This is a genomic window from Lunatimonas sp., from assembly GCF_020832325.1.
Lineage (GTDB): Bacteria > Bacteroidota > Bacteroidia > Cytophagales > Cyclobacteriaceae > Lunatimonas.
In genome coordinates this window covers 57,672-115,342 of record NZ_JAFIEU010000043.1, presented here as the reverse complement: position 1 = coordinate 115,342, position 57,671 = coordinate 57,672, and the positions used below count along the sequence as shown (strand labels likewise).

38 protein-coding genes (2 of these 38 cut by a window edge) are annotated in these 57,671 nt (G+C 46.4%); 17 read left to right on the top strand and 21 right to left on the bottom strand.

What is annotated here, in order from left to right; translation table 11 throughout:
* The 5 genes from JJU34_RS15910 to JJU34_RS15890 form a co-directional block, all read left to right on the top strand.
* Window positions 1-1,105, top strand: partial view of a TolC family protein gene (locus JJU34_RS15910; RefSeq protein WP_228693392.1) — the 3' portion only. It extends 293 nt beyond the left edge of the window; only the last 1,105 of its 1,398 coding nucleotides appear in the window; its start codon lies off the left edge, out of view; the stop codon is at window positions 1,103-1,105.
* Between the two features lie 132 nt (window positions 1,106-1,237).
* Window positions 1,238-2,371: an efflux RND transporter periplasmic adaptor subunit gene (locus JJU34_RS15905; protein ID WP_228693391.1), complete on the top strand. Its 1,134-nt coding sequence runs from the start codon at window positions 1,238-1,240 to the stop codon at window positions 2,369-2,371.
* Window positions 2,372-2,380: 9 nt separating this feature from the next.
* Window positions 2,381-5,782, top strand: coding sequence for an efflux RND transporter permease subunit (locus tag JJU34_RS15900; RefSeq protein WP_228693390.1), 3,402 nt, complete (start codon window positions 2,381-2,383; stop codon window positions 5,780-5,782).
* Window positions 5,783-5,945: 163 nt separating this feature from the next.
* On the top strand, window positions 5,946-6,668 hold the full coding sequence (locus JJU34_RS15895; protein WP_228693389.1) for a response regulator transcription factor: 723 nt from the start codon (window positions 5,946-5,948) through the stop codon (window positions 6,666-6,668).
* Complete coding sequence (locus JJU34_RS15890; protein ID WP_228693388.1) at window positions 6,658-8,028, top strand: HAMP domain-containing sensor histidine kinase; 1,371 nt, start codon at window positions 6,658-6,660, stop codon at window positions 8,026-8,028. The genes JJU34_RS15895 and JJU34_RS15890 overlap by 11 nt, the downstream gene beginning before the upstream one ends.
* A gap of 91 nt (window positions 8,029-8,119) precedes the next feature.
* Here the strand turns inward: JJU34_RS15890 and JJU34_RS15885 are convergent, their stop codons facing one another.
* A complete protein-coding gene (locus JJU34_RS15885) occupies window positions 8,120-9,859 on the bottom strand; it encodes a M1 family metallopeptidase (RefSeq protein ID WP_228693432.1) in 1,740 nt (579 codons plus the stop codon).
* 320 nt (window positions 9,860-10,179) lie between these two features.
* A complete protein-coding gene (locus JJU34_RS15880) occupies window positions 10,180-11,232 on the bottom strand; it encodes an endonuclease/exonuclease/phosphatase family protein (protein WP_228693387.1) in 1,053 nt (350 codons plus the stop codon).
* Window positions 11,233-11,403: 171 nt separating this feature from the next.
* On the opposite strand from JJU34_RS15880, the gene JJU34_RS15875 reads away from it, so the two are divergent.
* From JJU34_RS15875 to JJU34_RS15855, 5 genes are all read left to right on the top strand, one after another.
* Window positions 11,404-11,976 (top strand): DUF2911 domain-containing protein, encoded by a 573-nt coding sequence (locus JJU34_RS15875; RefSeq protein ID WP_228693386.1) that lies wholly within the window; start codon window positions 11,404-11,406, stop codon window positions 11,974-11,976.
* Complete coding sequence (locus tag JJU34_RS15870; protein ID WP_228693385.1) at window positions 11,973-14,408, top strand: penicillin acylase family protein; 2,436 nt, start codon at window positions 11,973-11,975, stop codon at window positions 14,406-14,408. Before JJU34_RS15875 ends, JJU34_RS15870 begins: the two co-directional genes overlap by 4 nt.
* Window positions 14,409-14,411: 3 nt before the next feature.
* Window positions 14,412-14,771: a hypothetical protein gene (locus tag JJU34_RS15865; RefSeq protein WP_228693384.1), complete on the top strand. Its 360-nt coding sequence runs from the start codon at window positions 14,412-14,414 to the stop codon at window positions 14,769-14,771.
* 256 nt (window positions 14,772-15,027) lie between these two features.
* Window positions 15,028-17,205, top strand: a complete 2,178-nt coding sequence (locus tag JJU34_RS15860) for a bifunctional alpha,alpha-trehalose-phosphate synthase (UDP-forming)/trehalose-phosphatase (protein WP_228693383.1) — start codon at window positions 15,028-15,030, stop codon at window positions 17,203-17,205.
* 316 nt (window positions 17,206-17,521) lie between these two features.
* The gene (locus JJU34_RS15855) at window positions 17,522-17,959 is read left to right on the top strand and encodes an Rrf2 family transcriptional regulator (protein ID WP_228693382.1); all 438 of its coding nucleotides are present in this window, start codon (window positions 17,522-17,524) and stop codon (window positions 17,957-17,959) included.
* A 61-nt stretch (window positions 17,960-18,020) separates the two neighbouring features.
* Here the strand turns inward: JJU34_RS15855 and ccsA are convergent, their stop codons facing one another.
* From ccsA to JJU34_RS15825, 6 genes are all read right to left on the bottom strand, one after another.
* Complete coding sequence (gene ccsA, locus JJU34_RS15850) at window positions 18,021-21,203, bottom strand: cytochrome c biogenesis protein CcsA (protein WP_228693381.1); 3,183 nt, start codon at window positions 21,201-21,203, stop codon at window positions 18,021-18,023.
* 3 nt (window positions 21,204-21,206) lie between these two features.
* Window positions 21,207-22,538, bottom strand: a complete 1,332-nt coding sequence (locus JJU34_RS15845) for an alginate export family protein (protein WP_228693380.1) — start codon at window positions 22,536-22,538, stop codon at window positions 21,207-21,209.
* 98 nt (window positions 22,539-22,636) lie between these two features.
* On the bottom strand, window positions 22,637-24,133 hold the full coding sequence (nrfA, locus tag JJU34_RS15840; protein ID WP_228693379.1) for an ammonia-forming cytochrome c nitrite reductase: 1,497 nt from the start codon (window positions 24,131-24,133) through the stop codon (window positions 22,637-22,639).
* Between the two features lie 19 nt (window positions 24,134-24,152).
* Window positions 24,153-24,788 carry a cytochrome c nitrite reductase small subunit gene (gene nrfH / locus JJU34_RS15835; RefSeq protein WP_228693378.1) on the bottom strand — a complete coding sequence of 212 codons (636 nt, stop codon included), beginning with the start codon at window positions 24,786-24,788 and terminating at the stop codon, window positions 24,153-24,155.
* A gap of 161 nt (window positions 24,789-24,949) precedes the next feature.
* The gene (locus tag JJU34_RS15830) at window positions 24,950-26,974 is read right to left on the bottom strand and encodes a monovalent cation:proton antiporter family protein (protein ID WP_228693377.1); all 2,025 of its coding nucleotides are present in this window, start codon (window positions 26,972-26,974) and stop codon (window positions 24,950-24,952) included.
* 241 nt (window positions 26,975-27,215) lie between these two features.
* Window positions 27,216-27,695, bottom strand: coding sequence for an Mpo1-like protein (locus JJU34_RS15825; RefSeq protein WP_228693376.1), 480 nt, complete (start codon window positions 27,693-27,695; stop codon window positions 27,216-27,218).
* 280 nt (window positions 27,696-27,975) lie between these two features.
* On the opposite strand from JJU34_RS15825, the gene nhaA reads away from it, so the two are divergent.
* The 3 genes from nhaA to JJU34_RS15810 all read left to right on the top strand — a co-directional run bounded on the left by nhaA (window position 27,976) and on the right by JJU34_RS15810 (window position 31,528).
* Window positions 27,976-29,313, top strand: a complete 1,338-nt coding sequence (gene nhaA, locus JJU34_RS15820) for a Na+/H+ antiporter NhaA (protein WP_228693375.1) — start codon at window positions 27,976-27,978, stop codon at window positions 29,311-29,313.
* Between the two features lie 134 nt (window positions 29,314-29,447).
* On the top strand, window positions 29,448-30,929 hold the full coding sequence (gene nhaC / locus JJU34_RS15815) for a Na+/H+ antiporter NhaC (protein WP_228693374.1): 1,482 nt from the start codon (window positions 29,448-29,450) through the stop codon (window positions 30,927-30,929).
* A complete protein-coding gene (locus tag JJU34_RS15810; protein ID WP_228693373.1) occupies window positions 30,926-31,528 on the top strand; it encodes a 3'-5' exonuclease in 603 nt (200 codons plus the stop codon). The genes nhaC and JJU34_RS15810 overlap by 4 nt, the downstream gene beginning before the upstream one ends.
* On the opposite strand, the gene JJU34_RS15805 is transcribed toward JJU34_RS15810, so the two are convergent.
* Window positions 31,518-32,114, bottom strand: a complete 597-nt coding sequence (locus JJU34_RS15805; protein WP_228693372.1) for a YigZ family protein — start codon at window positions 32,112-32,114, stop codon at window positions 31,518-31,520. The two genes, JJU34_RS15810 and JJU34_RS15805, sit on opposite strands and share 11 nt — an antisense overlap.
* Before the next feature lie 148 nt (window positions 32,115-32,262).
* Between JJU34_RS15805 and JJU34_RS15800 the strand changes: the two genes are divergently transcribed.
* Window positions 32,263-33,216, top strand: a complete 954-nt coding sequence (locus tag JJU34_RS15800; RefSeq protein WP_228693371.1) for a glycosyltransferase — start codon at window positions 32,263-32,265, stop codon at window positions 33,214-33,216.
* On the opposite strand, the gene JJU34_RS15795 is transcribed toward JJU34_RS15800, so the two are convergent.
* The 5 genes from JJU34_RS15795 to JJU34_RS15775 all read right to left on the bottom strand — a co-directional run bounded on the left by JJU34_RS15795 (window position 33,217) and on the right by JJU34_RS15775 (window position 40,322).
* Window positions 33,217-34,395: a pitrilysin family protein gene (locus JJU34_RS15795; protein WP_366512720.1), complete on the bottom strand. Its 1,179-nt coding sequence runs from the start codon at window positions 34,393-34,395 to the stop codon at window positions 33,217-33,219. It lies immediately after the preceding gene.
* A 96-nt stretch (window positions 34,396-34,491) separates the two neighbouring features.
* Window positions 34,492-35,709, bottom strand: a complete 1,218-nt coding sequence (gene porV, locus JJU34_RS15790; RefSeq protein WP_228693369.1) for a type IX secretion system outer membrane channel protein PorV — start codon at window positions 35,707-35,709, stop codon at window positions 34,492-34,494.
* Window positions 35,706-38,987 carry a type IX secretion system sortase PorU gene (gene porU, locus JJU34_RS15785; RefSeq protein ID WP_228693368.1) on the bottom strand — a complete coding sequence of 1,094 codons (3,282 nt, stop codon included), beginning with the start codon at window positions 38,985-38,987 and terminating at the stop codon, window positions 35,706-35,708. Before porU ends, porV begins: the two co-directional genes overlap by 4 nt.
* The gene (pssA, locus tag JJU34_RS15780; RefSeq protein WP_366512719.1) at window positions 38,971-39,669 is read right to left on the bottom strand and encodes a CDP-diacylglycerol--serine O-phosphatidyltransferase; all 699 of its coding nucleotides are present in this window, start codon (window positions 39,667-39,669) and stop codon (window positions 38,971-38,973) included. Before pssA ends, porU begins: the two co-directional genes overlap by 17 nt.
* Before the next feature lie 2 nt (window positions 39,670-39,671).
* Complete coding sequence (locus JJU34_RS15775; protein ID WP_228693366.1) at window positions 39,672-40,322, bottom strand: MBL fold metallo-hydrolase; 651 nt, start codon at window positions 40,320-40,322, stop codon at window positions 39,672-39,674.
* Between the two features lie 54 nt (window positions 40,323-40,376).
* Here JJU34_RS15775 and JJU34_RS15770 point away from each other — a divergent pair, with 54 nt between their 5' ends.
* From JJU34_RS15770 to JJU34_RS15760, 3 genes are read left to right on the top strand one after another with little or no spacing between them, the layout of a single operon-like run.
* A complete protein-coding gene (locus JJU34_RS15770; protein ID WP_228693365.1) occupies window positions 40,377-41,429 on the top strand; it encodes an FAD-dependent oxidoreductase in 1,053 nt (350 codons plus the stop codon).
* 29 nt (window positions 41,430-41,458) lie between these two features.
* Entirely contained in the window at window positions 41,459-44,962 is a 3,504-nt protein-coding gene (locus JJU34_RS15765) for a biopolymer transporter Tol (RefSeq protein ID WP_228693364.1), read from the top strand.
* A 29-nt stretch (window positions 44,963-44,991) separates the two neighbouring features.
* Window positions 44,992-45,858: a YicC/YloC family endoribonuclease gene (locus JJU34_RS15760; RefSeq protein WP_301005388.1), complete on the top strand. Its 867-nt coding sequence runs from the start codon at window positions 44,992-44,994 to the stop codon at window positions 45,856-45,858.
* Between the two features lie 181 nt (window positions 45,859-46,039).
* Here JJU34_RS15760 and JJU34_RS15755 read toward each other — a convergent pair whose 3' ends face one another.
* The 7 genes from JJU34_RS15755 to JJU34_RS15725 form a co-directional block, all read right to left on the bottom strand.
* Entirely contained in the window at window positions 46,040-46,714 is a 675-nt protein-coding gene (locus JJU34_RS15755) for an energy transducer TonB (protein ID WP_228693362.1), read from the bottom strand.
* A 73-nt stretch (window positions 46,715-46,787) separates the two neighbouring features.
* Window positions 46,788-47,129 (bottom strand): VanZ family protein, encoded by a 342-nt coding sequence (locus JJU34_RS15750; protein ID WP_228693361.1) that lies wholly within the window; start codon window positions 47,127-47,129, stop codon window positions 46,788-46,790.
* Window positions 47,130-47,169: 40 nt separating this feature from the next.
* A complete protein-coding gene (gcvH, locus tag JJU34_RS15745) occupies window positions 47,170-47,547 on the bottom strand; it encodes a glycine cleavage system protein GcvH (protein ID WP_228693360.1) in 378 nt (125 codons plus the stop codon).
* Window positions 47,548-47,601: 54 nt separating this feature from the next.
* On the bottom strand, window positions 47,602-54,606 hold the full coding sequence (gene sprA, locus JJU34_RS15740; RefSeq protein WP_366512722.1) for a cell surface protein SprA: 7,005 nt from the start codon (window positions 54,604-54,606) through the stop codon (window positions 47,602-47,604).
* Between the two features lie 174 nt (window positions 54,607-54,780).
* Entirely contained in the window at window positions 54,781-55,380 is a 600-nt protein-coding gene (gene ruvA, locus JJU34_RS15735) for a Holliday junction branch migration protein RuvA (protein ID WP_228693359.1), read from the bottom strand.
* A gap of 1 nt (window position 55,381) precedes the next feature.
* Entirely contained in the window at window positions 55,382-57,646 is a 2,265-nt protein-coding gene (locus tag JJU34_RS15730; RefSeq protein WP_228693358.1) for an NADP-dependent malic enzyme, read from the bottom strand.
* A gap of 18 nt (window positions 57,647-57,664) precedes the next feature.
* A protein-coding gene (locus JJU34_RS15725) for a DUF4837 family protein (protein WP_228693357.1) crosses the window boundary here: on the bottom strand, window positions 57,665-57,671 show its final stretch. It continues 1,103 nt past the right edge of the window; only the last 7 of its 1,110 coding nucleotides appear in the window; its start codon lies beyond the right edge, outside the window; the stop codon is at window positions 57,665-57,667.

Sequence of the window (57,671 nt, the reverse complement as noted above, 5' to 3'; positions counted from 1 at the left end):
CGGCGGAGAAGGTGATCCAAATGGGCCGCCACCTAGCGAGCAGCCGTCGGATGTAACGGTTATTCCGTTTGCGGTGAATTACCAGTCGAGTTTGACTTCCACGGTGGAGCAGATGATTTTCAACGGGTCCTACTTTGTCGGATTGAAGGCCGCGAGAACCCTCAAGCAGTTGACGGATTTTGACAAGGAAAAGGCAGAGATAGATGTGGTTGAAAACGTCAAAAAGGCCTACTATACCGTGTTGGTAAACGAAGAGCGGAAGGGTTTGATAGAAAGTAATATGAAGCGGCTAAAGCAGCTGATGGACGAGACCACTGCGATGTACGAGGCCGGATTTGCTGAGAAATTGGACATATCCCGGATTAAGGTACAGTACAACAATGTGTCTACGGAGTTTGACAGGTTGATTTCCGCTATTGAGGTCAGTAAGCAACTGTTGAAATTGCAGCTTGGGGTTCCCTTCGAATACGAAGTGTTTTTGGAAGAGTCGCTGGATAACCTGGCTTTGGAAGATGGGGCGGTCTTTTCGCTGTTGGAGGGTGAGATATCCAATCGGGTAGAAATCAACCAACTGGAGAAAAACATCGAGCTGGCCACGTTGGACCTGAAAAACAACCAAGTACAGTACATTCCCAACGTGACGGCTTTTGGGACCTTTCAGCGGGTTACAGGTGCGCAGAATTTTCGAAATGTGTACCAAGCGGATCGCTGGTTTTCTTCCTCCTTTGCCGGGCTTAGGGTAAGCATTCCGGTGTTTGACGGACTTCGTAAAAGTTATGCAATCCAACAGAATAGGGTTCAGATCAGACAGTTGGAAAACCTGAAGTTCAATACAGAGCAAAGCATCAAAATAGAGGCGCTTCAATCCAAGCAAAATTTAAAGAACGCCATCAAGGCTCTAGAGGTACAGCGTGAAAACAGAGAGCTTGCCAGCGAAGTATTTAACATGACCAAGATCAAATATCAGGAGGGAGTAGGGTCTAACTTTGAGTTGGTCGAAGCCGACGCAGCACTGAAGGAGGCCGAAACCAATTATTATTCGGCTTTGTACGATGCGCTGATCGCTCAGGTAGAGGTTGAAAAATCATTGGGTATTTTAAAGTAACCGCAAATCACAAACCAAACCATAGGATAGAGCAGGATTCAGTCTTCCATCGCTGAAGGCGTACCTTTCACTGCAAAGTCCATAACCTGCCGATAGGCAGGCATACCACCAAACAAAGACAATTATTAAAAGATGAAAACCTATCATTTATTTTTACTAGTCGGTCTTCTGACCATTTCCATTGCCTGTGAAAAGAAGGGCGACGAGCTGTCAGAGAAAAAATCGGAACTGGAGCGCTACCAAAAAGAGGCAGCGGAGTTAAAGGTCAAGATGGATGCATTGGTAGCTGAAATTGCTGCTTTGGACCCTACGTATGGCAGGTCCCAGCGTAAGGAGGTGCTGATAACTACCGTGACTCCACGGAGGGGATACTTCTCTCACTTTGTCGAAGTTACCGGTTCGGTTCTTTCCAAGAAAAATGTGAATATCAGTGCAGAAGTCGCTGGTCGCATTCAGGAGGTATCTGCCGTTGAAGGAATGCAAGTGAAGAGAGGGCAGGTATTGGCCCGAATTGATGCGGAATCTGTGGACCGAAACATCGATGAACTTCGTAGCCAGTTGGAGTTGGCAGAAGTACTGTACGAACGCCAGAAGAGGCTTTGGGATCAGCAAATTGGAACGGAGATTCAGTTCCTGGAGGTTAAAAACCGAAAGGAAAACCTAGAGAAGTCTCTGGCTTCCCTACAAACTCAAAAAGATCGGACGGTGGTTCGGGCTCCCTTTGACGGAACCGTGGAAAGTGTCATGGTTAGATTAGGTGAGCTGGTGCAGCCAGGGTCTCCTATGCTAAACTTTGTAGGCGAGAGTGATTTATTTATCGAGGGAGATGTTTCTGAAAAATACGTCGGGGTTTTGCAGCGAGGAGATTCTGTCGAGGTTATTTTCCCGTCCATTGATCGGCGATTGGAAACCAAGGTAAGTGCGGTGGGTGCGGTCATCAATCCCAATAACCGAACCTTTAAAGTAGAGGTATTTCTTCCATCCATGCCGTTGGTGAAGCCAAACATGATCTCTGTACTCCGGATCAATGATTATCACCGAGACGATGCAGTAGTGGTACCCAGCTACCTGATCTTGCAGGATAACAATGGTGATTACGTTTTTGTAGTGGAGCAGGGCAATGCTGTGAAACGCTACTTGAAACGAGGAATGACCCAAGGTGATCAGACAGAGGTGCTCGAAGGATTGGAGGGGAATGAGCAGCTTGTAGACAAGGGATTCCGAGAAGTTGGAAACAACACGCCCGTAAAAATTGCTACCACTTAAGATTACATTATGGAGCAGAGAAATAAGAAAGAGGTGACAAGGGAGTTTGGCCTGTCTACCTTGGCTGTCAGTAACCGAACATCGGTGGTGATCTTGACGTTTATCATCGCATTTTTGGGCATAATGGCTTATACTACCATGCCAAAGGAAAGCTTTCCGGAGGTGGTGATACCGACTGTGTATGTAGGTACAGCTTATCCGGGGAATTCACCCGTGGATATGGAGAATTTGATTACCAGACCGATTGAAAAAGAGCTGAAGTCAATCAACAATATCAAGGACATTCGCTCCACCTCCGTGCAGGATTTTTCGTCGATTGTGGTTGAGTTTAATCCTAATGTGGATATCTCCAAGGCGTTACAGGATGTCAAGGACGCAGTAGATAAGTCGAAAAGTGAGCTGCCGACCGACTTGGATCGCGATCCGGATGTGTTAGAAATAAATACGTCGGATTTCCCGATCATGAACATCAATATATCCGGTGATTACTCGGAAGTTGAGCTGAAGAAATTTGGAGAATTTCTAGAGGATGAAATTGAGAAATTGCCGCAAGTATCCAAGGCTGAACTGCGTGGAACCGTGGAACGAGAAATCCGCATCGATGCCGATATCTTTAAGATGGAGGCGATGGGCGTTACCTTCTCGGATATATCAGATGCCGTAAGGGCTGAGAACATCACCATCTCCGGAGGAAATTTGCTTTCAGGGGACTTTCGGAGGTCACTACGAATTACGGGAGAATTTGCTGCAGCCCGAGAGATAGAGGATGTGATCGTCAAAACCGAGGAGAGTAAGATAGTCTACGTTCGTGACGTTGCCGTTGTACGGGATACCTTCAAGGAACGGGAAAGCTATGCACGCAGCAAGCAACTGCCGGTAGTGACGGTGAATGTGGTCAAGCGAAGTGGCGAAAACCTGTTGGATGCTTCAGATGAAATCAAGAAGATCATAGACAAGGCAAAAGCTCAGCGTTTTCCAGATGATTTGGAGATATCTATCACCAACGATCAATCCAAAACGACCCGCGCCCAGGTGAAAGATCTGGAAAACAGCATCATCTTGGGAGTTATCTTTGTGGTGTTGGTTCTCATGTTTTTCTTGGGATTTCGGAATGCACTGTTTGTGGGCATCGCCATTCCGCTATCTATGTTCATTTCCTTTTTGGTGTTGAATGCATTTGGAATCACACTGAATTTGATGGTGTTGTTTTCGCTTATTTTGGCGTTGGGAATGCTGGTAGACAATGGCATCGTAGTGGTGGAGAATATTTACCGCTTGATGCAGGAAGGCAAGTCATCGATTCAGGCAGCGAAGGAAGGAGTGGGAGAAGTGGCGTGGCCGATTATTACCTCTACAGCGACTACTTTGGCGGCCTTTCTGCCATTGGCATTTTGGGATGATATTGTGGGCGAGTTCATGAAGTATTTACCCATTACCTTGATTGTGGTGCTATCCTCGTCCCTGTTTGTGGCACTGGTGATCAATCCGGTTCTCACGGCTATGTACATGAAGGTGCAGGATCTGACCAAGGATAAGCCAAAGAAAAAGCAGGTTACTTTTGCTGCTATTTCGGCACTATTGGGGGTACTGCTGTATTTCCCTGGCTACATGATTCTGGCCAATTCTCTCGTGTTGATTGCTTTGCTGACCTTGGTAAACGTATTTCTCATGCGAAGGGCAATCGTTTGGTTTCAAAACGTATTTCTCGCTGCATTGGAGAATTTCTATGAGAAGACGTTGGTCGTGGCACTGAAAGGCAAAAACCCCTTCCTCTTTTTTGGAGGCACCGTTCTGCTGTTGGTGTTTTCCATCTTTTTATTGGGTGTAAGAGCTCCTCAGGTCCTTTTCTTTCCGGATAACCAACCGGCACTGGTGAACATTTATTTGGAGAAACCCATCGGGACGGATATCGAATCCACCAATTCATTGGTCAAGGATTTTGAGCATCAGCTTTCGCAGGTCCTTGCTCCTTACGGGCACATCATCGAGTCGGTGATCACCCAGATAGGGGAGGGTACCGGTGATGCGATGGAAGGACCAAGTGGTGCAGCTACGCCTCACAAAGCAAAGGTAACCCTGGCTTTCGTAGAGTATCAATTCCGGGAGGGAATCAATACGAACCGGATCATGGATGAAATCAGGGATCTAGCAGAGGGGTTTCCGGGCGTTCAAATTACCGTTGGCAAGCAGGCTGCGGGACCTCCGGTAGGCAAGCCAATTAACATTGAAATTAGCGGAGAGGTATTTGAGAATCTGGTTGAGTTTGTGACCGATGCCCGTACCATTATCAACGAAGCAAATATTGAAGGTATTGAAGAGTTGAAGTCTGATCTGGAATCGGGCAATCCGGAGTTGATTGTAAATATCAACCGAGAGAATGCACGACGATTCGGATTGTCTACAAATACGATTGCCACAGAGCTGCGTACAGCCTTGTTCGGTCTGGAGGTCTCCAAATACAAAGAAGGAGAGGACGACTATCCCATCCAGTTGCGGCTTGCAGACGAGCATCGCTATGACGTAGCAGCACTGATAAACAAGAAGATTAACTTTCGGGATAAATTTGGTAACCTGAAGGAGATTCCGATTTCAGCCGTTGCGGATTTGGAATATAGCTCCACGTTTGGATCCGTCAAGCGAAAGGACCTAAACCGGGTGATCACCCTGTCTTCGAACGTGACCGATGGCTACAATGCAACGGAGATCAATCAGCGCATTCAGGCCTTGTTCAATAACGTGGAGGTTCCAGATGGCATAACGGTTCGATTTACCGGAGAACAAGAGGAGCAGGCCAAGTCTGCGGAGTTTCTTACCAGGGCGTTACTAATAGCGATTTCTGTTATTTTCCTGATCATCGTGGCACAATTTAATTCCATTGCCAGTCCGTTTATTATCATGGGTTCAGTTGTATTCAGTACAATTGGCGTGTTTTTGGGCCTAGTTGCCTTTAACATGGATTTTGTGATCATCATGACAGGGATCGGGATCATCTCTCTCGCAGGAGTAGTGGTGAACAATGCCATCGTACTAATTGATTATACCAATTTGGTCAGAGAACGGAAACGGGAAGAGCTGGGTATTCAAGAAGGAGAGTTCCTTCCCTATGAGGACCTGTTGGGCAGTATCATACAGGGAGGAAAGACGAGATTGCGGCCTGTGTTACTTACTGCGATCACCACGGTGTTGGGATTGATCCCCCTTGCGCTGGGAATGAATATTAACTTCAGTACCCTGATGTCTTCGTTTGACCCACAATTCTATACAGGAGGAGACAACGCAGATTTTTGGGGCCCCATGGCTTGGACAGTAATTTTTGGTCTAACCTTTGCTACCTTTTTAACGTTAGTAATAGTACCGGTGATGTACTTGCTGACAGACAAAGTTAGCATGGCCTTCAGACGGCTAAAATAAGATTTTATTAAAGGTTGGTGGTTTTTTAAGTGTTCAAACCCCAAGGATATTGTCCTTGGGGTTTTTTACGTATGTTGGATTTTTATAGCAGGTTGTTAATTTATTGAAGAACTTTACTGAATGGATTTCCTTTCGGAAATAAATTTAATTGAATAGCCCAAGAATGAAACTATTGATTGTCGAAGATGACGCGCGGGTTTCCGATTTGATAAAACGAGGATTGGAGGAAAAAGGGTATGTAGCGGATGTCGCATACGATGGATTTTTTGCGCGAAAATTGATCGGACAAAAAGACTACGACCTGGTTGTCATGGATATTATCCTTCCAAAGATCAACGGGATCGACCTATGTAGGGAAATCCGTCAGGTCTATCCCAATTTGCCGGTGATCATGCTGACGGCCTTGGGGACTACAGATGACAAGGTAGAGGGGTTTGATGCCGGAGCAGATGATTATCTCGTGAAGCCTTTTGAAATGCGGGAGCTTATTGTTCGTATCCGGGCTTTGCTAAAAAGAAAGAGCCAAGATCCTGCGCCTGGCAGTGTATTGACCTATGCAGATCTTCAAATGAATTTAGACACCAAGGTATTGGTGCGGCAATCGCGGGAAATCAGACTAACCCCAAAAGAATTCAAACTATTGGCCTACCTCATGCAACATCCTGAACGGGTGATTTCAAGAGCCGAGATTGCTGAAAACGTTTGGGATACCCATTTTGATACGGGGACAAACTTCATCGATGTCTATATCAACTATCTTCGGAAAAAAATTGAGAAGGATTTTGATTCAAAATTGATCCATACGAAATCTGGAATGGGGTTCATCCTAATGGAGGGATATGGGAAGGGATTCGTAGATAAACCGCCACTTGAAAATGACCATTAGATCCAAGCTATCGATATTATTTACCCTTCTATCTGCAGCGGTACTGTTTATTTTTGCTGGTGTGCTATACATTCATTCCAAGAAAAGCAGGGAAAAGGAGTTTTACGATCTGTTGGAAAAGGAGGCGCTTACCAAGGCGAATCTTTTTTTTAACGCCAAAGTGGATGCGACGACTCTTCAGGACATTTACAGAAGCAATAGGGAGATTTTAAACGAAGTCGAGGTTGCGATATACGATGTCCATTCATCTTTGCTATACCACGACGCTGTCGATATCGATTTTGTGAAAGAAACCCCCGAGATGCTGGCCAGTATCTTTAAGAATGGAATCATCCGGTTTTATCAGGACGATTGGCAGGTAGTAGGTATTGTGTTTCAAGTAGGTGGTGAGAAGTATGGCATCACGGCTGCGGCGTTTGATGGGTATGGCTTTAATAAGCTGTCCAATCAGCTTCGAAGCAGTGTATGGGTTTTCTTCCTTTCGATATTAGGAATCTATTTTTTGGGTAGGTATTTTTCAGCGAAAGCGCTTAGCCCGGTGAAGGAGATGATCGGTAACGTCAATCGGATTTCAGCATCCAACTTGGGTCTGCGCCTGTATGAGTCTACAGAGAAGGACGAACTGAGCCATTTGGCCAATACTTTCAATGAGATGCTCGATCGTTTGGAGACTTCCTTTGAATCTCAAAAGAATTTTGTTTCCAGTATTTCTCACGAACTCCGCACACCGCTGGCTGCAATGATAGCCGAGTTGGACCTGGCCATGGAGAAACAACGCTCCACGGCGGAGTACCTTCGGATTATTTCGTTAGTCAGGTCAGATGCAGCCAAACTTGTGAAGCTTTCCAACACCCTGTTTGATTTTGCCAAAGCAAGCTATGACCCGGCGGAGATTTCCTTCAAAAATATTCGGTTGGATGAGGTGCTTCTGGACGCCAGCATTGAGGTCCGTCGCCTGAATGCAGCATACAACGTGCACCTCCGGATTGATGAGGATTACGAAGACGATCAGGACGTCTCCTTGGTCGGAAACGAGTACCTGCTCAAAGTGGCTTTTATCAATCTGATGGAAAATTCCTGCAAGTTTTCTCCCGACAAATCGGTGGAGGTCAGTTTGGGTTTTGATGAACGGGAGATCTGTATACGATTTAAAGATGCTGGCGTAGGCATTTCGGAAGCAGATGTGGCAAGGATTTTTGATCCCTTTTTTCGGGGAGAGAACCAATTTGTGGTGGAGGGTAATGGCATTGGCCTGTCCCTTACGAAAAAAATCGTACAGCTACATCAGGGCACCATCGATGTAGTTTCCCAAAAAGGAACCGGTTCTGTTTTTACCCTTACGTTTCCACACCGTGACTAGTCAAAAGGGGTAGTTTTGAGCAAACCTCTCAGGTCTACAGGACTTTGGTAAATTTAGACCAGGAAGGACTGTGCCTTCCTGGTCTTGGGATTTAGGGCTCCATTCGGTTGTTGTCGCGGTTTATATCCGCCATTCGAAGCGAAGGATCAATCTCAATAGATTGAATCGTCGAGAGAGGGCGATCAATCTGTATGGACTTTTCCGTATGGGTCCAAGGCCATCTTTCGGTCAGTATCCGTGCTGGAGCATTGGCTTCGTTGGGTTTTTCACCACGTTGAATAGCCAGTGGTAAGTACACCATCTCCTTTTTTCCATCCTTGTACGTGATCACCAAGTCGATAGGCATGGGCATCAGCCCGATCCTGGTCAACTGAATATTGGTTTTGGTACCCTCCGCGGTCACATCCTGAATGGCATAGTCGATTGTCTTGGTGGAGTTGACCCAGTACTCTTTGAACCAATCCAACTCCAAGCCACTTTGCTTTTCCATTACACGGATGACATCGTTGGCGTTGGGATGCTTAAACTGCCAAGTGTCCCAGTATCTGAGCATGCCTTTTGCCAAGTGATCTTCTCCCATGATATAGCCCAGTTGGGAAAGAAAAAGCGCTCCTTTGGAGTAAGACGCGGCTCCGTAGGCTGTATTGGTGTGGTAGTGGTCAGCGTGGGTAGACATGGGTTCTTCCAGACCGGATGTGGCTAGGCGTTCGTAGCTGGCATAGGAGCCTCTATGCGGAAAGTCGGATGGCTCCTCTGCGAATAGATGGGCCATCACCAGATCACCGGCATACGTAGTGAAGCCTTCGTCCATCCATGGGTAAAGGCTTTCATTATTACCCAATACGCCGTGAAACCAACTGTGGATTAGTTCGTGCACCATCACTCCCACCAAACTGCCCAATGGGCGTTGGCCTGTGATCAGGGTTGACATCGGATACTCCATGCCACCGTCGCCGCCCTGAATGACGGAAAACTGTTTGTACGGGTAGTGGCCAAAGTGTTTGTTCATGAATTCGATGGCCGCCGGGGTATAAGTTTTCAGTTTTTCCCAGTTTGTAGCAGTCTGTGAGTTTTTGATATATAGGTGGTGTACGGTGATGCCATTGTCCATTTCAATCCTATCGTGGGTATATTTAGGGTCTGCAGCCCACATGAAATCATGGACCCGGGGAGCGTAAAAATGCCAGGTAAGTTTGTCTCCGGTAGGTTCCGGTACCTTCACACCAGCATCTTCGTACCCATGTCCAATTTCGTTGGCGTTTTGCAGGTATCCGGTTCCACCCAGGGTGTAGGTTTTGTCAATGCGTATTTTGACATCAAAATCACCCCAGATCCCATAAAACTCGCGGCCTACATACGGATTTGCGTGCCATCCCTGGTAGTCGTAGTTGGCAATTTTTGGGTACCATTGTGCCATGGAGTAGCGTACCCCTTCCTGGCTGTCCCTGCCTGCTCTCCGCACTTGCAAAGGTACTTGGCCCTCGAAGGTGGTTTCAAACAAAACGGTGGTGTGAGGAAGGATCACTTGGGGTAGGTCTGCCTCCAAGATCGTCTCTACCTCCTCAAATGGCACGTCCTGTCCATTCATTTTAAGTGACTGAATGTGAATGTACCCGATCTCATCGGGCTTTAGCTTATAAATCCTATCTTGCACCCTTCGGTCCGGGTCAGCGATGGACCTGGATCTCACATCCATCATACTATTTGGCTGAAAAGCATTGTAATATAGGTGGAAGAAAAACCGATCGAGTGTGTCCGGGGAATTGTTGGTATAGGCGATGGTTTGTTTCCCGACATACCGGTTGGTGGCCACATCCATGTCTACATCCATTTGATAGCTTACGGACTGCTGCCACCTGTCTGCTTGGGCATACAGGCCCTGCGGGAGTATGATCACAAAGCAAAGTAATGCAAGTACTGTGGTAATTGTGTGTTTCATGTGTCTATAATTGATTTTTCAATGGTCACATGGAATCTCGCATGGTTTCCCCGATAACTATCGGGGCATCCCAGTGTGTGACGGCTACGACATGCTCGATTTCATCTGTTTATATTTTTTTTGGTCATAACTTGCTACAACCCTCCTTTTTTTGGAACAAAACCCCGATTGGGTGATTATCTTCTCCGCATTTGCCGTTTGTGCCATCGTATCTATTCCATGGGTTGGATCGGGGATTTCCAGGATATTTTCGCAGAAATGGGGTAGTGGTCCGAATAGTCCACCTCCCGGTGGGTCTTGAATTGATGTACGTTGAACCCATGATCGGTAAAAATATGGTCTATACGTAAAAAGAAAAGCACTTTATTATAAGTGAATCCAAACCCTCTGCCGGCGGCCTCAAACGCATTTTGGAGTGAAGACCGAACGGTAAAATAGGTGTAGCTGTAGGGTACGTCGTTAAAGTCTCCGGCTAATATTACCGGGTGGGGAGAGTTGGCAATATGTTCCATTAACAGTTCGACCTGACGGGCGCGCATTACAATACCGTTTTTGAGTTTTCGGATGGTTTCTCGGTAGTTCTTTTTTATTCCTTCTAATTCAGCAAGTTCTTCAGCGGGGATGTTCATGGATTCTAGATGAGTGTTATAGATCCGAATGGTATCCTTGTCAATTTTCACGTCGACAAAGATTGAGCCGTTGTTTGTGCGGTTGTCGAAAACCATTCCGTCATTGACAATCGGGTATTTACTAAAAATGGCCAAGCCTTGGGATCTTTTATTGCTTCCGCCAAAAGAATGGTATTTGTACTGGTATTCCCCGTCTTTGCTGATTAATTTAAGTGCATTTCGGGACGGGGTGGAAAAATCTTGTTGAAATTCCTGAAAACATTTAATGTCAGCGGGGAAGTTTCTGGCCCATTCGATGGAATTAGAAATAGATTCCTTACTTTTTGGACTCCAGGACTGATTGAAGAACATGGCATTAAAACTAAGAATCATTATCCCCTCATTAGGTGTGGCGGGTTGGTTCCATTGGAAGGTAATTGGAAAGAACTTCCACCCCACAGCCAACACAATCAGCGGATATATGATCAACCGGGTTCTGCCGAATAGAAAGAGTACTACCAAAAAGAGATTCAAAATCATGAAGACCGGAATCAGCAGAGGGAGTAGGCCGGTGTAGGAAAAAATTTCCGGCGAGATATACACGCTGAAAAACAGTAACAACGACATCAAAAAGAATAACAGTACAATGGCCCTCATGCGCTTGCTCGAAATAAATCTCCTCTTTCTATTACAAACATAGCCCTAGTATTTTAAAATACAATGAAGGAAGTTTGAAAGGATCAGCAAGCTTTTTCATATTTGACAGGGGGATTAGTAGAGATCAAAAAAAATCGTTAATTTCGTTCATATTTATAATCTCGCATTTAGATGACAATGAAAACACCTATTCTGGCGCAACTTTTTTTGATCGCGTGTTGTATTTCTTTTGTTTCCTGCGGGGAGCAAAAAACCGGATCGGAAGCTTCGGAAATGGAAACTCAATCCGACGAAATAGTGGAAACCCGGGCCAGTCCGCTACGCAGAGTAGAGGGAACTGTAGCAGGTAAGCAGCTTAAAGTTCAGTATGGATCGCCAGCCGTAAAAGGTAGAGCCATATGGGGCGATTTGGTGCCTTACAACGAAGTTTGGCGAACTGGAGCAAACGAAGCTACCTATTTGGAGTTTACCCAAGATTTGAAAGTACATGGCCAGACATTGCCTGCCGGAAAATACTCCTTATTTACCATCCCACGAGAAAGTGGTCCGTGGACTGTTATTTTTAATTCAGAATGGGATTTGGAACACGGACATTATCAATACAAAGAGGAACATGACGTGCTTCGCGTCAGTGCAGACCCAACTTGGGAAGAATCCAGCCAAGAGTGGTTGATGATTGAAATAGTGTCTGGTGGCTTGGTGGTTAAGTGGGAAAAGCTGAAACTGCCAATCTCCATTGAATGAAATATGTAGGTTTTATCCTCTCCCTATTCACCGCCTTGGCATTGGTGATGGCACTTTCCTTGGACTTGGGTGGTATGCCGGCTATTTCGGATTTGTTGGACCCCTTTAGAGGATTCTGGCAAAATCAATACAGCGAGGACCACCGCCCAAAGGATGTGCTAAAAATGAATGGACTGAGGGAGGAAGTAACGGTGCGTTACGATGAAAACCTTATTCCACATATTTTTGCCAAAAACGAGTTAGATCTCTATAGAGCACAGGGCTATGTCACCGCCAAGCATCGTCTGTGGCAGATGGAGTTTCAGATTATGGCTGCCGCAGGGCGGATATCCGAGGTAGTGGGTGCACAGGCTTTGGATTTTGACCGATTGCAGCGACGAAAGGGACTGTCTTTCGGTGCGGAGGCGGGGCTTCGATTTCTGGAGGAAACAGACCCTGAGTCCCTTGAAAAATTGCATGCCTATGCCGATGGAGTGAATGAGTTCATCCATCAAACACCATTTGCCAAACTTCCCATAGAATACAAGCTTTTGGGTTACCAGCCCTCAGAGTGGAATGCGGGAAAGACTTTGCTGCTACTTAAATACATGGCAGATATGCTAGTGGGTGATTCAGATGTGGAATACACCAATCTCCGGTTAATGCTTGGAGAAACCTGGATGAACCGCCTGTTTCCGGATTTTCCGGACGTAGTGGACCCCGTGATTGACCAAAGCCAACGGTGGACGTTTTCAGGATCCATGCCCGAGGTACCCGAAGGGATTGTTTATCCAGATTCCCTGCTGTGGATGAAAACCATGGGCAAGCCCGAACCAGGAACCGGATCCAATAACTGGGCAGTTTCTGGTAGCAAAACATTAAATGGAAACCCTATACTGGCCAATGACCCCCATCTTAGCCTCAATATGCCCTCGCTATGGTATGCCATTCAACTCAGTACGCCGGAGTTTAGTGCAAAAGGTGCTAGCTTACCCGGAGCATTGGGGGTGATCAGTGGATTTAATGAGAACATAGCATGGGGTGTTACCAATGCTACCAGGGATGTCCGGGATTTGTATTTTATTACCTTCAAGGACGACACCCGGATGGAGTACTTGTACAATGATCAATGGATGCCCGCCTCCCTGCGGATCGAAACGATCAAGGTAAAGGGCGAACCGGATTTTTTGGATTCGGTCGTTTACACCCATCATGGTCCGGTGGTCTACGATAACCGATTTTATGGGGAAAAACAACAGGCTAATTTCGCATTAAAGTGGACCGCCCATGAAGGTTCCAATGAGCAAAAGACCTTCTTATTATTGAATAAGGCAAAGGACCATTCCGACTATATCAATGCGCTAAACCACTTTACGTCTCCCGCCCAAAATTTTGTTTTTGCCAGTAGGGATGGAGACATCGCTATGAAGGTGCAGGGTCGGTTTCCGATTAAATGGAGGGAACAAGGTAAGTACCTGATGGATGGAAGCGATCCCCGGTTCGACTGGTCTGGCTACATACCGTTTGAGGAAAATCCAGCGTCCATCAATCCTCCCCGTGGATTCGTCAGCTCGGCTAACCAACACTCTACGGATTCCACCTATCCGTATTACCTGTTTGACCACACCTTTGAAAATTACCGAAACAGGCGTATAAACGGGCAGCTTGCCAAAATGAACGGTATTACCGTTGACGACATGAAGGCGCTGCAGTTTGATAGCTATCACCTGCACGCTTCGGAGATATTACCGGTACTTTTGGCGTATGTGTCCGATTCATCTGCAACGGCCAATCGAGACTTAGAGGTTGCTAATAGGGATTTGCAGATTTTGGCAGATTGGGATTATTTCACTCAGCCGAATACGGTCGCCCCTACGCTGTTTACCCTTTGGTGGGATACCTTAAAGGAAGCCGTGTTTTCGAAATGGCAGCTTGACAACCTTCCTATAGTGTTGCCTAACGATTACCAGCTTTCGAAACTTATCCTAGAAGATCCTGAGAGTGAGTTGTTTGACCTACCGGAGACAGTACAGGTGGAAACTGCGGTGGATCTGGCCCAAATTTCGTTTCTAAAGGCGGTGGAGACCCTGCGGGATCTGGAATCTGAAAGAGGAGCGATCACGTGGGCGGCATACAAGCGTACCAGCATCAATCACCTTGTCCCCAATTTCACCTCCTTTGGGTATCAGGGGATAGAAACCGGTGGGGGAAAAGGCATTGTTAATGCCACCGATAGCCGCCATGGTGCGAGTTGGCGAATGGTGGTAGAGTTGGATGACAGCATAAAGGCTTTTGGGATTTATCCGGGTGGGCAATCCGGCAATCCTGGAAGCAGGTATTACGGTAACTTTATTTCCAAGTGGGCCGTAGGGGAGTACGTGAATTTTGGCCTTCGGAGCTTGACCGACACGGATGATATACTGTTTGAAACCCGTTTTGAACCAACGCACTAGCCTATGAAGTTTACGGTCCTTTTTGTTACTAGCGCATTTATCTGGTTTTTGCTGGGGAGTTTTATTCCCTATTGGGGGATTATGGCGATCGTTTTCTTACTAGCGATCTTCGTTCGGACAAACGGAATCGTAGCTTTTTTGGCCACGGGTCTCGGTGTAGGCGCAGTATGGCTTTTTTTGCCTCTTTATATTTGGGTCACCACAGATTCTGATCTCCCCAATAGGATGGGGGAGATCGTAGGGTTGAGCAACAGTACCTATTTACTGGCGATCACTGGAATGATTGGTTTTTTGCTCGGTGGATTTAGCGGATTGACCGGTAACCTCCTGGGAAGGATTTTTCACCGCGACACCTTTCTTTAAGGCAATAATCCGTAGGGTTTATTGAGTTTTAGTACAAATTTGAGTACCTTGGTGAATATGTTTTGCCGTAAGGCATGAAACTTGACTGACCAGTTTCAGAGCTTATTTTTAAGAACCTCAATGAACCATCCAGTCTAGCCTTCTAGTGATAGAGAGGCTTGATGCAGGAGAAACCTACCGGGGTGATTATAAGGCATTCGTTATTCTTCCCATAAAATCTTTAGGGATTTGTGACCACTAGAAAACCAATATATAGATGAACAAAACGATTATTGTATCCAACAGATTGCCCGTTAGTCTGCAGCTTAAGTCAGGAAAATTTGAATTTAAGGCCAGCGCAGGAGGATTGGCTACCGGCTTGGGTTCCATCTACAAGCAGGGGGAAAATCTTTGGATCGGATGGCCAGGAAATGCTGTGGAGGATGAAGAGCAACAAAAGGAAGTGACTGAAGAGCTCAGAAAGCTAAAGATGGCTCCAGTATTCCTGACCAAGGACGATATTGAGCTGTATTATGAGGGGTTCAGTAACGAAACCATTTGGCCAGCTTTCCATTATTTCACCCAGTACATCAATTACGAAGACGCCTATTGGGAGGCCTATTTAGAAGTAAACCGAAAGTTTTGCCAAGCGATCTTGGATATTGCGGAGCCGGAGGATACCATTTGGGTACATGATTACCAACTTTTGTTGCTGCCGATGATGCTTCGGGAGGCATTGCCAGACGCTACCATTGCTTTTTTTCAACATATTCCATTTCCTTCCTATGAGATCATCCGGATGTTGCCCTGGAGAAAACAGCTACTCGAAGGGATGGTTGGGGCAGACTTAATCGGGTTTCATACTTATGACGACATGCGTCACTTTTTGAGTGCGGTGGGTCGGATATTGGGATTGTCCAATGAGAGCGGGTACATTCAGGCGGATCATCGACTCGTGAATGTGGATTCTTTTCCGATGGGAATCGATTACGATAAGTTTGCGAATGCCGCTACCAGCAGAAAAACACTCAATAAAAAGAAGAAATTTAAGGATCAATTAGGTGGTCAAAAGCTTCTGATCACCATTGACCGATTGGATTATTCCAAAGGAATACCGCAGCGCATCCGTGCGTTTGACCGTCTTTTGGATCAACGCGAGGATTTTCATGGAAAGGTATCCATGATTATGGTGGTGGTACCTTCACGGGCGAAGGTACAATCCTATGTCAAGCTAAAGAAGGAAATTGACACGTTGGTAGGAAGGATTAACAGTAAGTATAGTACGTTGAACTGGGTTCCCATTCATTACTTTTACCGGAGCTTTCCTTTCGAAGAGCTTAGTGCCTTTTATTCCATGTCCGACATCGCCTTGGTTACCCCGCTTAGGGATGGGATGAATTTGGTTTGTAAGGAATTTGTGGCGTCTAAGACAGATCAAGACGGTGTGTTGATTTTGTCTGAAATGGCTGGAGCAAGCAAGGAGTTGGTGGATGCTATATTGGTGAACCCGAACGATATCTCCGCCGTGGAGCAGGCGATTGTGGATGCGCTGACCATGGGAGAGGATGAGAAAAAGTCCCGGATGGCCACCATGCAAACAAGTTTAAAGAAATACGATATTTTTCAATGGGTGGAAGTTTTTATGGACCGGCTGTCCCACGTAAAACAAAGGCAGCAAGAGTTTCAATCTAAAGCACTCGATAAAACCATCATTCAGGAAATTGTCTCAAAATTCAAGCTGGCAAAAAGACCCATTGTATTCTTGGATTACGATGGGACCTTGGTTGGGTTTAAAAGTCGGCCAGAGGATGCCTACCCGGATAGGGAATTATTGGAAATAGTGGACGGTTTAACCAAAGAGTGCGAGGTGGTCCTTATCAGCGGGAGGGACAAGGAGACCTTGGGCAAATGGTTTGAAAATCAACCTGTGGAAATGATCGCCGAACATGGGGTATGGTTGAAAAAGGGAGACCAATCGGAATGGGAGTTGTATGCGGATGTGGATGACGGATGGAAAGACGATATCCGACAGGTTATGGACTACTACGTCCTACGAACGCCAGGGGCCTTTATTGAGGAAAAGCACCACTCGCTAGTTTGGCATTACCGAAAAGTGGAGAGTGGACTAGGTGACCTTAGAATGAGGGAGTTGTTCAGTCACCTGAAATACATGGCAAGTGGACACAACTTACAGGTGCTGGAAGGAAACATGGTATTGGAAATCAAGCGGCCGGATATTAATAAGGGTAGAGCGGCTACGGCGTTTATGAGAGGGGGGGATTATGATTTTATACTGGCTCTCGGTGACGATTGGACTGATGAAGACACATTCAAAGCAATGCCCAAGGACTCTTTCACGATCCGAGTAGGTTATGATTATACCCAAGCTAACTACAACATCAAGAACCCTACTGAAGTTCGGAAGCTGTTAAAGCAATTAATAGGTTCTAGGTGAACCATATGGGTTGGGTTTCACTCCTTTCAGTGCCTTTCCGAAGTAGTCCTCTTTCTTTCTAGGGGGATGCATATTGGCATGGTACAGTATCTATATTAGGTATTTATAGAAGGCTGGGAATTCCAATTTAGATAGGTATGGAATATCAGATTGCGGCGTACCAGATTACGTAGGCTGATCAAAATCAGTAAATAGAAGATTAAAACGTCACTTATTTACAACAAATGTTGGGTATTTTTGTTAACTATACGGGAAGGCTGGTTATCTAAAAAATCGCCCTCATGTAGTTTATGTAGTACCATTCGCTAGCAATCATATGTTTTCAAAAGCCTGTCAGTACGGGATCAAGTCTGTAATTTATATCTGGAAGCAAAGCCTGAATGGATCCAAAGTGGGAGCCAAGGAAATAGCAGAACATATTCATGCACCTGAACCCTTTACGGCAAAGATCCTTCAGGATTTGGTGCGCAAGGACATTGTGTCTTCGCAGAAGGGCCCCACGGGCGGGTTTTATGTGGATGAGGATCATGAAGGGTTGACACTCAGAGATCTAGTGGTTGCGATTGACGGAGACGAGCTTTTTGTGGGGTGTACCCTTGGTTTGAAGTTTTGTTCCGAAACCAATCCCTGTCCAGTGCATTTTGACATTTTAAAGATCCGCACGCAATTGCAGGAAATGCTTACCAAAAAATCCCTAAAGGAACTGGCGATGGAGGTAGAAAGCGGGGATACGGTACTGGCCAGACTTGCCTAGTCGATCAGTTATTCCTGGCTAGGACGGTTTTTTAATCCGGAAATCTTGAAATTGGGGACCTTCATACGCGAAGATTCTTTATTTCTTGCTCGCTAAATTGCTTATACCGAATGACGGCACCGACCGAAATCAGTATCAGGCTAGCGACGGTCCAGTACACCCAATCCGGAACAGGTACCGGGTCGCCTTTGGCGTAGGAGTGTAAACCGGAAAGGTAATAGTTTACGCCAAATGAGGTCATTATGATGGCTGAAAAGGCCCACATACTGGCAAGATTGTAAACCACTCCATCCTTTAGGTTAGGTAGTAGTCTAAGGTGAAGTACGAAGGCATAGATGATGATAGAAATTAAAGCCCAGGTTTCTTTGGGATCCCAAGCCCAGTAACGGCCCCAGCTCTCGTTGGCCCAAACTCCCCCTAAAAATGTTCCAACTGTTAAAAGAAATAATCCGATCGTGATCGATAGCTCGTTGACAATTCCCAATTCGCGCAAACTCGCCCACCACACGGTCGTGGTTTTGGTCGGTTTGAACACGATGATCGACAAACTCAATAGTGCCAGTAATGCGGACAGTGCCAAGGGAGCGTATCCACTGACGATAATTGCCACATGGATTTTTAGCCAATAGGAGTGCAAAACGGGCATGAGGTTGGTTATTTCAGGATTGAGCCAATCCAAAAATCCAACGAATAACAGTGTTCCCGAAAAAAGGAGACTCAAAGGAATCGTGAATGGGGATTTACTACCCAATACCAATCCCAAACACACTACACACCAAGCTACGAAAACCAACATTTCGAAACCGTCGCTCCAAGGCGGGTGCTCGGCGATGTACCATCTCAATAAGAGGTGAAAGGTAAAGGCTAATAAGCCGATCCAGGCAAGAAATTTCCCTATCCTCCAAAATTGCCCGAGTGACTTTTGGTGGTCAAATAGCATCCAAATGGAGATAGCAAGCATAAAAATACCCAACAGCCAGAAAGGACCGAAAAGCCTGTTGCCAAGATTCAGAGTATTATAGAGTAGTTCTGCCTGAATACGGGCATCCGACGGATAGACTTCGGACCCTGCCTTCTGTTGATATAGGGCTAGGTAACCAAGGGCCTCGTCAGCAGCAGTCCAATCACTGGTTTCTAAACCTCCCTGGATGGCCTGTAAGTGCAATGGTGTTATGTTTTTCACGAAAATAGCATCCTCTTCCGAAAACCCGGCCATGTATTGCTGTCCGGTGTACCAGGTATTTTCGTTGTCCTGCATATTGGGGAAAAGCCGTAGAAAATCTCCTGTCAGTAGGCCGTACAGAATGTTAAACCGTTCGTCTGTCTTTAAGATTTCATTGTGACTATCGTTGCGTTCGGAGGGCTTTAGCAGATTGGCCGTCTCCACCAATGCTTGGATTTTGTATGCCCCCTCATCCGTCAAAAAATCTTTGAAGGCAAGGCGTTCTGTGGCCGGAATCTCCAAGGCTTCAAAGATCTCTTTTGCCTTTGCCTTGTCGGTTTTAATAATAGGGATGTTGCTGACATACTCCGGGTCAAGTTGTGCTACTAGTAGGAATTGCTCCGGGCTGATACTTATTTCTCCTGCGTCCGGATCAGGTAGGCTAACTCGGGTTTTTCCGGTCACTTTTCGGACAATTTCATTTGCCAGCGTGTTCAGCGGTTTCATTCTGCCGTCCAGATCTTGCACGATCAGCCGGCCATATGCCTTCGCATGAGATATTGGTACTATACGAGATGCTGAAGGTGACGACTCTATAGCGGGTTTTAACGACCATAGGACTATGGTTGACGCAGCAACCAATCCCAATAGGGCCAGTTTTCCGACGTAGATGGAAGGGCTACTGTCCAGCATAGTTCTCTCCTGGTTCAATTTCGTTAGCCGGTTATTCAATAGCCGGAATCTGCTGCCTTTCGCAAAAAAGGTCAAACACATTCCGATCGTTAGCAAGGTATACCCGATATAGGTGATCCATGTTCCGAGCCGATCCCGGTTTACAGAGAGGACGGTTCCCCGTTCATCGGAATCGAAGGAGGCTTGGTAAAATCGGTAGCCTTTATAGTCCAAGACATTGTTCATGTAGATGCGGTAGGGGAATTCCGTGTCTCCGTCCATGACCATCACTTCGCTAGCATAGCTCGCAGGGCTTTGGCTACCGGGATACCTTTTTAATTCAAAATCATTTAAGTAAAGCGAAAAGGGCAGGCTGGTGTATTTGGGGCCATAGGTGATAGCATGAAGTTTGCCATTGTGTTCAAAGCTAGTCCAAGAGGGATTGCGGGTAACTTGTTTAGCGTAAAATTGGTGAATTACTTGGCCTTGGGTATCGGATACGGAGAATTTCACCGCATCGAGCAGATCTTTGGCTAGGGCTTCAGACTCTTCTTCGTAATAGGTCAGTGTAGCATTTTCATGGATTTCCTTTACCATAAAGGCTCCCTCATCCCATTGGTACAGTGTCCTCAGCCGTAGTTCCTGTGTTTCCTTTGCGTGCAAATGCCCCAATTGCTGGGAGGACATCTCCATCATCTGTAGGTCGAGACTGGATTTAATCATCCACTGATCTTCCTTTTTATACAGTTGAACCGTAAGATTTTCTCCTTTGGAGGTTCCTAAGGTAATATCTCCCATCTCTATGTATCGGCCTTGATCGATGAGATAGTCCTGCCTTCCCTTGCCGATTGCTACGGCTACGTCTAGGTAGGTTGAATGTCCTGGTTCAAACCGCTGCCGGGCATGCGGTATGTATGCTTCTGCAGTGATCAATAGTGGTTCTGATTCCAAATTTATTTTTACATGCCGGGGTTTGAATCCCTTGGAATGCAGGGTAAGGGGATGCGAAAATTCGGTACCGGTATGGTCGTTTTCCTTATTGATCTGAAGGTAACTCGTGGTAGAAAAAAAGCCGGAAACACTATCCCCTTCTCTGATATGAAGTATCCCATCCTCACTGAAGTATCGGGTGATTCCGGCACCTATTAGAATGACGACAAAAGCAACATGAAACAAGCCGATGGGCCATCGGTTTGGATGGAAAAGCTTGTATGTACCTATATGGAACAAAAAATTCAGGGCGATCCAAGCAATAATAATTTCAAACCACCAAGCATCGTATACCATTCTCCAGGCTACTGGAGTACCGTGGTCATTTTCTAGAAAAGTGGCAGTAGCCATGGCGACGGCGAAAGACAAAAGGAGCAATAGGGTTACCTTGGTGGAGGTTAAAATTTTCAATATGGGCATGGGTTATAGTAATATTCCGATAAATTTATTTTTCATGGTAGGCCTGACAATAAGCATGAGGTAAGCCCAGTTTTGTGTCGTTTTAGGAGTTGCTTGTCCCTGAAGGAAAGCGAAGGTGTCGGAATGAAATAGTTGGCTGTAGCCTCCCTGTAATGATAGGGCATCGGTGATCAAATATCCAACAGACAGGTCGATCTCGTTCCCCAAAAAACGTGGCAGAGGTTCTAGTGAGGTGTCGTTGATGTACCTGTATACACTGCTTTGGGCATGAAATACGTGCATATCCAACTGCACAAAGAAGGTGGTATTGAACGCATAGCGACTCTTGACAAAGTAGTCCTCAAGACCGACCGAATTTTCGTGGGTACCCCCCACAAAAAAATGGTCCATGTATCCGTTAAACAGATGGTTGGTTCCGTATAGGGGGCTGAAGGAGCGGTTTACCCTGCGGTCGTTTGTCGCTGTCCCACTAAGAACCTCTAAACCAGCGAGCAGAGTAAGTCCACTGCCTCTTTCCTGATTTCTGGCCAGTTTTTGGCTGAAGGTAAGGCTATAGTTATAGGCTCGGGTACTTCTACCGGTAGGTTCCTTACCGGTTTGATAGTAGTAATAGCCACTCAGCTGACTCGCTCCTTTGGTGTATCGCAGGGTAGGGATTCCAAATGTCTGTCTGAAATACGTGGGAAAGATGATTTGATTTCCTAGACTGTCGGATCCGGAAAACTGACGGCCATCGTTCCAAAAGAGAAGAGAAAAACTCAAATTGTCCAGGCTGTTTTCGTACCGAAGCATCTGTGCAGCTTTGTATTGGTTGGGAACAGTAAACAGGGTGCCCGCTAATCGAGTGTCATTTTGATTAAAGGCAGCACCAACGTGTATCTTCCGGTTGTTTTTTTCGTGTTTTGCTAGCGCGATATCATGCGCCCGACCCTGTAGGGCCCAATCTAAGTTTCCCAAAAAGCGGAAGTTATCGTAGTTAAGCTCTTGTCTGCCGAGTTTCAAAGACCAAGTTTCTGAAAGGGAGATCTCCGCCCAAGCCTCGTGCACAGAAAGGAGGTTATCCGTGGCTTTAACCTGGGGAGTGCTCCCCCAAACCCGCACATCTTGGACGCTCATGTACATGGTTAGATTGTCCATTTTGTAGTTAGCCTGTAACCTAGCCCGGTGTGCAATAAAAAATGCCGGATCCTCTTGCGAATCGATGAGACGGCTGAAGCCATTTCTGTATTCGGACCGTTGAATGAGCTGACCATCCACCTCGAATTGTGCCTGCAAACGTGCAGAAAACATGCACATCGCGATCAAGGCATATCGAAAAAGGGAAGTCTGATTCATGTGTCTATAGTTTAATCCCTACTGGGCATAGCTCGTACCTGAATACCATAGCTACCTTTTTGTGGAGGCATACGTGGGCTTTGGGAAATGCAGAAAGTCTAGCGGCTGCTGCTGAGAATGGTAGTAGGTTTTTTGGCCTCCCGAGCTTTGCCCTCTTTGAGCCATTGCGGAACCACCTCTTCCAAAAACGATTTCTTGGCTGCCTTTTCGGAGGGAATATCTAAACCGATATAGGCCTGAAGGCTTGCTTTGCTAGAGAAGTCCGGCATCTCGACAGGCTTGTTGTGGCCAAGATCAGCCAATAGCCTGCTTAGTTGGATTCGGGTTTCCTGAATGATATCGGTAGCAGAAGTGATGATCCGGCTGGATTCCAATGGCGCATGGAAAGGCCCCCCATGAGATGCAACTACAAAGTCCCAACGCCACTGAGCGTGACGTATGCCCTGCTGTATTTCCTTCATGCGTTGGTCATCTGCACCCAACTCCAGGGCCTTGCCGGCTTCGATATGTGCCATAGCGAGCAATTTTTGTAGACGTGAAGAGCCTTCTTTAACTTTTCGCTGCCGGTCGAATACATCAGTCATCAGGTCAGCCTGTTTTTCTCGATGGCATACAAAGCAAGAATTCTCCACGTTACTCAAGGGAGAACCAATGTGGTGGTCGGTAAATTTCTGCCCACCTTCGTTTTTGTAGGGCATGTGACAATCCGCGCAGGACACTCCCCGTTTGGCGTGGACACCCATTTCGTAGAGCTCGTAGTCTGGGTGCTGTGCCTTCAGCATGGGTGTTTTGCTTATAGGGTGCACCCAGTCAGCAAATCCAATTTGGTCGTAATAGGCTTCCATGGCTTCCACGTTCAAGCCGTCTTTCCATGGAAAAGTGAGGTACATCGCATTTTCTTTACCAGGTTTGGATTTATCAAAGTAATACTCCACATGGCATTGGGCACAGACAAGGGACCGCATTTCCTGGTGTGAAGCTTCGTTGATGTTCTTCCCCATGGCTTCGAATGCCTCTATCAGTGCAGGGCGGGTGATGGTTAGGTTCATGGTCTCCGGATTGTGACAGTCTGCGCATCCGATGGGGTTAATAACCTCCGTGCCAAAATCGGAAAGCTTTTTACTGTAGTATTCCGTTACACCGATTTCACTCATTAGCCTGGGCACATCGGGACTTTTACAGGTCCAGCATGTGGAGGGCTGTGGGCCGTCTCCGGCTTCTTTCGGTGCACCGGTGCGCAGGGTTTGGTGGACATCGGTTACGGCATAGGCATGGCCTCGAGGATGATTATAGTCTTTGCTAAATCCATAGCCCGCCCATAGAACCACCAATTCGGGCTGATCATCCAGCACATCCTTGAAACCACTCGTATTATACATGCTTTTAAAAGTGGTGTCCTTGGTTTGCTGGTAGGACTGGTACTGCCTGGGGTAATTTAATCCCCAAACAGAATCTCTTGGCTCAATGCCTTCTAATTTGACTTTGGGCTGATAGGCGAACCTCGCCTCCGTTCTACGGTCCATGATCGTATATGCCAGCATGGCTAGCAGAAAGGCGACAAGGGCAGTCAGTAAAAATAATATCCAGTTCTTCATTGGTGGGATGGTTTGCAGGTTATTCGGCTTTCTTTTGTTCCATTGTGGCCTTCAGCCATTTGGGGATTATTTCCAAATCATCGGGTTTGTAGGTCTTGATAGGTTCTATCTGATGACCTACGGAAGATAAACTACGGACTTTGCCATGGGGGACTTCTTTATGGCATTCCCAACAGATACGGTCGGTTCGGTGGGACTGATGGTTTTCTACCACCTCCATCAGGCGGGCGTCTGTCACCTGATCCTGATGGCAGCGTATGCAATTGGCTTGAATTACATTGATGGAGGGCTCCAGCGCACGTATGACTTGCGGCTCGGCACGCATCGTAAAGACGGAAGCATGGTATAGTCCGTCTTTGGCCTTGAAGAAATACTTATTGACAACATTATCGTGAGGGACATGACAGTCGTTGCAATGGGCAACCTCTCGATGAGAGCTATGTGTCCAAGTGATGTACTGGGGAGTCATGATATGACAGTTTACACATGCCTGAGGATCGTCCGAAAGGTAGGAGGCAGCGTTGCTGAGTCGGAGCACATACAACCCTAATCCAAAAATCGTAGCAACCAATACGATGGCATATGGGCGCCATCGGTGCGGAGGAATTAGGTTATACCTAAATAAGTTACGTTTTATCTTAGTCCTCTTGCCCATTCATTGTCGTAAAAAAGTACAAGACTGAAACATCTTCTAAGGTATGCAAAAAATATTAAAAATGCAGAAAAGAATGAAATTAACGAGCAGAATTTATGGGAAACCTGTAGATGATAAACAATCTTTATTTGCGCTTTTATTCCCGACTGTCGTAGCAGCTGTCAGTTGGTAGGTAAACTGACTGTTTTCTCGAATGCCTCCAGGTCCTGGGGTTTACCGACTAAGTAGATGATATCTCCCAATTTTAATTTGGTGTCTCCGGTGATGTTTGTTTCTGTAGCACCAGCCCGTTTTATAGCTACTAGGTTTACTTTGGCCTTTTCCCGTAAGTTAGCTTCTTTGATCGGAAGCCCAATGTAAGGCCCTGTGTCTTTTTCGATTTCCACGCTAACAAAGTTGATTTCAGGAACGTCTAACGCCACACCGGTACCCTGTTCCAATGAGGCATAACGAAACATCTCGTAGTTGTGGGACCGGACATCCTCTGTAAAAGCGGCGATGTTTCGTTTTGGAACCAGGTATTTGTTTAATACCCTCGTAAAAATCTCGATTGAAGTCTCAAACTCCTCTGGAATAACTTCATCGGCCCCCAATTGCTTGAGCGATTCGATTTCATTGACATAGCGGGTTCTGACGATTAGGCTGGCATGAGGGTTATAGGACCTGACATTTAGGACAATGCCTTTTGTGGCGTCACTGTTTGAAATGGCAACGACAACCACGCGGGCTTTGTGGATATTGACGTGTTCGAGTACCGTGCTGTTGCTCGCGTCACCATACACGATCGGTTCACCTTTGGCAGCTTCGTCTCGTACCGTTTCAGGGTTCATCTCAATGATGGCAAAAGGGATATCGGCTGTTTTTGCTGCGCGTGCTAGGTTTCTCCCGTTTAATCCATAGCCTATAATGAGCAGATGGTCGGTTAACTTTTCTTCGTTCAAAACACCCATAGGGACTGACTGATCAGTTTCCAGCCGGTTCTTGAGTTTGGAAGGCAAAGGTGCATTCAGGATTCTACAGGCCAAGTTTTCCCGCTGTTTAAGGACAAATGGTGTAATGGCCATGGTCAGGATAGAGATAGCAAGAAAATACTGGTAGGTCTCGTTGTCCAACAGTTCAAATTTCAACCCTTCCTTCGCCAAAAGCAACGAAAACTCTCCCACCTGAAACAGTGAAAAGCCAACGATAAAGGCTTCCTTGAAACTGGAGCCTATAGCTCTTACCGCTAGGGTGGCCGCTGCAAATTTGAGAACAAAAGTCACTACGACCAGCATCAGAATGATCAGCAGGTGTTCATACAGAAAGGTGACATCAAACAGCATCCCTACTGAGACAAAGAAGAAACTCAGGAAAATCTCTCTAAAAGGCAATATTTTTCCAGTAGCATGGTGGCTGTATTCCGATTCGCTGATGATGAGACCTGCCAGGAACGCCCCTAAGCCCAGCGAAAGTCCCAGCAGCGAAGTGGCATAGGCTACCGCAAAGCAAATAACAATGATACTGAGTAGAAACAATTCTTCGTTACGGGTTGAAGCCACTCGGTATAGAATGCGGGGAATGACGTATTTGGCACCCAATATGGTCAGGACAATGACCAGCCCGCCCTTAAGCGCAAGAAACAGCAGAGAAAGCAATATATTGTCAGACTCTCCCGCCAGCATAGGTGTAAAAAGCACGAAAGGGACGATGATGATATCTTGAAAAATCAAAATGGCAAGTGTTGTTCTTCCAGAAAGGGTATTTACCTGTCCGGCCTCTTGTAGGATTTTTAGCACAATTGCCGTACTGCTAAGGGAAAACAGAAAACCAAAAAACACGGATACTGGCCAAGAAAAATCGAACAAATAGGCGACTAGCATTGTGGTACCTATGGTAAAAATGACTTGCAAGGAGCCACCGATAAACACAGCACGCTTGATGGCCATCAGACTTCTCAGTGAAAACTCCATGCCAATGACAAAAAGTAAGAGGATTACACCAATCTCAGAAAGAACGTCCACAGCTGTGGAAGCGTCCACCAAGGATAACCCGTAGGGTCCTGCAATCGCCCCCGTAAAAAGGTATCCGATGATCGTTGGAAGTTTTAGTCGCATGAACAACAAGATGACCAAGGTGGCCAACCCAAAGATCACTACGATGTCAGAGAGAAGCGGTATCTCGGCTGCTGCGAGTATAGTTGGAAACATAAAACTTCGATATCCTTTTACTTGGTTAGGAGCAGTAAAAGTACATCAACCAAATCAAAAAATACATTTTTTTGACAGAAAGTCAACAAACACCCAAAGAAGGACCAGCTGTACATGCGGCGGTACTAGATAGGCACTCAACTTGTGTTGGCTATAGGGCTATAGCTTTTCAGCAATGGAACTGCCTGGGAAATCTTAACAATTAGGCATAGACTGTAACTTGCGGAGAATTTATCGCCAATTAATATGCAAAGCCGAATTTTTTGTAAATGAAATGCATCAGCCACGCCGGGCCAACCAGCAGGAACTGTATGTCTTGAAAGAAGGACGGTTTTTTACCTTCGATCTTGTGTCCGTAAAACTGTCCTATCCATGCAAGAATGAAAATGGCTAAGCTAAAAGCCCAAAGTGGAATAGGAAGAAGGATGGACGCAAGATTTGCCAGTGCCAAGCAAACGGAAGAAAAGAAAAGCATCCCGAGTGCCAAGGGTGGAGAGATCGAAACATAGTAAAACAATACGACTGCGAGTACTAATGTGGCCCAATTGGCAAAATTTCCCAGCAAAAACTGTAACCAAAGCAGCGGTCCAGCAGGAATGCTGAACAAAAGCCCTACGATGCTAAAAAAAATTAACGGCACACAGACCCAATGAATAGTCTTATTGGTCGTGTGCTGATGACTTTCTCCATAGGCTTCGAGCAACTGATCAATTTTTCTCATAATCTGAGGATTTATGTACGAAATATAGCTAAATATTTTTAGGTGTCTATCTTAATGGTCACATCTTGTCCCTGTTTATCTAGATGCCTGCCTTGCCGGTAGGCAGGCTCGATTTCATCCATGTGTTTTTTGAATTGAAAGGGCAACAGGCTTACTTCTGATGGTCCTTTTTGCCTGTTTTTTGGGGTAGCTTTAAAAAAAATGGTAGGTTTGAGGCGTAAAACTGTCGAAAGACGGAAATTTGTGTTCAAAATAGAGGGGTAATCGAAACAGGGAATTGATGAGGAAGAACTTACTGGACAGGGCGTTGTTACCAATCAATCGATTTATCCACTATGAAAACAGCGCAGGGATTGCGCTGTTTTCCTCTGTTCTGCTCGCTATCATTTGGGCCAATTCTCCTTGGCATGAAAGCTACCATACGTTTTGGCATTATAATTTCACCATTGGGTTTGACGGGTTCGACCTAAGTTATTCGCTACATGATTGGGTCAACGACGGGCTCATGGCGATATTTTTTTTCATGGTAGGGCTTGAGCTCAAAAGGGAGATCATGGTCGGTGAACTGGCGTCTTGGAAAAAGGCTGCACTCCCTTTGGTTGCTGCGGTCGGAGGAACACTGGTGCCGGCACTTATCTATCTGACGATTAATCAAGGCATGCCAACTGAACAAGGGTGGGGCATTCCGATGGCTACCGATATTGTGTTTGCGCTCGTGCTATTGGCAATGACCGGCAAGCATGTACCCATCTCCGCAAAGATTTTTTTGATTGCCCTTGCTACCATAGACGATATGGTGGCTGTACTCGTTATTGCGCTGTTTTACACCGTGGATCTTTCCTTTACCCACCTGATCTGGGGGTTGATCATTTTGACGATTATGGTGGTGGCAAATAAACTGGGAGTAAGGAGTACCCTTTTTTACGCAACTGTCGGCATCATCGGAGTCTGGCGGGCCTTTTTGTTATCAGGTATTCACGCTACCATCGCGGGCGTATTGGCAGCCTTTGCAATTCCGGCGAGACGCCGAATCAACGAGTCGCTTTTTTCCCGAAAAATCCGAATGTTGATGCACCATTTTGACGATGAAATACCTGAAGATGGACCATTGACGACGGATAAACAGCATGGGATTATTGAAAAGATCAAGACGATCTGTGCGGAGGTTCAAACGCCGCTACAGAAAATAGAGGGCGCCCTGCATCCAATCGTGTATTTTTTGGTTATCCCTCTTTTTGCACTTTCCAACGCAGGGGTGACCGTGGAGGAGAGTTTTTTTACCGATCTGGCAAATCCGGTTACGGTGGGGGTATTTTTAGGGCTGGTAGTCGGAAAGTTTGCAGGTATATTGGGTTTCAGTTGGATTTCGGTAAAATTGAATTTCGCTTCATTACCAAAGAAGGTAACTTGGCGTCAAATCTCTGGTATAGCGGCTTTGGCAGGAGTAGGGTTTACCATGTCATTATTTATTACCCAGCTGGCTTTCGAAGATTCACACAGTATTGATATGGCCAAATATGGCATCATGCTGGCTTCCATAGTGTCTGGATTAGTGGGTTATTACCTGCTAAAAAGCCAAATGCCGGTAAAAATAGACCCCAGATACCGAACCAAATAAAATGCCGTACCCACGCGGCGTAGGGGTATGGAGGGATGATTTGTCGGTTCTACATTTTAAGCAGTATGTGAATAACCGATATTTTTTTTACCTTTATCTACCTTTATCTATGTGGTGAATAAGAAAAGTCGTTAATGAATAAAGCTATCAAGCAACCCACCGTACTGGAAGCATTTTTTCCGATTGTTTTTCTGGTCGTTTTATTGATTCTAAACATACAGGTTTTCGGTTCTGAAGGGCTCGGAGGGTCTAATCAATTGGTGCTGGTAATGGCTGCGGGTGTAGCAGGTTTGGTGGCTGTATTTCGACTGAATTTTCCCTGGGGCAAGCTGCAGGATGGGATGATCAAAAGCATATCTGCGGCCATGTCCTCCATCTTGATTCTATTGTTGATTGGATCCTTGGCGGGTACTTGGATGCTAAGTGGCATTGTACCGGCCATGATTTTTTATGGGCTTCAAGTATTGAATCCCACGATTTTTCTGCTCGCTGCCTGCGTGGTAAGTGCTGTGGTCTCTATAGCAACTGGAAGTTCCTGGACAACGGTAGCAACCGTGGGTGTAGCACTTTTGGGAATCGGAAAAGCCCTGGGCTTTGAGGAAGGGATTATCGCTGGGGCCATCATTTCCGGTGCTTACTTTGGGGATAAGATGTCTCCACTTTCGGATACCACCAACTTGGCTCCGGCCATGGCGGGAACCGATTTATTTACCCATATCAAACACATGACCAAAACCACGGTACCCTCCATTTTGATTACACTGGTGATTTTTGGAATTATTGGGTTTACCGGAAATACCAAGGGTTCGGTGGGTCAAGTCAATGAGATCAGCCAGGTAATTTTAGACCATTTTCAGATTAGTGGCTGGTTGTTTATAGTGCCGTTTTTGGTTATCGTTATGATCGTCCGAAAAGTGCCCGCCATCCCTACGTTACTGGTGGGAGCTCTGTTGGGAGGTGTTTGGGCAGTGATATTTCAACCCGGGCTGATCGCTGCTTTAGCATGGAATCCAGAGATGGGATTTGCCTTTAATGCGTTTCAGGTAGTGATGACTTCTCTCTATGGAGAGACAGCGATTACCACTTCCAACGATGTGGTAAACGAGCTGCTGGTGACGGGTGGGATGGCTGGAATGCTGAATACAGTATGGCTGATCGTTTGCGCCATGGTATTTGGAGGTATCATGGAAGTAAGTGGCATGCTTCGGGTCCTTGCTGAGGCGGTAATCAGAAAAGTAACCTCCGTGGGTTCATTGATAGCAGCTACTGCCGGGACAGGTATTTTTTTCAATATCACTACCTCCGACCAGTATTTGGCCATCCTAGTGCCTGGAAGAATGTATGCCGATATCTATAGAAAGCGAGGCTTAAAAGGTGAGAATCTCAGCCGGGCATTGGAAGATAGCGCTACCGTGACTTCCGTGTTGGTTCCTTGGAATACCTGCGGTGCTACGCAAGCATCTGTATTGGGAGTGGCTACGCTCACGTACGCACCCTATTGTTTTTTTAACCTCATCAGTCCACTGATGACGATTCTGTTTGGATATTTAAAGCTCGGTATTAACTATTATTCCGAAGAGGAGTTTAAAGAAATACAACAAGAAGTTGCCGTATGATACCTTTAAAAATCACCAAAGAAGAAGTCAATCAATTGGAAATTGGAGCCTTTGACGGGGAAATATCACTCGTGGAAGACCGGGAGGGGCTAGAGGAGTTGGTAGAGGAATTATACGGCCAAGCCTATATTGGTTTTGATACGGAAACCCGTCCGGCATTTCGGAAGGGTGTCAGCTACCAAGTTGCCCTCCTGCAACTGGCTACCCGAGAGAAGGCATTTCTGGTGCGGCTAAACCACATGGGTCTGCCAAAGGTTGTGAAGCAGATACTGGAAAATCCCCGTGTGGTAAAGGTAGGGGCAGCGGTTCGGGACGATCTCAAGGCCCTTAAGAAGCTGGATACGTCGTTTAATCCGGAGGCATTTTTCGACTTGAACGAAGAGCTAAAAAAGGTCGGGTTTTTAAACGTAGGCGTCCGAAATCTGAGCGCCATGGTGTTGGGCATACGGATTTCAAAGTCTGAGCAGGTTTCCAACTGGGAAGCAGATAGTCTTACCGATAAACAGCAGCTATATGCGGCAACCGATGCTTGGGCATGTTTGGAGATATATATAAGGTTGCGTGATCAGGGATATCTGGACGGGCTTTTCAATCGATGATCGTGACCGATGGATTGGCCTTCAATTCAGCCTGCACTATATCCACGTTTTTTAGTCGGCAGGACAGTGATGCCGTGCAGAATTCGCGAAAATCCTGAGAGATTATTTCCACCTCTAACTGATTGATCAGCCGCATGACTTCGGCCGTGTCTTGATATTCATACCGTAGGCGAATGATCTCTTTTCTGATGACTGTTTGGATACGGTTAGTGTCCAAGGCGAGGGAAGCTGCTGTTTTGTAAGCGCTTACAAGTCCTCCGACGCCCAGTTTGGTGCCCCCAAAGTAGCGGACCACCACGACCAAGACGTCTGTCAGGTTTCGAGATCTGATTTGCCCCAAAATCGGATCGCCTGCCGAATGGTTCGGCTCCCCATCGTCGTAAGCGCGGTATATTGGAGGGTTGTCTCCCAGCAGGTAAGCATAACAGTGATGTCTGGCATCATAATATTTTTTGGAAAGATTTTCCAGATGCATTTTTACCTCCTCTTCGGTCTTAACCGGATACGCGAAAGCTAAAAATTTACTTCCTTTTTCCTTGTATAGTCCCTCTGAAGTCTCCGCGATCGTCAAATACGTATCTTCCATTTGGAATACCATTATAAATAGCTCTTAGGTTTGTTCCTTTTCCACTGCTTTGGCTAAATTAGTGCTTTGAACTGAAATAATCCGAATAGTTTCTCCTTTGTTCGCATGAATGGTTGAATCGAAGCATTCGGTGGTTTCCTGCTTCCTCATGTCACAATTGCCGCTTGTTTCGATCATTTGCACCTCATTCAATCATGAGAAGTATGTTTTTGAGGCGCTTAATAGCGTGGTGAATCAGCAATATAAGGATTTGGAACTTTTGGTAATAGATAATGGAAGTAGTGACGACTCGGTGAAGGTAATTGAAGATTGGATTTGGCTCCATGATTTTTTCAATCCTGTGAAGACTTTTTTTTATGCTGAGACAGGGAATTATTGCCGAGTTTTCAACGAGGCTCTTTCTCACTGTAGCGGAAAATACATCATCGATCTGTCTGCAGACGACATACTATTGCCGGGTCATGTGTCTACAGCTGTTCATAGATTGGAAGCTTCCAACGCCGCTGTTTATTTTTCCAATGTAAGTTTACTATATCCGGATGGCAGGCAGCAACATTTTTACCCCACTAATTTGGAGGGGAAACCTATTTGTTCCGTTCCGGAAGGAGATGTGTACAAAGAGGTAGTAGAACGATACGCAATCAGCACAGTTTCGATGGTGTTTAGGACTCATGTGCTTTTGCTAGAGGGAGGATATGATACAAAATTGGTATACGAGGATTTTGATATTCTGGTGCGATTGGCCCGTAAGTATCCTTTTGTTTTTGATCCGAATATCGGAGTGGTAAAGCGGATACTTCCGAATTCCTTTGCAGCTCATCAATATCGAAAGGGGACTTCCCGTATGCTGCCTTCCACGTATCAAGTGCTTTTGAAGATCAAAAAGATGAACCGTACCGCTGAGGAGAACCGGGCACTTTTGAAGCGGATCTTGTACGAATCCAAACAGGCATTGGCTTCGGCAAATTTCGATGTCGCCGATAAAATGTTGTCACTGGCTTCAGAGTTAAAAATGCAGCGCTGGAAGGTGCTATTTTATCGGTTGTGGGCCTCGTCTCGATTGGATATATCCATGCTCTTCTCCCTGCTGCGGCGAAGGTAATCAGGGGCCCACAATTACTTCTTTGATCGTGTCCGGCCTGAAATAAGCGCTGCTTTTTACCATTATTTCCTCCGCTGAAAATGTCTTCATATAATGAAGCTGTTTCTCATAGAAGGAATAGTCTAGGCCCTGTAGGTGAACTCGTTTGAAGCGGGTCATTAGATCAAATGGGCTACTAAACTGGGAAAGTAGGTTTCCGACCAAATAATTTCGAATCGTGGATACCTCCTCTTCACCCATCGGTACACTGCAGAGCAGCTCCAGCTCTCGGTAGATTTCTTCGATGGTTTGCTCCGCATAGCCCATTTTGATATCGGCTAGTACCATCCAATAATCCGTAGATTTAAGGCTTCCCAGAAAACTAGAAATACCGTAGGTAAAACCTTTCTCCTCCCGGATGTTTTTAACGAGGCGGCTACCAAAATACCCGCCCAGGGCAGTATTCGCAATCATCAGTGCAAAGAAGTCCGGGTTGGATTTTGGAATCAGGATTTTGCCCAACCGAATACTCGATTGAACCGCGGTAGGCCGTATTTCTGTCAGACGTTTTTCCGGGAAGGTTTCAAGGTCTGGCATCGAATACTTGCCTTCGTCGAAGGAAAGGTCTCCAAAATACCGCTCGATTTCCGCCAACTCCCGATCTCCTAAATTCCCGGTAAGGAAAATCTCCGGGGAAACCCGAAAGTATTGGTCGTAGTATTCTCGGATTGCTCTTTTGGTGACTGCGTCCACATGGGTTTCCTCGGAGATATATCCAAACGGATGGTTTTCTCCAAAAAGCACCCTGCGGATCAATTGGTTGCCACGTGCACCGGTTTGATCAAATTGAAGATTAATGGTAAGTTTTTTTTGTGACTTTCTCTTCTGAAGTTCTTTTTCGGGAAAAGTGGCTTCGGTAAATAAGGAACGAAATACCGGTAGAACTTCCCGAAAGTGCTTGCGGGTAGTCAACAGAGAAAGTCCCTGCTGCTCGTATCCGGTATGTATCTCTACTTCCGACGCATAATAGTCAAAAAAATCGTCCAACTCCGACGAGTTCATTTCCTTTGTACCTTCCAAAAGCATATTTAACGTAAAAAAAGGCACCAGTGAATTTTCTAAGGAAAGCGGAAGTCCAGCCGAGGGCATGATAACTTCCAGTCGGATAGCGTCGACCTGCGGGGTGTGTATAAAATACAAAGGGACTCCGTTTAAAAGAGTCCGTTTGTCAGGTTCTCGTAATTCTATTTGTTCTGGTATTTGAAATGCCGGAGCTATTCGTCTGTCAAGCATCGCTTATTTGGAGATGTTATAGGCGAGTGACAAGCGGAGCGTTTCAGCCAGCGGATGATTTTGAGTCTGAGGTACTAAGTACGAGAAATCAAAGGAAAGACCTTCGATTATTCGGAAACCCACTCCCATGGTGAAGTACCGCCTGCCTCCTTTTCGTGGATTTTCGTAGAAATAACCCGTTCTAACCGCAAACTTGCCGTCATAGTCGTATTCTACACCAAAGGAAATCATGACTTCCTGAAGCTCTTCCCGAAATCCTCCCGGCGCATCCCCAAATGAACCGAACATACCACTCAGCAGGGGACGGGTAGGATCGTTTCCTGCAAGTATGCTAGGGCGGTTGGTTACGGGGTCCCGCACGATCTGACCGTTTGCGTTTCGTTCATACAAGGGCGGAGTTGGTACCATCAACTTATTGAAATCCAGGGCAAAAGTTATGTTGTTAAAATTATCCATCGGGATCTTGAGCGCAGTACCCAAACGGAAATTGGTAGGCAGATAATCCAAATCCTCTGCACTGTTGTAGGTGATTTTTGGGCCTATGTTTGACATGTTTAATCCCCACGACCACAATGCCTCTTTTCCGGACACCAGGACCTCTGATTGATGATATACGCCGATGTCTGTCCCCACGCTAACACCCGGACGGCTTTCGTTGCCGCCCGCAGAGGAGATGTTTCCAGAAAGGTTGGAATGAATAAATCTGGCAGATATCCCCAACGATAGATTGTCGGATAATTTCCGGGAGTAAGTTCCTCCAATAGCAATATCTCTAGGGTTAAAGTCGCCCAAAGGGTCCCCGTTTTCATTGGTGAGTTGGATGGACCCCATGTCGAAATACCTCAGATCCAATCCAAATGCGGAAACATTGTCAATGCGCTTGTAGCCGGTCAGGTAATTGACTGACATATCGGGTACCAAACGTCCCAGCCAAGGGGAGTAAGAGAGCGAAAATCCCATATCCGAATCGATAAACGCAAGTTTGGCCGCATTCCAATGTGCCGAATTGGCATCGGGAGTGGTGGCTACTCCCACATCGCCCATGGCCGAATGACGGCTGTCGGGCGCAAAATTCAAGAAGGGTACCGCCGTGGTGATGACTCTCCTGTTAGGATCCTGCTGGCCAAATAAGGTCACGGAATTCTGGGCTACCACAAAATGGGGTTCCAAAAAAACCGTTGCCAAAAAAAATAGCGTGTAAATAAGTTTTCTGATCTTCATTTAATCAACAATTTTCCCCCGATCTGGTCAGAAGTACGGTCTTCCTCAGAAGAGAGTTTTAAATGATAAATATACGTTCCTTTTATGGGAAATACAGCGTTGCCCTCTGAAAATATCCAATCAAGCCCTCTGATGTTTTCACCAGCGTTTTGAAAACGTCTTTCCGTTGAAAATATTTCACGACCGTCAATCGAAAAAATCTGCAATACCACACCGATCGTCTCCCCCGGTCGGTTATGCCAGATCTGAAAGGCCGTTTGATGCGACGCGGGGTTGGGGTAGTTGGATGCAGCCAAGATTTTGATTGAATGAACCCCGGTCACGTCCAGTCGAATCTCCTTCACCGTACGGTTGCCCAAGTTGTCAAAAGCTGTCAGGACGATTCGGTTTTCACCTTCTTGCAGACCCGTAAGCACCAACTCCAATGCTCCCCGTTCAAACCCGGAATCCAGTGAGCGAAACAGGTGATTTAGCGTCAGAGGAGCCTGATGATTTAGCTGTAGCGTGAGGTCCTGACCCAGGTTAATGGGAGAGATGTTTATGCCGGAGGGATCCTCAAAAGAGACCGTTAACCGAACCTGTGTAGTAGATAGTTTTCCGCTTGGAAGGAAATTGTCCCGATCGTAGGTCACTGCGATGCGCGGACCTTCGGTGTCTTTCAAGGAAGTAGGATAGGTACCTCCCACCTGTACCCGCATCGCTCCCATCATTTCGCCGGCCGTTCCGGTAGCCTGGCCAAAAAGTTGAATGCTGCCTTCTCCAAGTTGGTAGTTGATGTTTTTTCCAACAAAAAAGCTTCCTTCAAATTGTCCCTGTTCGATCTTTCCAACTCCTCGGTGCAGCAGGGCGCTATTTTCAAGAAAATCTATCGGTTGGCTTTCATCGCCACGTGTCCTTAAGGTAAGGGGTTTGTCTAATACACGGATATCAAATGTACCGTCAAATCCCGAACCGACTGCTCGAGAAAGCGGTTCGACCACCGTGCCGCGAAAACGAATCTGCTGCATCGCCCGGATAGTATCCACTTCCACCTCCATGGATGCATCCGTGAGCATCAGCTCTCCCATGTGATATTCTGGAAGGGATAGTTTGAGAGATGGGTCTCCCAGAAGGGAAAAATTTCGGTTTAGGGAGCCGCTTAGACTATTGTTTTTTGTCTGACGAAATATTTCCCCCAACGAAAGGTACTCCCCGTTGGGCCTGGAAAACATGTTTTCAATGAATGCCCGGTTTAGCAGGAAGTTGACACTGCTAAACACCGGCCGTCCGGTGGTAAGTAAGGCGATCGCTCCTTTGCGCGGGGTGAGGAGCAGCCTTTCAGCGGCGGATTGAATCATCGGGCTATCGTGCCTGCCAAATTCGCAGGTGGCCGTTACAAATACAGGTAGGCGATTTGACACAGGCATGTCAGCGATATCAGTGACCCGAAATAGTCCCTCTGCGGTCAATGTCGTTTCGTTTCCGTGACCAATGTAATTGATCAATAGTCCGGACTCCTTCAGCCATTCATGTAAGAACGCCCTTGCCGCGGGGGATTCCTGCGCACTGCCCGTGTTCAATTGTTCAAAGCGGTCTAAATAGAGTTTATCTACGATGAATTCCGGGTGATTTCTGAACAAAAACGAAGCATGGGCCTCGGCATCATGGACGTGTATATTATTGTCTCCATCGTCGGCCATTAAGAGCACCCTCCTTTTCCAATCTCCTTCTGTGCCGGACCAACTGGAATAATGCACGATCTTATCCACTGCATGTCTTGCGTCCTCCAAGCTTGTAGCGGGAATTCTTCCTACTCCAATGTTCATCAGATGGTCACCGGCATTTGATTCTTCCCACTCTCCATCACCGAAAGTAAGGAAGCCAAAATAATCATCCGAGCTGTATGTAGTAAGTGGGTTCAGGCTGTTTCGGGAACTGTATGTGGGTACTAGACTCGGCTCTCCGCCAAGTATTTGCTTGAAATCAAACGTGCCTTTCCCTAAAAGGAGTACGTTTTGTAGGGATTTACCTCGATGGTATTGGTTGGCCAAGAAGTTTCGTAGAGCACTTGGATCTGGATTTCCATATCCGAATGAGTCAAATATTGCATCGATACTTACCGCTTTTGCAGAAATACCTGAACCGTTTTTGAACGAAGCCAGGCGATTGGCTTCCGTCATCAGTTGTGGTGCCGTTACGATCCATAGTTCCGGGAAGGAGGTTTCCTCACGGAGGGATAGATCCACGGGTCTAGTAATAGTCATCTCCGGTACCGATCTGGGGTCGAACCAAGCGATTTTTGATACTTCTGAACGAAGAGTGCCTGCATGTTCGATTTCTTGCACTTGAGTCCCAAGGGACCAAACCCGACGATTATCCGGAATTTCTAGGGTAATATCACTGGTGGCTCGAGGACGGTACAGGACGAGATTTTCAACCAACGAGGGATTAACTGGAATGCCCACCCATAGATGCTTCAAATAGCCGGTGCCGTTCCGGTCGGCTGTTTGGAATGCAAACTGCACCTGTAGTTGAGAGGCGGATTGTAATACAATGCGCTCGGAGGCGGTATGCTCTCTCCCTTTGATTCCATAGGTGCTAGCTGGAATCGAGGGGATAGACGATTCGTTGATTGCTTCGCCATTTAGTGCTGTGGTAAACTGGCTCTCGGAAGTGGATTGAGCGAGAAGCGTAGCAGAAAACAGTACATGGTGCTCTGAGTCAAAGGCAGAATGAACAGGAAGGGTTATATTGGCCGTTTGCCCGGAGAACATCCGATGTCCAAACCAATCACGCCCCGATTGCAGCAGGTTGAACGCGGGTTGATGGTAGCTTTCCATAGCGTACCAGGGAGTCGAGGGGTTGGTATGGAGGTCTGAGGTATGCCCCGCGTGAATTGACGCTGAAATACGTTTTGGAGATGGCGATTTCCCAGTGATAATAAAGTGTTGAATTTCGGAATAGTGGTTAACCTGAAAATCCGGGGTTTTTTCCTTCCATGTGAAGGTGTCTGGTCCGGAAAGGTAATAGTAAAGAGCGTCATTGATGAGCTGTCCAGGAAGCTCCAACATGTCCAACGCGGCTGAATCCAATCGTTGAGGAAGCATGCCGTTTACCCCATAGACGCTGATCTCTTCGAGGTCACCCAAGCCCAATGACCGGGCTTTCGATTGGGTGATTTTATAGATACCTTCCTTTTCGGTTGTGATTAAAAATGCCTGGGCACTCAATGTGCCCACACTTGACAACCAAACGGTGAGCGTGGCTAGTGAGGTCCATATATTAAAGTTGGACGGCATTTTTCGTTAGGGAATGATCTACCATTGAGAGGCCTAGGTAGGTCACGATGATAAAAGGAACGCCTCCGACACCCCAAAATACCAAAACGAAAAACCCAACAGCCAATAGAGTGTACTTTAGAAAGTTCTTTTTAACAGAAAATGTTTTAAACTTTAGGGCAAGCAGAGGGAGCTCTGCGGTTAGAAGAAAAGCGAAAATGACAACCAATAGACCTAGTACAATAGGGTGAAGGAGGGTTTTTCCTAGCGAAGGGATGGACAGGGCCAAATGCGGTAGCGTACTGAAAAACAAGGCGTTGGCAGGGGTAGGCAGGCCAATAAACCGTTCACTTTGCCGTTCATCGATGTTAAATTTAGCCAAACGAAGTGCGGATTGAATACCAATTAGAAATGCGAGATAGGGGAGGTATTCTAACTGACCCCCACTTTGGAGCAGCTTAAAGGCGATGAATGCCGGCAGCACTCCAAAGGTGACCATATCTGCTAGGGAATCCAGTTGCTTTCCTATTTCGCTGTGGGCACTGAGTAGTTTTGCCAAAAAACCGTCCAAAAAATCAAACACTGCGGCTGCCATGACAAAATACGCACCCCAGAGTATTCGGCCTTCCAAGACAACGTATATGCCGGCCATCCCACTGCAAAGGTTCAGGCAAGTGATTAGGTTGGGAATGTGCTTTTTCACCGTCAAAATCTAGCGTTTTTACCTACAAAAGGATTGGTAATTTTCTCCACGCCAATGGTAGTTTCCGGTCCGTGGCCAGGGAATACCACTACATCGTTTGGCAGGGAAAACAGGCGTTCTTTGATGGCTGATAACAAGGTATTTGTATCTCCACCGGGTAGATCGGTGCGGCCGATACTGCCCTGAAAAAGGGTGTCGCCCCCAATGCAGATTTTTGAAGCCTCGTGATAAAATACCAAGTGTCCTGGAGAATGCCCAGGTACCAAAATTGCCTTTAATTGCTGGTTTCCAAATTTTATGATTTCACCGTCAGAAATAAAGTGGTCGGCCTTACTTTCTTGAAAATGGGGAAATCCATAATTCGGCGCATAGGCAGGTACAGATTTTAGAATTGGATCTTCGTCTCTATGGTACCAAAGGGGAATATCATAGCTGTTCTGTATAAAAGCATTCCCCAACACGTGGTCGATGTGGCAATGGGTATTAAGGAGCCTCACGGGTTCAAGGTCCTGGGATTGTATGAAGTCAAAGAGTTCGGCCCTTTCTTGTTTATTATGGCACCCCGGATCTATCACTACCGCCTTTTTTGTCTCGTCAAACAGCACATAGGTGTTCTCCATAAATGGATTAAACGTAAAGGTTTTTATCTGCATGGGCAAATGGATTAATTTTACTTCAAAATAACGAATAATGATTTAATTTTGGGTATGAAAACTGATTTTTTACTGATCGGCCAAGGATTGGCTGGAACGGTATTGTCGTGGAGATTGCTGGCTCAGGGTCATCGGGTACATCTGGTGGATACACCCGGATTGCAAAAGAGTTCTCGGGTGGCAGCCGGCCTTTACAACCCCATTACGGGTAGAAAGATGGTTAAGACTTGGGCCGCAGATTTGCATTTTCCAGCAATCGAACCTTTTTACCGGAGCATGGAAGAGCGTTTGGGCCAGCGTTTTTTAGAACCTAAGCCCATCTACCGGCCATTTTTGAATGTGGAGGAGCAAAACGAGTGGATGGGCCACAGCAGTCGGGATGAATTTCGCCGATACCTGCTCGAAATCCGTACGACATCCAGGTATGAGGCCGTCAACGACCCCTATGGCGGTGTGTTGCTCGATCAGTGCGGCTACTTGAATATTCCCAACCTGTTGGACGCCTATGCTGCCTGGTTGGAGGAGGAAGGCCTGCTGACCCGTGAGGTATTTGACGAATCAAAGCTTACGTTCCATTCGAAGGGAGTAGCTTACGGCGATATAGAGGCCAGATCGATCGTTTATACCAATGGATTGGGCGCGATGGAAAGCCGTTATTTTTCGTGGTTGCCTTTCCGGCCTGTTCGTGGAGAAATTTTGTCTGTGGCACAATCATTTTCTCCGGATGAGATAATTAACCGCGGGGTATTTCGTATTACTCTTAGCGGTGGACTTCACCGGGTGGGGTCTACTTATGATAACAATGATTTGGATTCGGGCGCCACGGAGAAGGGCAAAAGTGAATTGCTTGAGAAATTGCGTGCGCTCATAAATCCACCTTTGACAGCCATACATAAGCACGAATGGGGCATACGTCCAGCGACCAAAGACAGGAAGCCGTTCTTAGGACGGCACCCTTCTCATAATCAGTTATATATATTCAACGGACTAGGGGCAAAAGGAGTCTCGATGGCTCCTTATTTAAGCATTGAAATGAGTAATTTGCTAACTTTTAATAAGGAACCTTCTAAAGAGGTGAACATAAATCGTTTTTTTAAGTATATTTAAAGAATCAGTTTCTAGATGAAGGAAAGTAAATGAGCGTTAGATTTCTACCCCTGTTTATTATCATTTTCGTGGTTGGTAACCTTCATTTGGCCAACGCGCAGTTCGATCAAGAGCGATTTGGAAAAAATCGGGTTCAGCACAAGAATAAGGAGTGGTATCACTTTAGTTCGAACAACTTCGAAGTTTATTTTTATGACGGAGGGATCACGAATGCCCGGTATGCGATAGACTTTTTGGAAGGTGAGTTTGACCGACTTACCCAGACGATCGGTTACGTGGCCTACACAAAGCCAAAGATTTTTATTTACAATTCCAACCAAGAGCTACTCGAAAGTAACCTGAACCTGAACAAAAATAATTACACGATTGATGGGCAGACTTTTTTTTCCAAGCTATTGGCTGAAGTCCCCTTCACTGGATCTTGGGAGTCGTTTAAAAAGGACCTGCTTTTTCAAACGTCTAAAATTATCATGGAAGAGATGCTCTATGGTTCGAGCATCAGCGACGCTTTTCAGTCAAACTTGATCAATAATTTCCCGGATTGGTTTATCGATGGTGCTGCGCGGTACATGGCATACGGGTGGGACATGGAGATGGACGACTTTGTGCGGCACTATTTGGACGGAAACGAGAACCCGAAATTTCACAAGCTGAACCCGCAGGAGGCCGCTTTGGTTGGGCAGTCCATTTGGAATTTTATCGTAGAGCGATTTGGCCGAAGATATATATCGAGCATTCTGAATTTGAGTAGAATCAATAGGAATGAAGAGAGCAGTATCGCCAACACCTTGGGGAGGAGGTTCAAAGATTTCCAGACCGAATGGAGGTCTTTTTATACCGGATTGAATACGCAGGTGCTGAATACATTTAAAGACATCAACCAAAACAACGAGATTGCTTCCACTTCTAAAAACAAATATGGTTCGATTACGTCTGTGAAGTTCAGCCCGGACGGGAAAAACCTGGCCTACGTCCTGAACAACGACGGAAAGTATCGGGTCATTATACGCGACCTCTCCAATAGCCGGGAGCGGATTATTTTTCGGGGTGGGTACTCTTCTTTTGATCAGGAAGCAGACCTCACCACACCGGCCATTGCTTGGCGAGACACCTTGAGTTTGGTGCTTGCAGGCTTTAAGCGTGGAGTGACTACCATCCGCATGCGGGCGATTGACGGTAGCTCGCAGGATAAAATATTCCTGCGTAACCTGACACAGATTCTGGATTTGGATTTTGCTCCAAGTGGGCGTACCATGGTCTTATCCGCCATTTCTAACGGGAAAACGGATATCTACACGCTAAATATGCGGGGTCAGGGACGACGCATCACCAACGACGTATTTGACAATAGAACACCCGTCTTTTTGAACGATTCTACGATCATCTATGCTTCTAATAAAACCGACCTTCCTGACAGCCTATTGACCGGCAATATCGATGTAAATAATCTACCGGATTACTACAACATTTTTATGCTGGAAACCGGCAACGATACCTTGGTTCATACCAAGTTGACCAATGTCAACCACGTGAATATCATGCCTCGGAAGTTAAATAATACTACGGTACTTCATTTGAGCGAGCAGAGTGGCATTATGAATATTATGCGGTTTGGCTTAGGAAACCTGGTCAGCAGTCAGGTATCTGCATTTAACCGAAGTGTAGAAACGTTCGATTATTCACTGAGTGCCAACAAATGGGCCTATGCCATAAGAGATGGAAATCAGAGTCGGTTGGTTTTGGAGAATTTCCCAAATCTAGACCAATTCACCCCCAGTACACCCCGGCTTCAAATTCAGCAGGCGAAGCAGTTGAACGAGCGTATTTCGTCCCGTCGCATCCAACGCGAGACAGAGGAGGACGACGATGAACCCGATCGTGCCGATGAATCACCGGAGCCAGCACCTGCCTTGATAGATCGTAGCCAGCGCCGTACAGAGGACGGACAGGTGCTAGCAGACACAACGATTGTCGGAGGTGTAGATCTTGAAAGCCTTCTGATAGGAGGAGCTCCTCGTCCGGAGAGTCGCGTACCCTCTTCTGTTACGCCCTCAGCCTCAGCTACACCTCCTTCTGTGAATCAGCAAGCCACCGCGGGAGACACCCTGCCTTCCCCATCGCAGCCGATGACCGGAGCGATTAGCCTGGATCGCCTGCGTTTTGAGCGGGAAGGAGGTATCAACACCGACGAGTACGCTTTTGATACCATACCGCCGGGCAGCACGCTACAGCAGCAAGCTCAGCAACCGCAGCAGCAACAGCCGGGAGCAGTTGGCAGGAGTAATATTTTGGAGGCTTTCAGGCAGCAGGCGATGGTGAAAAGGGTGACTGGCCCAAGAAGGTATACGCCATTGTTTACTACGACCAGTTTAAATACCAACTTTGGAGTGGATCCGTTAAGAGGATTTGCCATCAACTTGCATGGAAAAATGAGCGATCTGCTAGACAATCACTCCGTAAGAGGAGGGATCATGACAGCCTTGGATTTTAGTTCTGGCAGTGACGTCTTTTTCGAATACGAATACCTGAAAAGCAGGATTGATTTGCGAGCTAGGTTTGATAGACGGGCTATTAGCCAAAAAGAAGGCAATATGCCTACCCAGAAATATGTGCTTACCAAGTCCGAATTGGGCATTTCTTACCCATTCTCGGTGAGTACCCGTTTTACATTAAGTCCATTTGTAGCAAAGACCCAATACTTTAATCTAAATCCCGACTCCATATTGCGCGGCAGAGACGAACGGCAGAACCGCTTTGACGTAAACTATGCGGGTGGACGAGCGGAATTTGTAGTTGATAAGACTCGCCTATTGGGGCTCTACATGGAGCAGGGTTTTAAAGGAAAGATTGGCGTGACGCATTATCAGGGATTATCCGATGCTCAGCGTTCGTTCAGCAATGCCTTTGTGGATTTGCGAAACTATCAAAAGATCCACAAAAACATCACGTTGGCCATGAGGGTGTTTGGAGGCAGTTTCTTTGGCAATAATCCACAGCAATACCTGGTGGGAGGGATGGACAATTGGCTCTTCAACCAGTTTCATCAGCCGCCCAGCAACAGACCGGAGGTCTCCCCGGTGAGAAATCCAGATTGGGTCGAAAACTCAAATATCCTTTTTACCGAGTTTGTGGATTTGCGTGGGTATAACTACGATGAGATTAGAGGTAGGAACGTGATTACTTTTACGTCGGAATTGCGAGTACCCCTGTTTGCGTACCTTTCCCGAGGCAACATCACTTCCAATTTTGTCCGGAACTTCCAGCTCGTGGGATTTTATGATGCAGGGTCCTCCTGGAACAGTGCAGCGCCTTGGGAGCGAATCAATGACCAGAATACGGAAGTCATACGTACGGAAGGTTCTCCATTTATCATCACACTTAACAATTTCAACAACCCGTGGCTTCAAAGTTATGGAGCTGGTCTAAGAACGGTGTTGCTGAATTACTACGTAAAGTTTGATGCAGCCCGACCAATACGCAACTACGATGTAGAAAAAATGAGATTCTATGTCACTCTAGGATACAATTTCTAAGGGCTGTATATTGCGGCATGATTAAATCCATGACCGGCTACGGTGTAGCTGACTTCGAGAATGAACAGTGCAGAATACAGGTTGAGGTTAAGACGCTGAATTCTAAATTTTTGGATCTCTCCCTTAAGTTTCCCAAGCAATATGGCGAAAAGGAACTGGAGCTTAGGAACCTGATCTCTGAAAAGTTGGTGAGGGGGAAGGTTTCTTTGACGATTGAAGTAATCGAAAAGAATTACGAGCAGCTACCGGTTTCCATCAATCGGAGTTTATTTCATGCCTATGTACGTGAATTCAAAGGACTGGCAGATCAGGCTGATCTTCGTACAGACGACCTTTTTAGACTGGTATTGCAGTCGCCCAATGTGCTTTCTAATCACTCAGAGACACCAAGGGATTTGACAGAATGGGGGCTGATTGCGCAAGTGGTAGAAAGTGCTCTCCAAAAATGCAATGAATTTAGAGCACAGGAAGGAGCATCTCTCTACGACAAGTTCGAGGAGAATCTGGCAGCATTAGCCAATGGATTGGAACGAATCCGAACCGAAGATCCCATCCGAAAATCCCGGATCAAAGATAAAATCCGAAATCACTTTTCGGAGTGGTTGGAGGAGAGCAGTTTCGATCAAAACCGTTTTGAGCAGGAGTTGATTTATTATTTTGAGAGACTGGATATCACAGAAGAGATCGTCCGTTTAGAGACTCATTTGAGGTATTTTAGCAAGGTGCTACAATCGGAGGAAACCCAAGGAAAAAAGCTAGGATTCATCGGGCAGGAAATAGGCAGGGAAATCAACACAATCGGCTCCAAGGCAAATGACGTAACTGTGCAGCAGACGGTTATTCAAATGAAAGATGAGCTTGAGAAGATCAAAGAGCAAGTACTGAATATCCTATAGTTGTTTATTTCCGTCATATTCATGTTCAGACTTTGAATAACGCGCTGTAAAGGCGACTTGACAATTAGAATCTTTCTTCCTCCAAGACGCAGAATTCTTTTCCTGTGATGCAACTCACTAAGGATAAAAAAAGGCTACCAACATTTAGCTGGTAGCCTTTTTTATGTTTTTATCAACGTTGTTAGCTAAGCTTGAACCTGATAGGGAGTCGCATCTTTACACGTACTGGCCTACCACGCTGCTTACCTGGTTCCCATGCTGGAGCTTCTCTAACTACCCGCATAGCTTCCTCGTCACAACCGCCTCCTATACCTCGCAGGATATCTACGTCTTGGATGGATCCGTCAGTATTTACAACGAATACTACATATACCGTACCTTCTATACCCATACGTCTCGCTTGGGTAGGGTACTTAAGGTTTTTCTGAAGGTACTTATGCCATCCTTCCATACCTCCCGGAGGAGTTGGCATGTTTTCTACAACATCAAAAATTTCATCGGCTTTTTCAACAACCGGTGCATCTTCGATGACCACTTCCTTGATCACCGTTTCTTCTTTTACATCCACGTCAAAGTTTACCTCGATTTTTTCTTCGATTTCAACTTCATCTGGGATCTCTTTGATTTCAGGCTGCTCAATTGGTGGCGGTGGTGGTGGTGGCTGTTCCGTGATCGGAATGTCCAACAGTTCTTCGAATTCATCGTTGATTGATCCTAAATCTTTGAGCAATCCATCTCCATAGGATTTGTACTCAAAGGCAAATAGGACAAGACCAACGCTTACCAGCAAACCTAGATTCAGGAACATGCCCGTCTTCTTGGTCAAATCAGCTTTTGGCGTTTTCTTAGCTTCCATGATTGATTGTCCTTTATTGTTGTTAAATTATTATTTCACATTAACGGAAACAATTCTAGCAAATATTTTTCACTTATACAAGAATGCTTCGCTTCTTATTCAAATAAACAAACAAAACCATTCCGATGGTTCCGCCAGTTATATTTGCACCGATATCTAAGTAATCAAACGATCGATTAGGAACGTATGCTTGCAGGTACTCTGTAAAGATAGCTAAAATAACTCCAAAAACTAAGTAATTAAGAATTATTTTTTGAATTTTTATTTCACCGGTAGCTGGCTTGTTCCAAACCCTGGCCCAAAGAAACACCAATCCAAAGAAAAGCGTAAAATGAACCAATTTATCGAACCCGGGAAAGGTGGGTAGCTTCGGAACGCTGCTGCCGGGTGATAGTACGGCATATAAAAGACCCATGGTCCATAATATAGCAGGAAACAAGCGGTATGACAGCGCCTTATTCACCAATTAGCTCTGCGTAAGCTTCTGCTGACAGCAGGTCGTCCGGTAAGCCTTCGGTGAGTTTGATTGTTATCATCCACCCTTTGCCATAAGGATCTTCGTTTACTATTTCGGGAGACGATTCCAATTCCTCGTTTAATTCCGTAACCTCCCCGGAAACTGGCATGAACAAATCAGAGACCGTTTTAACGGCTTCCACGGTGCCGAATACCTCACCTTTTTCCAATGTTTCGCCGATGGTTTCTACCTCAACGTATACGATATCACCGAGCTCTCTTTGGGCAAATTCTGTAATGCCGACCGTTGCGATGTCGCCATCTACTTTTACCCACTCATGGTCTTTTGTGTACTTTAACTCCTCTGGAATGTTCATATGTGTTAGTTCTATTGAATACTCAAAAATACAAGGTTTACGCTATTGTTGAAATTATTGGCTTAAATTAAATGTAAGTTGACCGCCAAATGCGGTGGAACTTCGACGGAATGCAGTCGAAACCTTCGGATCATTGATGGTGCGGTCAAAGTAAAATTGAATGTTCAGTTTTTGATTGACCACATAGCCCACGCTTGGGCGAAACTGGATGTTCAGGTTGCCATTGGTTAGTGTGTTTATTTCCTCAATTTTACGCTGTATAGTGCGTGTGTCTACCACTCTGGAGGACACACGGAAAGTCAGGTCGTTGTTCAGTACCTCCTGCCGTCCCTGAATTTTAAAAGGCACTTTGACACCGGCTTTTGTGTATCCAAGGTCAAATCTAAAATCCTGGCTTTTTTGTTCCGTGACCTGTGCGTTTGAGAAATTTAAGGCAAGGTTCCTTTCGGTATTGTATTCAAAGCTGATGTTCATCCGATCTTTCGTGAGCAGGTCCACGCCGATCAGGGGTGCAAAACGCTCCCAAATTACCACTTGGTTTAGGATAAATATCGGAATGTATGCGCCAAATTCATCCAATAACGAGGCATTGGGTATGTTCTGCAATTGGTTGTAGAGTTCCAAGCCTTCCTGGTAAAGGAGGGAGTTCGAAAAATTGCTGACTTCATACGCGGAGGCATAATTGTGGGTCAGGTTGATCGACGAAAAATATTCGCTCAGTGCGGGGATTTTCGATAATCCCCGATAGTCCAATCGCCAATTTGGCAGGGGAATTCGCGGGAATGGGTTCAGTGAAATGGATTCGGCGTCTCGGCCTGAATAGGCGGCTAGAAAGGCTGGTATCAGGACATCCTGGCCGTTGATATTATAGGACCCGCCTGGATTTTCACTTTCCAGCCGCTGTTGTATGGTACTTCGGTAGGCCTCGAAATTTTGGAATAGAGGGGAGTTATTCTGTGCATCACTTCTGGAACTCGCCGTGCGTATCAGATTATAACTGATGCTATAGGCGCCCATCCGGTTCGGGTTTATCGAGACAAAGTCTTCTGAAAATGGGTTCTCTCTACGGAAGATTTCACTGTAATCACCGGTTTGGCGTTTTTGTACGTTCAGGGTAACGCGAAAATCTCGCAGAGGCTCTACCAATGAGCTAATTTGGAGGTTGTCACTTTGGTTCTGGCGGAATCCCTGAGTCAGTTGCGTGCTGGAAGCCAACATGCCCCTGTTTGCAAGCTCAAATCGTATCTGGTCGTTTTGACTGCCAAACACAAAAGGTAACCCGGGATTCATAAAGCTCCTGTCCATGCCGAGTAGTCCGGTATTTTCCATGTAACCAGGCAGGAACGTTCCTTCTGTAATCTGATACGAAAAATTCACCTCTTTGACCATCATCATGAACTTGAGCAATGAATTCCCAATTCCCTCAGTACTTGGAGGGGCCGTTTCTGGGGTATTGGCTGGGCTAGGTCTTCCCGGAATGGTCGGGCGTTTTGGCGCATTTAGAGTGTTTAATTTTTTGCTTTTGTTATATAAGGAGATAAAATCCAGTTTACCGTTAACCGATCGGTTACGGGTGTTTTGTATCATATTTCCCAGGGTGTCCCGTTGTCCAAGAGCGCCTGTCACCCATCCATAGCTAGCTTCGTATCGAACGTCGGCTTTGATCCAGTCGGTTAAGGGAACCTTATCGAGTGGAACGGAGTAATTCACCACTCCCTGATGGGTGTAGTTGGTGGTTCTACCAAATCTACGGAGGTTGGCGCGCAAGGAATCCAATTTGGCCTCGGTATCCAGATCGCCCTCTGGTTCATCTACTATGGCATTGACAGCTGAGTTGAAATCTACCGAAAGGTTTTTGGTCAAATCCCAGTTTATACTGTAAAACCGATTAATGAAAAAGCTCTTTTGAAAGAGGGTTTCCACCCCTTCGGTGGTCAATCGATCGTTTCGGTTTTGCGTTCTCATAAACCTACGGTCCATGTCCAGTCGCGCGGATACTAGGGAAGGAGCAAAGTTAAAATTCAGGTCTTTTATCAATTGGAGGTACTTTCCATCCAGAAACTCCCAATTTGTAAAGGGCTCCAGTTCCAAGGGGTTTGGCTGGAAATTGTATGCGGCACTTCCTCGGTAACTTTCAAAGGTGTAGTCTGCAAGCTGAATATTGCTTTGCTTTACTTGTCCATAGGCGTAGGAAAAGGCAAAGTTTTCCAAGTCATAAATTCGGTTTGTTTCCTTTTCCGGGTTACGTACTTTACGGACGTTGGTAACGCTAAAATTTCGGCGTTTGGATTGATCCAATACCTGATTTCGGTAATTGTCCCTTTCCGCTCCGGTATTAAATTTTTGCAGGGCTACTTCAAAGGGAACATCTGGATTAAGTGGATCAAATTCCGGTCTGGTATTGGAGTTTTCTACACTAACGTACATGGGAATACTCACCCCCAGGGCTTTTGGCAGTAGCCGGTCCACGTTTACGTTGGCGGAAACATCGTATTGGGTAGTGGATTCCCTTGCCCGCTGGGAGAGCCTGGTTTCCAATCCCCCGAAACCGAATGTATTGTGTCGAATGGAGGAGGAAATTACCGCAACATCGGCAATTTGCATGTTTAGTCGGGCATTTGCGGCCCAGCCGGAGGATTTGTTGAAGTCGGTTACCCGCAATTCATTGGCCCATATACAAACGGATTTGCTGGCGCCACCCGAGGCGCCGGGGTTTCGCACACCGATCATCATTCCCTGGATAAAGCTAAGCTCGGGTCTACCCACGACCGTTACCCGATACTGACGGATCTGAGCCGTGTAAGCGAGGTTTTGTGGGCGTTGATTGTTGTCACGTTCCGCTTTTACCCCTACAATCTCATCGAGCGCAATGTCTATTTCGTTTTCCAGTGGCCAAATATCTCTTGGATTCCGCGTGGAAGGCGGCGTGAGCATCAGCGGAACTTCAATCTCGTAGTAGTTATCTGTATAGTCGGTTCCTAGTCTCAAAAATGCGGATAACTCCCCGTTCTGCGCATCTTGGCTACTTGCATGAAGAAACATTTTCAAGCGACCATATTGCACCAGGTCCTCGTTGACATTCTTAAAGACCGCCCTGGAATCCCGGCTTTGTAAATTGTCCACACAGAGTCTGAGGGATTGCTCGTTAAGCTGCCGCTCTACCGTAGAGGTATTGTCCCTGTCCCGGAATATTCCTGGAGGGAGTACGTAGGGACTTTGGTTTTCACTGCCCTGTCCATTTTCTTCAATGTTCACTACTCCGACCGTGAAATTGGAGTTGTCAGGCTCAGGTATCTCCGAGAAACCCCTTTCAAACAGCGATTCTTGAAATATCCTCCATTGACTGCCTACTAGGCGAAAATTTGCCATACGCAATACGACGGGTTGCTGAAAGTCAGTCAAGTAGGTACGCATAAAGCGGATGGATTTGAAGCCGGAGATATTGCCGAAGCTTCGATCCGGCTGCCTTACTGGAATACGGAAAAGGTACCAGTTTACTTCATCCCCGGAAGTGTCATCGATGTGGGTAATCTGATCCACAATATTCCCTTGGCCAACCCGCATGGTTGCAGGCCGCAAGTCTATTTCGTATTCGTAGTAGCTTTCCAGCTCGTTGATGGTGTTATCGTTGTTCAAGTCTTCATTGTCCGGGATGTTGGACCCGGAGGGTGTAAAGGGTAGGTTGGTGTTCGAAGTGATCGGGGTATTGCCTTCCACCCCATTAAATTTTTTGTACCGTTCAAGGATTTTGATGTCGTTTTGGTCATATTCGGGATCTAGGTAATACCGGAAATCATCCGCGGAGGGATCAGCCTGGATTTGCTGAAACGCTTGCGGACTTACGTTTAATCGGTTGAGAAAGCGGTCAGCAAAGTAGCTGCGTTCCGCTTCGTTGCTTAGACCGTCCAGACCCACATCCTGGTTTTGCCGGGCCTCCGAAGAATTATCAAATGCAGGGGTTAAAAACTGCTGATTGGTCACCCGGCCCCATTCGTTTTCGGCTACTCTGTCTAGGGAACCGTCTACGGGAAGCCCATTTTCAAATGCATGCCTTCCGTCTTTCATCACATCCTCGGAGATTTCACCCAGGTTAAAAAATAGCTTTCCGCCCGTGGTATTGTTTTCGTTGAAAATTCCATCCAGGACCCTTCCGTATTCTCCTTGTAGGAACGGGTCCATCAACCAAAACTCAATGTATTCGATATTGGTGCGGTCAAAATCCACCTCAGAAGTGATTGCCCGGGTGACTCCGCCGTAGTTTTGACGGGGATTGGGCAGCAGGCCCCCATTTGTCAGGTTTGGATTATAGTTGTACATGCCCCTCTCGTGAGGGAAGTAGGCCAAGTCAAACAATGGTTCGGGGGTCACCAGCATATCCCGATACCTACCCCTGAAAACCTCCTGGGGGAACACGCCTCTTACATAATGATTTCGGCGGTCTTCGGAATTGATATTTGGGGGAGTGCTTCTGCCGGAGGCCCTAAAAAACACGTTGTCCAATACGTACCATGACAACTTGGCCCTTCGGTAGGCATTGCCCAGTCGGTCTTCCGTTTGCATGGATAGATCAAAGCGGTTATCGGCAGTGGCGGGGGTGGCTGCCAGTTTCCAGCTTTGAGGAGAGGAACCCAAGTTGAACGGGATAATTGCTGTTTCAAAATCATCAATATACGAAGCGCCTTCCCCATCCACTTTATTGGAGGTACCCGGAATCAAGTGGGCAAATTCCCCGTTAAAGGTTACAAGTGATTTTTCTTTCGTTTCCGTAAATGGGAGCGCATCGGCTAATTTGGTCAGGAACAGGGATTCATCGCTGTAATTCATGTCCAACCCCCATAGACTATTCCTCAGCGTTTCGTTTCCGGTGGCTATCCGGGAGATATTCGGCCGTTCATTGAGGTATAGAAAGGTACCACCTAGGTTGAAGTTGTCGTTAAACAAGTAATCGAATCGGGTACCCAACATACTTCGGGTCTGAAAGGAAACCAGGTCTGCCTTTTCAAAGCTGATGCTGATCCGTTTACCAGATTGCAGGATTCCTTCATTGATGATCACTACCCGTCCGATGTTGTAGTCTACGGTGTAATCCACGCCTTCGGTAAGGGGGATGTTTCCTGCGGTGACCAGCACAGATCCTTCTGAAATGTTTAAGCCAGGCAGCATGATTTCCGAGGCGGATCCCGAAGTAAAACTGCCCTTAAGGAAATATTTATTTAGGCGGGTTACCAGCTCGGCGTCAGCCAACGTAGTTCGGTAGAGGGTGTCGTACACGTACTTTTGGACGAGATTTGCCTCAGAGGGAAGGAAATTTTGTGCAATGGAGCGACCAAAGGGTTCCAGTGAGGGAAAAATCACCAAGCCCTGTTCGGGCCTTATGGTAAGGCCGGGAACAAAATCGAAATTACCATCGGGAACTGGGTCATTTTGAGGATTTAACCGGTCCAGTCCCATGAGTCGAATAAGTGGGATATCCCGAACATTTTGTCCCTCCAAAAGACTTGGGTTGTCTAAGCCCGTGCGGTCATCTCGGTAAATGATCTGCAATTGAAACCCCTCCCGTTTGATCTGATTGGCGTTAAGGTTGTAAATGTTTTTCATCATCAGGTCCCAAGTGGGTACCTGCGTATTTATCCGGGCAGGCCTCAATAGTTTGAGAAAGATAACTTCGTTTTCTGGGCGGTTTTGGTAATCTTCGGAAAGCTCGCCCACCTTGTAAGATTGTCCATTATACGTATACTCGTAAGATACCGCCACGATTTCATCGTTTTGCAACTTTCGAAACAATGAAAAATAGCCTAACTCCCGGTGAAACGTATATTCGTTGGATTCCAGCTTGCGGGCACCGTTTACCTGTTCGAAATCAACCCCTCTTTCCAGGCCTAGCTCGTTGGCGATGGCATTGGAAGCATTTTCGAATGAACGGAAGGACGGATTGTTTCGTAGCGAAGCAAATAGGTTGTTCGAGTTGTTAGCAGCTGGGGCTTGTGGCGTGCCAGAACCTATGTTGGGGTTGTCCGGTCGGTGTATCCGTTGTCCTTCCCCTAAGTCCATAAAAGCCGCAAAATTCCGAAGGGTTTGGGTGTTGTTTGCCCGGTTCATGATGTACACTTCCACTCGGGTGATCTGCACGCCAGAGAGTACCTGGGGAAGTCCTCGGAGCCAGTTCTCGTAATTGTCCCGGAAGAAATGGCTTAAAAAGAAGTGCCGGTTTTCGTCGTAGTTGGAAGCTCGAATCTCAAAGGGACGACCTTGATTACCGCCCTCGATGATGATTTCGTCCCGCCTGCCACGTTGGGTGGAGGCCACCGTGGTCATAAACAGTTTTCCGAACTGCATTTGTGTTTTCACTCCAAAGAGATTGGTGGCACCCTGAATGAGACTGTTTTGTACGGGCATGCTTACGTTGCCGATTTCGATGCTTTTAATGATGTCTTCCTCAAAACCGGCGTATTCTACCTTGAGTTGATTTTCGAAATCAAACGAATTGTTGCTGTCAAAATTCGCTCCAACCCGGACCTTCTGTCCCAACATGCCATTTACACTCATCTGAATTTGCTGGTTGAAATTGAAGCCACCGTTTCGTTGCTGGCGTACGGGAATGGATGGGTTGTCTATCCTACGGAAAATTCCCCCAAAGTCCAGATTCACATTGCCGGTAGGTACGATGGTAATTTCGTTTCCACCAAAGATTCGGTCAAATGTCGGACTCATCGTCATAGGGGGAATCAAGCCCCTTCCACCTACAGCACTTTCACCATCCATCCCCCTCGAGCGGTTTCTCCAATATTCCTGCCGAAGTCTCAACTCCTCCATTCTGGAAAAGGACCCGAAATCTACCGAGTAATTCGGGTCCACCTGCGCAGAATCTAAACCTTCATAAATGTTGTACCTGAGCACCGAGTCGATCTCTACCTCATATATGCGCTGCATGGGTGACGGTAGGGAAAAAGGTGATTGCCCGTAGCGGAACGGGGTCTGATCAGGAAATAGTGGTGAAGTGTTTAGGTTATCCCAAAGTAGAAAGGATGGAAGTGACCGCCTTTTTTCCAGCGAATCGATTTTGCTCGGGAGGCTATCTGTCGGGACAGTGGCCGGTGTTTGAAAGGCCGCTGCCTGGAAGCTAAGTATGGGCAAAAATATCACCACCCACAGAAAAAAGGCTCTGTATGTAGGGGGGGTAGATCCAATTTCCGAAAAAATATTTGCGCGTGTAACGGTCAACACAGGGAGCTGTTAGGACGACTTTAAAGATGCTTTAATTAAATCTTCTAATGAAATTTCAAGACCATTTTTTTTCAGGACAGAAGCTATATTTTTTTCTGCCATTGCCCGTGGAAAACCGAGTTTCATCAAGGCTTGTAACGCCTCTGATTTTAGTTTATTGTTTTGTACCATGAAGCCCTGTCCGGGCAGTGCCGACTCGGCGATACCATCTTTTTTTAGTTTGTCCTTTAGTTCCAGTACGATGCGCTGTGCAGTTTTTGCTCCTATGCCTTTTACGCGTTGAATGGTCGTGTGATCTCCCTGTAATATGGCTTGCTCAAGTTCCTGAACATCCAGCGAGGACAGTATCATGATGGCTGTGTTTGGCCCCACGCCTGAAATGGAAATTAGCTCCATAAACAGCTTTTTCTCCGACTCTTGGCGGAATCCGTACAGCGTATGTGCATCTTCCTTTACATGAAGGAACGTGTGCAGCAGCACCTGTTCTTCGTCTTTGATCGAAGAATAGGTGCTCAGGGACACTTTAACTTGGTAGCCAATGCCACCTATGTCTATGATGACATAGGTGGGGTCTTTATAGGCCAATTTCCCTTTTAAGTATGCGATCATGTCAAGAGATGGTTTGAGCGTCTACCACGGCAATCGCCACCATGTTCACGATTTCTCTGATCGAACTACCCAATTGCAGTACGTGTACAGACTTGTTCATGCCCAGCAAGATAGGGCCAATGGCTTCGGCATTTCCGATTTCTGCCAAGAGCTTGTAAGCGATATTACCAGAGGTAAGGTCGGGGAATATCAGTGTATTCGTCTTGTGGTTGATCAGTGAGCTGAATGGATAGTTTTCTTTTTGGATGTCTTCGTCAAGGGCAACGTTTGCCTGCATTTCACCTTCGATCACTAGATCGGGATATCGGGCTTTTGCCAACTGAGTGGCAAGCGCTGTTTTGGAAGGTATTTCCCCTTTAGCAGAACCAAAATTTGAGTATGAAAGCACGGCGATTTTGGGGTCTATGTCAAAGAACCGTACGCCGTTGGCAGTCAGACCAATTATTTCCACCATTTGCTCGGCAGTGGGATTAACGTTTACAGTGGTATCGGCAAAAAAGAAGGGCCCCTTGCCGGAGTTCATGATATACATGCCTGCTACTCTATCCACTCCCTTTTTCACCCCGATGATTTGCAGAGAAGGGAGGATCGTCCTTGGGTAGTCTTTGGTTAACCCAGAGATCAAGGCATCGGCATCGCCCAGCTCCACCATCATGGCGCCGAAGTAGTTTCGGTCTCGCATGAGCTTTTGGGCTTCGTAGGGGGTCAATCCCTTCCGTTTCCGCTTATCGTATAAGACCTTGCTGTAAGTTTCTATCAACTCATTTTCTTCAAATGGATCGATTATGGTAACTTCGGGGAGGTCCAGCGAATTTTCCGCTATAAGGGCTTGGATTTTTGCCTTATTGCCCAGTAGAATAGGTACTGCAATTTTTTCGTCTTTGACCAGTTGGGCGGCTTTGAGGATCTTGCGGTTGTCTGCTTCTGCAAAAACCACCCGTTTAGGATCTTTTTTCGCCCGCGAGATTACTCTGGACATGAGGCGTTGATCGATTCCGATTCGCTCCTGTAGGTCGAGCTCATAGGCTTCCCAGTCCTCGATATTGACACGTGCCACACCCGATGCCAAGGCGGCTTTGGCCACGGCCGGGGCAATCGTCGTGATAAGTCGGGGATCCAAGGGTTTGGGGATGAGGTAGGTTTTTCCAAAGGCTAATTTTGATTCCCCATAGGCCTTGTTTACAATGTCCGGCACGGGTTCCTTCGCCAAGGCGGCAATGGCTTTGGCGGCTGCGAGTTTCATTGCCTCGTTAATCGTGGTGGCCCTTACGTCCAGGGCTCCTCGAAATATGTAGGGAAATCCAATCACGTTGTTAACCTGATTCGGAAAGTCTGACCGGCCTGTGGCCATGATCATATCGCTCCTTGAACTCATGGCCAGGTCGTAGTCAATTTCTGGATCTGGGTTCGCTAACGCAAATACGATGGGGTTAGGGGCCATAAGCCTGAGATCATCGGGTGTGATGATGTTGCCGGCGGAAAGGCCCAAAAAAACATCTGCTCCCTCCAGCGCATCTTGTATGCGGTAGAAATCTTTGTCCGTAGCAAATTCCCGGTGCAGAGCGCTTAAACCCTTGCGGTCCTTTCGGATCACCCCATCGATGTCGCACATGATGATGTTTTCTCGTTTGACTCCCAGTCCGTGGTAAAACTGGGTACAGGACATAGCCGCCGCACCGGCGCCACTTACCACCAGGCGGATATCTGCAATGTCTTTTCCTATTAGGCCTAGAGCGTTGAGCAAGGCTGCTCCAGAGATGATTGCTGTGCCGTGTTGATCATCGTGCATCACGGGGATGTTCATGGCTTCTTTCAGGCGCTTTTCGATGATAAAGCACTCGGGAGCCTTGATGTCTTCCAAGTTGATGCCACCAAAGGTTGGTTCCAGCGACCGGATAATCTGAATCAACTTTTCAGGGTCTTTTTCGTCTATTTCCAGGTCGAATACGTCGATACCAGCAAATTTCTTAAATAAAACCCCTTTGCCCTCCATGACTGGTTTAGAGGCGTCCGGCCCAATATCTCCGAGCCCTAATACGGCTGTACCATTGGAAATTACCGCCACCAGATTGCCTTTGGCGGTATATTTATACGCATTTTCTTTGTCGAGTTCGATTTCCTTGCAAGGCTGAGCTACTCCCGGGGAATAGGCAAGTGCCAAGTCGAGTTGGCTGGAAAGCGGCTTGGTGGGAATTACTTCGATTTTTCCCGGCTTGCCGCTACTATGGTAATTTAGCGAATCTTCTTTTCTTATTTTGATCACCATCAATAGGGTTGTTGACTGTTAGTTA

Bases quoted from the DNA above. Each gene is read 5' to 3' on its own strand.
- JJU34_RS15765 (WP_228693364.1), top strand. From the start codon at position 41,459: ATGAGCGTTAGATTTCTACCCCTGTTTATTATCATTTTCGTGGTTGGT.
- JJU34_RS15755 (WP_228693362.1), bottom strand. From the start codon at position 46,714: ATGGAAGCTAAGAAAACGCCAAAAGCTGATTTGACCAAGAAGACGGGC.
- JJU34_RS15825 (WP_228693376.1), bottom strand. From the start codon at position 27,695: ATGAGAAAAATTGATCAGTTGCTCGAAGCCTATGGAGAAAGTCATCAG.
- nhaA (WP_228693375.1), top strand. From the start codon at position 27,976: ATGAGGAAGAACTTACTGGACAGGGCGTTGTTACCAATCAATCGATTT.
- JJU34_RS15800 (WP_228693371.1), top strand. From the start codon at position 32,263: ATGTCACAATTGCCGCTTGTTTCGATCATTTGCACCTCATTCAATCAT.
- JJU34_RS15870 (WP_228693385.1), top strand. From the start codon at position 11,973: ATGAAATATGTAGGTTTTATCCTCTCCCTATTCACCGCCTTGGCATTG.
- JJU34_RS15865 (WP_228693384.1), top strand. From the start codon at position 14,412: ATGAAGTTTACGGTCCTTTTTGTTACTAGCGCATTTATCTGGTTTTTG.
- JJU34_RS15880 (WP_228693387.1), bottom strand. From the start codon at position 11,232: ATGAGGGCCATTGTACTGTTATTCTTTTTGATGTCGTTGTTACTGTTT.
- JJU34_RS15770 (WP_228693365.1), top strand. From the start codon at position 40,377: ATGAAAACTGATTTTTTACTGATCGGCCAAGGATTGGCTGGAACGGTA.
- JJU34_RS15895 (WP_228693389.1), top strand. From the start codon at position 5,946: ATGAAACTATTGATTGTCGAAGATGACGCGCGGGTTTCCGATTTGATA.
- nrfA (WP_228693379.1), bottom strand. From the start codon at position 24,133: ATGAAGAACTGGATATTATTTTTACTGACTGCCCTTGTCGCCTTTCTG.
- gcvH (WP_228693360.1), bottom strand. From the start codon at position 47,547: ATGAACATTCCAGAGGAGTTAAAGTACACAAAAGACCATGAGTGGGTA.
- JJU34_RS15905 (WP_228693391.1), top strand. From the start codon at position 1,238: ATGAAAACCTATCATTTATTTTTACTAGTCGGTCTTCTGACCATTTCC.
- JJU34_RS15885 (WP_228693432.1), bottom strand. From the start codon at position 9,859: ATGGATGTAGACATGGATGTGGCCACCAACCGGTATGTCGGGAAACAA.
- nrfH (WP_228693378.1), bottom strand. From the start codon at position 24,788: ATGGGCAAGAGGACTAAGATAAAACGTAACTTATTTAGGTATAACCTA.
- JJU34_RS15760 (WP_301005388.1), top strand. From the start codon at position 44,992: ATGACCGGCTACGGTGTAGCTGACTTCGAGAATGAACAGTGCAGAATA.
- JJU34_RS15830 (WP_228693377.1), bottom strand. From the start codon at position 26,974: ATGTTTCCAACTATACTCGCAGCAGCCGAGATACCGCTTCTCTCTGAC.
- porV (WP_228693369.1), bottom strand. From the start codon at position 35,709: ATGAAGATCAGAAAACTTATTTACACGCTATTTTTTTTGGCAACGGTT.
- JJU34_RS15805 (WP_228693372.1), bottom strand. From the start codon at position 32,114: ATGGAAGATACGTATTTGACGATCGCGGAGACTTCAGAGGGACTATAC.
- JJU34_RS15730 (WP_228693358.1), bottom strand. From the start codon at position 57,646: ATGGTGATCAAAATAAGAAAAGAAGATTCGCTAAATTACCATAGTAGC.
- JJU34_RS15900 (WP_228693390.1), top strand. From the start codon at position 2,381: ATGGAGCAGAGAAATAAGAAAGAGGTGACAAGGGAGTTTGGCCTGTCT.
- JJU34_RS15855 (WP_228693382.1), top strand. From the start codon at position 17,522: ATGTTTTCAAAAGCCTGTCAGTACGGGATCAAGTCTGTAATTTATATC.
- JJU34_RS15775 (WP_228693366.1), bottom strand. From the start codon at position 40,322: ATGCAGATAAAAACCTTTACGTTTAATCCATTTATGGAGAACACCTAT.
- JJU34_RS15845 (WP_228693380.1), bottom strand. From the start codon at position 22,538: ATGAATCAGACTTCCCTTTTTCGATATGCCTTGATCGCGATGTGCATG.
- ruvA (WP_228693359.1), bottom strand. From the start codon at position 55,380: ATGATCGCATACTTAAAAGGGAAATTGGCCTATAAAGACCCCACCTAT.
- JJU34_RS15860 (WP_228693383.1), top strand. From the start codon at position 15,028: ATGAACAAAACGATTATTGTATCCAACAGATTGCCCGTTAGTCTGCAG.
- JJU34_RS15875 (WP_228693386.1), top strand. From the start codon at position 11,404: ATGACAATGAAAACACCTATTCTGGCGCAACTTTTTTTGATCGCGTGT.
- JJU34_RS15810 (WP_228693373.1), top strand. From the start codon at position 30,926: ATGATACCTTTAAAAATCACCAAAGAAGAAGTCAATCAATTGGAAATT.
- porU (WP_228693368.1), bottom strand. From the start codon at position 38,987: ATGCCGTCCAACTTTAATATATGGACCTCACTAGCCACGCTCACCGTT.
- nhaC (WP_228693374.1), top strand. From the start codon at position 29,448: ATGAATAAAGCTATCAAGCAACCCACCGTACTGGAAGCATTTTTTCCG.
- ccsA (WP_228693381.1), bottom strand. From the start codon at position 21,203: ATGCCCATATTGAAAATTTTAACCTCCACCAAGGTAACCCTATTGCTC.
- JJU34_RS15890 (WP_228693388.1), top strand. From the start codon at position 6,658: ATGACCATTAGATCCAAGCTATCGATATTATTTACCCTTCTATCTGCA.
- JJU34_RS15750 (WP_228693361.1), bottom strand. From the start codon at position 47,129: ATGGGTCTTTTATATGCCGTACTATCACCCGGCAGCAGCGTTCCGAAG.